Source organism: Gordonia sp. VNK1 (assembly GCF_040049135.1).
Classification (GTDB): Bacteria; Actinomycetota; Actinomycetes; order Mycobacteriales; family Mycobacteriaceae; genus Gordonia; species Gordonia oleivorans.
Genome location: NZ_JBDZDJ010000006.1, coordinates 1 through 57671 on the forward strand (window position 1 = coordinate 1; position 57671 = coordinate 57671).

General features: G+C 68.4%; 49 protein-coding genes (1 of these 49 running past the window's edge). 14 read left to right on the forward strand and 35 right to left on the reverse strand.

What is annotated here, in order from left to right:
• Window positions 1-574: 574 nt before the first annotated feature.
• The 4 genes from ABLE94_RS09065 (at window position 575) to ABLE94_RS09080 (ending at window position 6951) form a co-directional block, all read left to right on the forward strand.
• Entirely contained in the window at window positions 575-2062 is a 1488-nt protein-coding gene (locus ABLE94_RS09065) for a class I adenylate-forming enzyme family protein (RefSeq protein WP_348803890.1), read from the forward strand.
• A gap of 202 nt (window positions 2063-2264) precedes the next feature.
• Complete coding sequence (locus ABLE94_RS09070; RefSeq protein ID WP_348808626.1) at window positions 2265-4130, forward strand: DUF3556 domain-containing protein; 1866 nt, start codon at window positions 2265-2267, stop codon at window positions 4128-4130.
• Window positions 4127-5593 carry a phytoene desaturase family protein gene (locus tag ABLE94_RS09075; protein ID WP_348803888.1) on the forward strand — a complete coding sequence of 489 codons (1467 nt, stop codon included), beginning with the start codon at window positions 4127-4129 and terminating at the stop codon, window positions 5591-5593. The genes ABLE94_RS09070 and ABLE94_RS09075 overlap by 4 nt, the downstream gene beginning before the upstream one ends.
• Window positions 5590-6951, forward strand: coding sequence for a PucR family transcriptional regulator (locus ABLE94_RS09080; RefSeq protein ID WP_348808627.1), 1362 nt, complete (start codon window positions 5590-5592; stop codon window positions 6949-6951). Before ABLE94_RS09075 ends, ABLE94_RS09080 begins: the two co-directional genes overlap by 4 nt.
• Here the strand turns inward: ABLE94_RS09080 and ABLE94_RS09085 are convergent.
• Complete coding sequence (locus ABLE94_RS09085; RefSeq protein ID WP_348803950.1) at window positions 6898-7230, reverse strand: hypothetical protein; 333 nt, start codon at window positions 7228-7230, stop codon at window positions 6898-6900. The two genes, ABLE94_RS09080 and ABLE94_RS09085, sit on opposite strands and share 54 nt — an antisense overlap.
• Window positions 7231-7315: 85 nt before the next feature.
• Here ABLE94_RS09085 and ABLE94_RS09090 point away from each other — a divergent pair, with 85 nt between their 5' ends.
• Window positions 7316-8575, forward strand: coding sequence for an esterase/lipase family protein (locus ABLE94_RS09090; protein WP_348803886.1), 1260 nt, complete (start codon window positions 7316-7318; stop codon window positions 8573-8575).
• A 33-nt stretch (window positions 8576-8608) separates the two neighbouring features.
• On the opposite strand, the gene ABLE94_RS09095 is transcribed toward ABLE94_RS09090, so the two are convergent.
• The 6 genes from ABLE94_RS09095 to ABLE94_RS09120 all read right to left on the reverse strand — a co-directional run bounded on the left by ABLE94_RS09095 (window position 8609) and on the right by ABLE94_RS09120 (window position 11787).
• Window positions 8609-8965: a hypothetical protein gene (locus ABLE94_RS09095; RefSeq protein ID WP_348803884.1), complete on the reverse strand. Its 357-nt coding sequence runs from the start codon at window positions 8963-8965 to the stop codon at window positions 8609-8611.
• 39 nt (window positions 8966-9004) lie between these two features.
• Complete coding sequence (locus tag ABLE94_RS09100; RefSeq protein ID WP_348803883.1) at window positions 9005-9790, reverse strand: VOC family protein; 786 nt, start codon at window positions 9788-9790, stop codon at window positions 9005-9007.
• Between the two features lie 38 nt (window positions 9791-9828).
• Window positions 9829-10134 carry a hypothetical protein gene (locus ABLE94_RS09105; protein WP_348803881.1) on the reverse strand — a complete coding sequence of 102 codons (306 nt, stop codon included), beginning with the start codon at window positions 10132-10134 and terminating at the stop codon, window positions 9829-9831.
• 83 nt (window positions 10135-10217) lie between these two features.
• Complete coding sequence (locus tag ABLE94_RS09110; RefSeq protein ID WP_348803880.1) at window positions 10218-10475, reverse strand: DUF3263 domain-containing protein; 258 nt, start codon at window positions 10473-10475, stop codon at window positions 10218-10220.
• Window positions 10476-10693: 218 nt separating this feature from the next.
• Window positions 10694-11524, reverse strand: coding sequence for an adenylate/guanylate cyclase domain-containing protein (locus ABLE94_RS09115; protein ID WP_348803879.1), 831 nt, complete (start codon window positions 11522-11524; stop codon window positions 10694-10696).
• Window positions 11521-11787 (reverse strand): hypothetical protein, encoded by a 267-nt coding sequence (locus ABLE94_RS09120; RefSeq protein WP_348803949.1) that lies wholly within the window; start codon window positions 11785-11787, stop codon window positions 11521-11523. Before ABLE94_RS09120 ends, ABLE94_RS09115 begins: the two co-directional genes overlap by 4 nt.
• 255 nt (window positions 11788-12042) lie before the next feature.
• Here ABLE94_RS09120 and ABLE94_RS09125 point away from each other — a divergent pair, with 255 nt between their 5' ends.
• Complete coding sequence (locus ABLE94_RS09125; RefSeq protein ID WP_348803878.1) at window positions 12043-12387, forward strand: RNA polymerase-binding protein RbpA; 345 nt, start codon at window positions 12043-12045, stop codon at window positions 12385-12387.
• A 136-nt stretch (window positions 12388-12523) separates the two neighbouring features.
• Here ABLE94_RS09125 and ABLE94_RS09130 read toward each other — a convergent pair whose 3' ends face one another.
• The 5 genes from ABLE94_RS09130 to cobN form a co-directional block, all read right to left on the reverse strand.
• A complete protein-coding gene (locus ABLE94_RS09130; RefSeq protein WP_348808628.1) occupies window positions 12524-13324 on the reverse strand; it encodes a polyprenol monophosphomannose synthase in 801 nt (266 codons plus the stop codon).
• Window positions 13321-14901, reverse strand: coding sequence for an apolipoprotein N-acyltransferase (lnt, locus tag ABLE94_RS09135; RefSeq protein ID WP_348803947.1), 1581 nt, complete (start codon window positions 14899-14901; stop codon window positions 13321-13323). The genes ABLE94_RS09130 and lnt overlap by 4 nt, the downstream gene beginning before the upstream one ends.
• A 248-nt stretch (window positions 14902-15149) precedes the next feature.
• Window positions 15150-16775, reverse strand: coding sequence for an amidohydrolase (locus tag ABLE94_RS09140; RefSeq protein WP_348803875.1), 1626 nt, complete (start codon window positions 16773-16775; stop codon window positions 15150-15152).
• Window positions 16776-16811: 36 nt separating this feature from the next.
• On the reverse strand, window positions 16812-17312 hold the full coding sequence (locus ABLE94_RS09145; protein ID WP_348803874.1) for an FxsA family protein: 501 nt from the start codon (window positions 17310-17312) through the stop codon (window positions 16812-16814).
• A 164-nt stretch (window positions 17313-17476) separates the two neighbouring features.
• Complete coding sequence (gene cobN, locus ABLE94_RS09150; protein WP_348808629.1) at window positions 17477-21103, reverse strand: cobaltochelatase subunit CobN; 3627 nt, start codon at window positions 21101-21103, stop codon at window positions 17477-17479.
• 333 nt (window positions 21104-21436) lie between these two features.
• Between cobN and cobG the strand changes: the two genes are divergently transcribed.
• The 3 genes from cobG to ABLE94_RS09165 are packed head-to-tail and all read left to right on the forward strand — an operon-like array spanning window position 21437 to window position 24765.
• Entirely contained in the window at window positions 21437-22606 is a 1170-nt protein-coding gene (gene cobG, locus ABLE94_RS09155; RefSeq protein ID WP_348803871.1) for a precorrin-3B synthase, read from the forward strand.
• A 12-nt stretch (window positions 22607-22618) separates the two neighbouring features.
• Complete coding sequence (locus ABLE94_RS09160; RefSeq protein WP_348803870.1) at window positions 22619-23242, forward strand: precorrin-8X methylmutase; 624 nt, start codon at window positions 22619-22621, stop codon at window positions 23240-23242.
• Window positions 23243-23244: 2 nt separating this feature from the next.
• Window positions 23245-24765, forward strand: a complete 1521-nt coding sequence (locus tag ABLE94_RS09165; RefSeq protein ID WP_348803868.1) for a precorrin-2 C(20)-methyltransferase — start codon at window positions 23245-23247, stop codon at window positions 24763-24765.
• A gap of 12 nt (window positions 24766-24777) precedes the next feature.
• On the opposite strand, the gene ABLE94_RS09170 is transcribed toward ABLE94_RS09165, so the two are convergent.
• The 4 genes from ABLE94_RS09170 to dprE2 are packed head-to-tail and all read right to left on the reverse strand — an operon-like array spanning window position 24778 to window position 28376.
• Window positions 24778-25575 (reverse strand): cobalt-precorrin-6A reductase, encoded by a 798-nt coding sequence (locus ABLE94_RS09170; protein ID WP_348803867.1) that lies wholly within the window; start codon window positions 25573-25575, stop codon window positions 24778-24780.
• Entirely contained in the window at window positions 25547-26335 is a 789-nt protein-coding gene (locus ABLE94_RS09175; RefSeq protein ID WP_348803865.1) for a cobalt-precorrin-4/precorrin-4 C(11)-methyltransferase, read from the reverse strand. Before ABLE94_RS09175 ends, ABLE94_RS09170 begins: the two co-directional genes overlap by 29 nt.
• Window positions 26332-27603, reverse strand: a complete 1272-nt coding sequence (gene cbiE / locus ABLE94_RS09180; RefSeq protein WP_348803864.1) for a precorrin-6y C5,15-methyltransferase (decarboxylating) subunit CbiE — start codon at window positions 27601-27603, stop codon at window positions 26332-26334. Before cbiE ends, ABLE94_RS09175 begins: the two co-directional genes overlap by 4 nt.
• Window positions 27600-28376, reverse strand: coding sequence for a decaprenylphospho-beta-D-erythro-pentofuranosid-2-ulose 2-reductase (gene dprE2 / locus ABLE94_RS09185; RefSeq protein ID WP_348803863.1), 777 nt, complete (start codon window positions 28374-28376; stop codon window positions 27600-27602). The genes cbiE and dprE2 overlap by 4 nt, the downstream gene beginning before the upstream one ends.
• A gap of 67 nt (window positions 28377-28443) precedes the next feature.
• Here dprE2 and ABLE94_RS09190 point away from each other — a divergent pair, with 67 nt between their 5' ends.
• Entirely contained in the window at window positions 28444-28845 is a 402-nt protein-coding gene (locus tag ABLE94_RS09190; protein ID WP_348803862.1) for a pyridoxamine 5'-phosphate oxidase family protein, read from the forward strand.
• A 33-nt stretch (window positions 28846-28878) separates the two neighbouring features.
• Here the strand turns inward: ABLE94_RS09190 and ABLE94_RS09195 are convergent, their stop codons facing one another.
• A complete protein-coding gene (locus ABLE94_RS09195) occupies window positions 28879-30000 on the reverse strand; it encodes a M24 family metallopeptidase (RefSeq protein WP_348803861.1) in 1122 nt (373 codons plus the stop codon).
• Between the two features lie 137 nt (window positions 30001-30137).
• Between ABLE94_RS09195 and ABLE94_RS09200 the strand changes: the two genes are divergently transcribed.
• Window positions 30138-31076: a 5'-3' exonuclease gene (locus ABLE94_RS09200; protein ID WP_348808697.1), complete on the forward strand. Its 939-nt coding sequence runs from the start codon at window positions 30138-30140 to the stop codon at window positions 31074-31076.
• A gap of 84 nt (window positions 31077-31160) precedes the next feature.
• On the opposite strand, the gene ABLE94_RS09205 is transcribed toward ABLE94_RS09200, so the two are convergent.
• From ABLE94_RS09205 to dop, 11 genes are all read right to left on the reverse strand, one after another.
• Window positions 31161-32162: a DUF4333 domain-containing protein gene (locus tag ABLE94_RS09205; RefSeq protein ID WP_348808630.1), complete on the reverse strand. Its 1002-nt coding sequence runs from the start codon at window positions 32160-32162 to the stop codon at window positions 31161-31163.
• Window positions 32163-32345: 183 nt separating this feature from the next.
• A complete protein-coding gene (locus ABLE94_RS09210) occupies window positions 32346-35153 on the reverse strand; it encodes a DEAD/DEAH box helicase (protein ID WP_348803859.1) in 2808 nt (935 codons plus the stop codon).
• A gap of 87 nt (window positions 35154-35240) precedes the next feature.
• Entirely contained in the window at window positions 35241-36248 is a 1008-nt protein-coding gene (gene tatC, locus ABLE94_RS09215; protein WP_348803857.1) for a twin-arginine translocase subunit TatC, read from the reverse strand.
• Window positions 36249-36260: 12 nt separating this feature from the next.
• Complete coding sequence (gene tatA / locus ABLE94_RS09220; RefSeq protein WP_348803856.1) at window positions 36261-36527, reverse strand: Sec-independent protein translocase subunit TatA; 267 nt, start codon at window positions 36525-36527, stop codon at window positions 36261-36263.
• 85 nt (window positions 36528-36612) lie between these two features.
• Window positions 36613-37581 carry a helix-turn-helix transcriptional regulator gene (locus tag ABLE94_RS09225; RefSeq protein ID WP_348803944.1) on the reverse strand — a complete coding sequence of 323 codons (969 nt, stop codon included), beginning with the start codon at window positions 37579-37581 and terminating at the stop codon, window positions 36613-36615.
• The gene (locus ABLE94_RS09230) at window positions 37581-38585 is read right to left on the reverse strand and encodes a helix-turn-helix transcriptional regulator (RefSeq protein ID WP_348803855.1); all 1005 of its coding nucleotides are present in this window, start codon (window positions 38583-38585) and stop codon (window positions 37581-37583) included. Before ABLE94_RS09230 ends, ABLE94_RS09225 begins: the two co-directional genes overlap by 1 nt.
• Before the next feature lie 16 nt (window positions 38586-38601).
• Window positions 38602-39960: a Pup--protein ligase gene (pafA, locus tag ABLE94_RS09235; protein WP_348803854.1), complete on the reverse strand. Its 1359-nt coding sequence runs from the start codon at window positions 39958-39960 to the stop codon at window positions 38602-38604.
• Window positions 39961-40007: 47 nt separating this feature from the next.
• The gene (prcA, locus tag ABLE94_RS09240; RefSeq protein ID WP_348803853.1) at window positions 40008-40826 is read right to left on the reverse strand and encodes a proteasome subunit alpha; all 819 of its coding nucleotides are present in this window, start codon (window positions 40824-40826) and stop codon (window positions 40008-40010) included.
• The gene (gene prcB, locus ABLE94_RS09245; protein ID WP_348803852.1) at window positions 40823-41701 is read right to left on the reverse strand and encodes a proteasome subunit beta; all 879 of its coding nucleotides are present in this window, start codon (window positions 41699-41701) and stop codon (window positions 40823-40825) included. Before prcB ends, prcA begins: the two co-directional genes overlap by 4 nt.
• Window positions 41698-41889, reverse strand: a complete 192-nt coding sequence (locus ABLE94_RS09250; RefSeq protein ID WP_348808631.1) for a ubiquitin-like protein Pup — start codon at window positions 41887-41889, stop codon at window positions 41698-41700. The genes prcB and ABLE94_RS09250 overlap by 4 nt, the downstream gene beginning before the upstream one ends.
• A 258-nt stretch (window positions 41890-42147) precedes the next feature.
• A complete protein-coding gene (gene dop, locus ABLE94_RS09255) occupies window positions 42148-43647 on the reverse strand; it encodes a depupylase/deamidase Dop (RefSeq protein WP_348808632.1) in 1500 nt (499 codons plus the stop codon).
• Window positions 43648-43807: 160 nt separating this feature from the next.
• Between dop and glgP the strand changes: the two genes are divergently transcribed.
• Window positions 43808-46366 carry an alpha-glucan family phosphorylase gene (glgP, locus tag ABLE94_RS09260; RefSeq protein WP_348803848.1) on the forward strand — a complete coding sequence of 853 codons (2559 nt, stop codon included), beginning with the start codon at window positions 43808-43810 and terminating at the stop codon, window positions 46364-46366.
• A gap of 153 nt (window positions 46367-46519) precedes the next feature.
• Here glgP and ABLE94_RS09265 read toward each other — a convergent pair whose 3' ends face one another.
• The 3 genes from ABLE94_RS09265 to ABLE94_RS09275 form a co-directional block, all read right to left on the reverse strand.
• Window positions 46520-49039, reverse strand: coding sequence for an FHA domain-containing protein (locus tag ABLE94_RS09265; protein ID WP_348803943.1), 2520 nt, complete (start codon window positions 49037-49039; stop codon window positions 46520-46522).
• A 181-nt stretch (window positions 49040-49220) separates the two neighbouring features.
• Window positions 49221-51008, reverse strand: coding sequence for a proteasome ATPase (gene arc / locus ABLE94_RS09270; protein ID WP_348803846.1), 1788 nt, complete (start codon window positions 51006-51008; stop codon window positions 49221-49223).
• Window positions 51009-51183: 175 nt separating this feature from the next.
• On the reverse strand, window positions 51184-52014 hold the full coding sequence (locus ABLE94_RS09275) for a tRNA (adenine-N1)-methyltransferase (protein WP_348803844.1): 831 nt from the start codon (window positions 52012-52014) through the stop codon (window positions 51184-51186).
• A 145-nt stretch (window positions 52015-52159) separates the two neighbouring features.
• On the opposite strand from ABLE94_RS09275, the gene ABLE94_RS09280 reads away from it, so the two are divergent.
• The gene (locus ABLE94_RS09280; RefSeq protein WP_348803843.1) at window positions 52160-53047 is read left to right on the forward strand and encodes a RecB family exonuclease; all 888 of its coding nucleotides are present in this window, start codon (window positions 52160-52162) and stop codon (window positions 53045-53047) included.
• A 6-nt stretch (window positions 53048-53053) separates the two neighbouring features.
• Here the strand turns inward: ABLE94_RS09280 and ABLE94_RS09285 are convergent, their stop codons facing one another.
• The gene (locus tag ABLE94_RS09285) at window positions 53054-54700 is read right to left on the reverse strand and encodes an alpha/beta hydrolase family protein (protein WP_348803842.1); all 1647 of its coding nucleotides are present in this window, start codon (window positions 54698-54700) and stop codon (window positions 53054-53056) included.
• Between the two features lie 249 nt (window positions 54701-54949).
• Here ABLE94_RS09285 and ABLE94_RS09290 point away from each other — a divergent pair, with 249 nt between their 5' ends.
• On the forward strand, window positions 54950-55786 hold the full coding sequence (locus ABLE94_RS09290) for a thioesterase family protein (protein ID WP_348803840.1): 837 nt from the start codon (window positions 54950-54952) through the stop codon (window positions 55784-55786).
• Between the two features lie 34 nt (window positions 55787-55820).
• Here the strand turns inward: ABLE94_RS09290 and hisG are convergent, their stop codons facing one another.
• The 3 genes from hisG to ABLE94_RS09305 form a co-directional block, all read right to left on the reverse strand.
• A complete protein-coding gene (hisG, locus tag ABLE94_RS09295; RefSeq protein ID WP_348803839.1) occupies window positions 55821-56666 on the reverse strand; it encodes an ATP phosphoribosyltransferase in 846 nt (281 codons plus the stop codon).
• A 70-nt stretch (window positions 56667-56736) separates the two neighbouring features.
• The gene (locus ABLE94_RS09300; protein ID WP_348803838.1) at window positions 56737-57000 is read right to left on the reverse strand and encodes a phosphoribosyl-ATP diphosphatase; all 264 of its coding nucleotides are present in this window, start codon (window positions 56998-57000) and stop codon (window positions 56737-56739) included.
• A gap of 6 nt (window positions 57001-57006) precedes the next feature.
• Window positions 57007-57671 carry the 3' portion of an HAD family hydrolase gene (locus tag ABLE94_RS09305; protein WP_348803837.1) on the reverse strand. Its footprint extends 13 nt past the window's final position, so 665 of the gene's 678 nt are visible here — the last part of the coding sequence; its start codon lies beyond the right edge, outside the window — the gene reads right to left on this strand; the stop codon is at window positions 57007-57009.

Consider the following 57671-nt stretch of genomic DNA (forward strand, 5'->3'; position numbering starts at 1 on the left):
TGCTCAACGCGTTCGCCTCGACCTGGGACGACGGGATCTACCTGGGGTCGTTGCGTCAGTGGTACCGGGTCGCCAACACCATTGATCAAGACCAACGCCCGCGCAGTCCGCTGCGCCGTCACCCACCGCATAACACAACAAAATCGGGAACTGACTCACCACAGCTTGACACTCACCGGTCAACGCTGGGGAGAGCGCTGTCGACGCGGCCGGCGAAAAGAATTTCTCGCGGTGTGTAACGCCCGGGCGGGTGGCGCCGATGACATAGATAGCTCCGACCGAGAGTGCCAGACCCCCGACCCGGCACCCTCGGTCGGAGTTCTTTGTGTGCTCAGCCGTTGTGTGCTCAGCCGTTCTGGTGGGCGCCCTGCCGGGACGGTGGTGCCCGGACGTGGTTGTGATGCCGGTCGAGATCGACCGGGGAATGCCCACCGCGGAATACCCACCGCGGAATACCCTTTGTCCCCCGGGCACAATGCGGCCGGAAAAGTCTGGCTCCCGAGGCCGTACCAGATCACATTCTTCCTTCCTAGTGTCAGAGGTCACACCACCTCGCACGGAAGGCCACTGCGCAGTGATCAGCTCCTCCTACTTCTCCTGGGATCTCCTCGACCGCGGCGAGACGCCCTGCGTCCGCGACGATGCCGTCGAGTTGTCCTACCGCGGGTTCGCGGAGGCGGTGGACGCGGCCGCCTGCGCCCTGCACCGTCACGGGATACGCGCCGGCGACGTCGTCGCGACATTGCTCCCCAACCGCGTCGAATTGCTCGTCGTGCTGCAGGCGGCCTGGCGGCTGGGGGCCGTCGGGACACCGGTGAATCCCGCATTCACCGCCACCGAGGCCGAGTACCAGCTCACCGATGCGGCCGCGCGCGTCGTCGTTGTCGACGACACGACCGCGGCGACCCGGCCGGAGGTGGCCGGATGTGCGGTGATCGACGTGAACGATCTGAGCGGCACCGGATCGCTTCCCGCCGATCTCGGTGGACCGGACGACGACGCGGCCGACGTCGACGCCCTGCTCATCTACACGTCCGGATCGACCGGGCGGCCCAAGGGTGTCCGGCTCACGCATGCGAATCTGCGCCACATGGCCACGGCCATGGTCACGCTCCTGGATCTGCGATCCGACGATCACGCACTGCTGATCCTGCCGCTGTTCCATGTCAACGCGATCTGTGTCAGCTTCCTCGCGCCGATGCTGGCGGGCGGGCAACTGAGTATCACCGGAAAGTTCTCCGTCTCACGATTCTTCGACGACGTGGCACGTCTGCGTCCCACCTACTTCTCGGCGGTGCCGACGATCTACGCGCTGCTGGCGTCGCACCCTGATGTGGCGGAGAAGTCGCTGGGGTCACTGCGGTTCGCGATCTGCGGTGCCGCACCGATCTCCAAGGAACTGCTGGCCCGGGTCGAGTCCCTGTTCGGCATCCCGATCCTGGAGGGATACGGACTCACCGAGGGAACATGCGCCTCCGCGTGCAATCCCCGGTCCGGGGTCCGCAAACTCGGGACGGTCGGGCCGGCCGTCCCCGGCCAGCAGATCGCGATCGTCGACCCGGACGGCACCGACCTGCGGCCCGGCGAGGTGGGCGAGGTGGTCATCACGGGCCCGAATGTGATGCGCGGCTACCTGAATCGGCCGGAGGCCACCGCGGCGACGATCGTCGACGGGCGGCTGCACACCGGTGATGTCGGGAGCCTGGATGCCGACGGCTACCTGACCCTGGTCGACCGGATCAAGGACATGATCATCCGCGGCGGAGAGAACCTGTACCCCAAGGAGATCGAGAACGCGCTCGCCACCCACGGCGACGTCCTCGAATGCGCCGTCGTCGGTGCGCCCGATGAGGTCTACGGCGAAGTGCCCATCGCCTTCGTGGTGGCCTACCCGCACCGGGAGATCTCCGCCGACGATCTGGCCCACCATCTGGAGTCCCGGCTGACGGCCGTCAAACGACCGGCGGTCATCCACGTCGTCGAGGCACTCCCCCGAAATCCCGTGGGCAAGATCGACAAGCCGGGACTTCGCGCCGCCCTGTCCACCCCATCGCCCGCCTGACCCTACCTTCACAGCATTATTCGTGTCCGCGCCGTCTCACGGCGAGGGCTGCCCGGTTGTGTCGAGATGACGAGCGGTGCCGCCCACCCGCGGTGACCGAACCGATCACCGAACCCTCAACCCAACCCCGAAAACCAAAGCCCCCCAAACGAAACCCCCAAACCGAAACCCACTGTTCTACCGAACTCGAGGAGGAGTACCCATGGGATTCACCCAACCCGATTTCCCGCCGGTCGATCCGGACACCTTTCTGGACAGGCCCTTTCTGGATCGGCTCCGCGTCCTCGGTGCGCACTGGGCCGAATACGGCTTCGGCACACCGAAGATGGTGCACATGATCTATCTGATGAAGGTGGCGATCCTGTATGTCGTTGCCGGACTGTGCATTGCCACCTTCACCTCGGGCTACAACGTCCTCGACGTCGGGGCGTGGTGGGATCAGCTGATCGTGTATCAGAAGATCGTGTTGTGGACGGTGCTGATCGAGACGCTCGGCCTCGGTGGATCGTGGGGACCCCTGGCCGGTCACTTCAAGCCGATCACCGGCGGATTCCTGTTCTGGCTGCGACCGCAGACCATCCGGCTGCCACCGTGGCCGGGTAAGGCCCCGTTCACCCGGGGTGATGAGCGCACCGTTGTCGACGTCGCGATCTACGCCGTCATCCTCATCAATCTGGTTGTGGCGCTGGTTTTTCCGGGGATCTCGTCGGCCTCTTTGGATGCGCTGGTGGCCGACAACCACGGCCTGGTCAACCCGGCGGTCCTCTATCCGCTGATCGCCCTGTTCGTGGTGATCGGATTGCGCGACAAGGTGATCTTCATCGCCGCACGTTCCGAGCAGTACCTCCCCGCGATCGTGTTCTTCGCCGCCCTGCCGTACCTCGACATGATCCTGGCGCTCAAGCTGCTCATCGTCACCGTGTGGGTGGGAGCGGGCATCTCCAAACTCGGACACCACTTCTCGATGGTGATCCCGCCGATGATCTCGAATACGCCGTGGCTGCCGAGCAAGGCGATCAAACGTGCCCACTACCGCGACTTCCCGCACGACATGCGTCCGTCCCGGCTGGCCGGCGGCATCGGGCATGTGCTGGGCACCATCGTCGAGGTGGTCACTCCCCTGGTGCTGCTGTTCTCGACCAACAAGTGGCTCACCCTCGCCGCGGTGGTGCTGATGGTGTGCTTCCACCTGTTCATCTTCTCGACGTTCCCGCTCGCCGTGCCGCTGGAATGGAACATCCTGTTCGCCTACGCCGCGATCTTCCTGTTCTGGGGCCACCCGGCGTGGGATGGGTATGCGCTCACCGACACCACGATGCCGTGGGTGCTCGTCGCCGTCGCCGCCGCGCTGTGCTTCTTCCCGGTCCTGGGCAATCTGCGCCCCGATCTGGTCTCCTTCCTGCCGTCGATGCGGCAGTACGCCGGCAACTGGGCGTCGGCGACCTGGGCGTTCGCGCCGGGTGCCGAGGAGAAGCTGGATCAGTACGTCGTCCGGTCGTCGAAGAACACGCGCACCCAACTGCTGGCCTCCTATCCGCCGGAGGTGGCCGACGTGGTGATGCATCAGATGATGGCGTGGCGGTCGATGCACAGCCAGGGCCGTGCGCTCTACTCGCTGATGCTGCGCCACCTCGGTTCCGACATCGACACCTACACCCTGCGGGAGGCGGAGTTCTCCTGTAACTCGTTGGTGGCGTTCAACTTCGGCGACGGTCACCTGCACGACGAGAAGATGATCGCCGCGCTGCAGCGACGCTGCGATTTCGCCCCGGGCGAGTTCACCGTCGCCTGGATCGAGTCGCAGCCCATCCACCGCGGCACGCAGCGGTACAAGGTGATCGACGCCGCTCTCGGTGTCATCGAGACCGGCACGTACCGGGTGGCCGACGCCGTCGCCGAGCAACCGTGGCTCCCCAACGGGCCGATCGACATGCAGGTCGACTGGACGCTCGACGTTGACGCCCGGCGCGCCCTGACCGATCCTGACATCGTGGCCGAACCGAAGATGCGCTCCGGCTCCCCCGCCGGCCCGGCGCCCGATGTCCCCGCTGGGCAGGTGCAGCAGTGACGACTGCGGTCGTCGTCGGCGGCGGGCCCAACGGGCTCGCCGCCGCCCTGCACCTGGCCCGCAACGGCGTCGAGGTGACCGTTCTGGAGGCGGCGGACGAGGTCGGAGGGGGTGCGCGCTCCGGTGAGCTCACCGTGCCGGGCGTGATCCACGATCACTGCGCCGCCTTCCATCCGCTGGGAATGGGATCCCCGTTCTGGCAGTCGGTCGGACTCGAACGGTACGGCCTGTCCTGGTGCCTGCCACCCGTGGACTGCGCACACCCGCTCGACACCGGCGAGGCCGGGCTGCTCTACCGGTCCATCGACGAGACGGCACGGGCACTCGGCCGTGACGGCCGCCGGTGGCGGCTGGCCTTCGGCGATCTCGCCGCCGGATTCGACGACCTGGCTGCCGACCTGCTGCGCCCGATCGTGCATGTGCCGCGCCACCCGATCCGGTTGGCGGCCTTCGGCCCGCGGGCACTGCTCCCGGCGAGCGCCATGGCCAGGCTGTTTCGCACCGACACCGCACGGGCGTTGTTCGGTGGGATCGCCGCGCATGCCTTCACCCGACTCGACCGGCCGCTGACGGCGTCGCTGGGCATGATGATCGCGGCCAGCGGTCACCGCTACGGGTGGCCTGTCGCCCGTGGTGGTTCCGGTGCGATCACCGCGGCGGCCGCCGCGGCACTGGGCGCCCACGGCGGCAGGATCGAGACCGGTGTACCGGTGACGCGGTCGACCGACATCCCACCCGCCGACCTCGTGTTGCTCGATCTCTCTCCCGCGCAGGCGCTGGCACTCTACGGTGATCAGATGCCGTCGCGGGTGGCCACCTCGTTGAAGCGGTATCGCGTGGGTTCCTCGGCGTTCAAGGTCGACTACGCGATCGCCGGTGACATCCCGTGGCGCAACCCCGCGTGCGCCGATGCGGGCACCGTTCACCTCGGCGGCGACCTGACGGAGATCTGCCACACCGAGCGCCGGCGGGCGGCCGGAATCATGGTGCAGCGGCCGTTCGTGCTGCTGGGTCAGCAGTATGTCGCCGACCCGTCGCGCAGCCGGGACGGAGTCAACCCGATCTACGCCTACGCCCACGTGCCACGCGGCTTCGATGGCGACGCCACCGAGGCGGTGACCGCGCAGATCGAACGCTTCGCCCCGGGATTCCGCGACCGGATCATCGCCGTGCACAGCACCGGTACGGCCGAATTACACCGGCACAACCGGAATTTCGCGTTCGGCGACATCATCGGCGGTGCCAACGACGGTCTGCAGATGCTGTTCCGGCCCCGCGTGGCGGTCAATCCGTATGCGCTCGGGATCGACGGGGTGTACCTGTGCTCACAGTCCACCCCGCCCGGAGCGGGTGTGCACGGATTGTGCGGGTTTCACGCCGCGAGTTCGGCACTGGCCGAACTGCGGCGGCGGCCGACGCGCTCGGCGGGATCGAACGGTCGAGGACATCGGGTGTCGCGATGACCTACATTCCGGCCGACGCCGAGGAGGCCCGGTCCCGACTGGCCCGGGTTCCGGCGATGGCCACCACCGATCTGCTCGACGTGGTGGGCGTGCTCGCCGGCCGACTGCGTGAGCGGGAGGCCGAGATCGTCGCCGATCTCGCCGGGATGATGGCCCGGGAGATCGATCAACTCGACACCGACCCCAAGTTGGTGGAGATGCTCGAGGCGAGCGTGCACGGCAACGTGTCCACCATCATCCACGTCCTCGCCAACGACATTCCCGTCGATCATCTCCAACCCACCACGGCCGCAGTCGAATACGCCCGACGGCTGGCCCAGCGCGACGTGCCCTCCAATTCCCTGGTCCGGGCCTATCATCTGGGTCAGAACAGCGTGATGCTGCTGTGCTACTCGATCATCGAGGAGCTGGGTCTCGACGCGACCCAGGCGATGGCGGTGACCCGGCATGTGTCCGATGTGATGTTCGGGTACATCGACTGGATCACGCTGTTCGTGTTCGAGGCCTATGAGGACGAGCGACGTCGGTGGCTGGGCGCGGACGCGCATGTGGTGTCGGCCGCGATCCGCCGGGTCCTCGACCGCACCGACGTCGATCCGACGGCGTTCGAGACCGAGACACGGTATCGCCTCGACCGGACCCACCTCGGTGGGATCATGTGGACCGACGACGCGGACGCCCACACACTCGGCCGTCTCGACCGGGTGACCCGTGAGCTGGCCGCATGTCTGGGTTCCGACGGGCCCCCGCTGGTGATGGCCGTGGACCGCTCGACCATCTGGTTGTGGATCCCGCTGCGTGCACGCACGACGGTCATCGAGGAGTCGTTGTCGCCCTCGGTACTGCCCGAGGGGGTGCGGTTGGCCGTCGGGTTGCCCGGCAACGGTGTCGGGGGTTTCCGTCGTACCCACGAGCAGGCGTCGGCGGCATACTCGGTCGCGACCATGCCGGGAACGGCGGACCGCGCCGTCGTCGGCTTCGCCGATCGTGGTGTCGCCGTGGTGTCGCTGCTCGCGCAGGATCCGGACGGCACCCGCTCCTGGGTTCATGACGTGCTGGGATCGCTGGCCGAGGACACCCCGTCGGCGGCCGTGCTCCGCGACACGCTGTCGGTATACTTCGCGACCAAGGAAAGCCACCTGCACACCGCGACGCGACTCAATCTGCACCGCAACACGGTCAAGTACCGCGTCGGCAAGGCGCTGTCGGAGGTGGGTCCCGATCGCGACCGACTCGACCTCGCCCTCGCGTTGACCGCGTGTGACCTGCTCGGCCCGATGGTGCTGAATCCGGCAGCGGGCGGGTCAGGTCCGCGGGTTGCGCCGGCCCGTCACCCCGGGGTCGTCGGCGGGGCGTAGCGCCCACGACGGTACCCAGTGGGTCACCGTCTCCTCGCGGTCGCGGGCATGCAGCACGTAGGTCACCTTGCCGTACCACTCGCCCCACTCGGATCGTCCCCATTCGGTGAGCACGCCGGTGATCACCTTGCGGACCTGCAGACCGTCGGGGTGGTATGTGCCGCTGTGGTGCGGTGTCTGGGGATACAGGGCGTTGAGATCGATGAGGACGGCCCGGTGCCCCACCCGAACGAAGGCGGGCAGGTGGGGTCGACCGCTGTCCCCGCCGATGCGCGCCATACCCATGTATGGATCATATGTTCGAATCGAGATCGCGCCAGGCCGGAGGGTCGCCATTTGAGTGGACGAATGTACACTCAACCACATGATCGCCACGCCAACCGTCGACGAACCCGGCGAGGTCCGCGCCCTCGCCCGGCTCGGCCTGACCGAACTGTCGGCGGCCACGGTGGGCATCGCGCGAGTCCATCAGGCTGTGTCGTCGACGGTTTTCGGAGCGTTGCGTGCCGCCGCCGGGCGGCGCGTCGAGCCGATCCGAATGCTGCACGACACCGTGAGCGAGACGGTGTACACCTCGATCACCGGAGTCCTCGACTCCGCCCGGATCGTCGCCGACGCACTGCCGGAAACCGCTCGTCAGCCCAGCCGCACCGTGCGGGGAGCCGCGGTGATCGGCGTCCTCGACGGGCTGATCGGCGACGCCCTGGTCGACAACGAACCGGCGCTGGCGCCGGAGATGGCCGTCCGCGTCGACGGCGTCCCGGTGATCCTGTCGCCGTCGGCGCTGCGCGCGGCCTTTCCCGACGCGACCGGGCATCTCGTGGTGTTCCTGCACGGATTGATGGAGACCGAGCATGCGTGGCGGATGGGACACCGACCCTCCTACGGCAGTCGGATGGCCCTCGAGATCGGTGCGACCGAGATCCTGGTGCGCTACAACACCGGACGCGGCATCGCCGACAACGGCGCGTCGCTGGCCGAGTTGCTGACCGCGCTGACGCTGCAGTGGCCGGTCCCGGTGCGCCGGATCTCACTGATCGGGCACTCGATGGGCGGTCTGGTGATCCGCAGCGCATGCCACATCGGCGCCGTCGGCGACCCGGCCCGGCGGGCACCGTGGATCCCGCTGGTGACCGAAACGGTCAGCCTCGGCTCGCCGCATCTCGGGGCGCCTCTGGCGCGGGGTGTGCACGCGGCGTCCTCGGCCCTGCGGGCACTCAGCGTGACCCGACCGTTCGGCGAGTTGCTGCGTCGGCGCAGTGCGGGTGTCCGGGATCTCTTCCACGGCACGGTGATCGCCGACGCGAATGCCGACGCCGACGATCCGGACGGCTTCTGGCAGGCACCCGGCGCCGACGTCGCTCTGCTCGCCTCGGCGCGGCACCTGTTCGTCACGGCGTCGTTGTTCGACGATCCGGACCATCTGCTGGGCCGCTACCTCGGTGACGGTCTGGTGCTCACGCCGAGCGGCCGCGGATTCCACCGGTCCCGGCACATCGGGTTCCGCGCCGAGCACGGCATGCACATCGGTCACGCCCACCACTTCACGCTGCTCAACAGTGAGCTGATCTACCCCTGGCTGCGCGACGCCCTGCGGCCGCTGCCGGCGCTGACGGCGGGATGATCCGACACCGGTATCCCGCCGTGGTGAGCCCGGCTACTGTGCCGGATCCAGGACGACGCGGACGGTGACGCGGCCCTGCTCATCACGGCGCGCGGTGCCGTGACCAGGCCGATCGACGCCGTCGAGTGCGAGGCTCAACGGTGATCCCGCGCCGGTGAAGTTGCGCCACCAGGTCTTCTCATCGGCCATGGCAACACCGATCATCACCTCGTCGGGAGATCCCGGCCGTCGCCGATAGGCGACGGGAAATCGCACGGTGGTCCCCGACCTGCGGCCCGTGTAGGTCACGACGGTCATCGAGCCGGCCAGGACGCCGCCGATCACCGGTAGCCCCAACAACGGGATCACCGCCCGGTTCGCGGCGGCTGCGATGGTGTGGAACGCGCTCACTGATGAGTTCTCCTTGTCGCGGGATGTGTGATCGGGCGGTCACGGCCGGGGCCCGATGATGACGGTCCGGGTGGCCAGGGCGTCATCGGCGACCGTGGCGATCAGGGTTCCGGGTTTGCGGCCGTCGCGGATCTCCGACACCCCGACCCCGGCCGAGATCAGCCGGTGCCGGGCGGCATGCACGTCGGGGCTGCGCCACGCGACGCCCCAGAGCGCCACCGGAGCGTCCTCGGGCGCGGTCAGCGGAGCGCCCCCGGGCGCGGTCACCGACTCGTCGTCGGGGTCCTCATCGGGAACCACCACCTCGATCACCAGGTCGGCGACCCGGAAGAACAATTGACGGACGCCGGCGACGACGCGGCGGTCGAGGCGGAAATCGAATCCCAGCGTTGCGCCGAACAAGGCCACCGCACGGTCCCGTCCGACGCAGGTGAACACGAGGTGATCGATCCCGGTGATGTCGCCGGGGTCGGTGTTCTCCGGGGCGGTGTCGGGCGGCGCGGTGTTGGGCGGCCCGTCGCCCGTACCGATCACGCCGAGGGGAAACGCGTCGGCATACCACTCGCCCGATGCGTGCGGGGCCGGGCTGAACGCGAGCCCGCGGCGCTGCAGCAGACGCACCCGGGCATCCGGGTCGTCGGCGGTGACGAGGACACGATGGACGTCATCGATATCCGTGTGCTGCAAACGAATTCGGGCATTGCCCACGCACAGGTCGGTGGTCGGCGTGGCCAGGTTCACCAGGCGGGCGTAGGTGAGCGCGGACCGTTGCACGTCCCCGACCACCAGATCCACCACGACCGCCGGCGCGTCGGGCTCGGTCACCTCACCTCACCTCTCCCGGATTCCTCACCGCTCGCCGCTCACCGCGCGCGGGTCCCACGGCGTCGGCCGGAGCGCGGCGGCTCGTCGCGCGGAGGACTGCTGGTGATGTGCCAGGCGCCGCAGGCGCAGCGATAGCACCGTAGCGTCGGCGAGCGGCGACCCGACTCGGTGATGCGGTCGATACCCTCCCGGGCGGCCCGTTCCGACCGGAACGCATCCTTGTCCGGGGTCGGACACGGCGGGCGCGGTCGCGCCACTCGTCGTCGGCGTGGCGGAGTGAGATCGGTGCGCGCCTCGACCCGGCGATAGAACTCCTCGAGATCGTCGTCGGAGAAACCAGGCATCGGATATCAGTGTGCACCGGGATCCCGGAGTCCGCGCCATCGGTCGATCATGGCCGTGGACTCAGGTCCGGTACTGCGCTGTCTCAGCGAGCCATCCACAGGCGGCGACGGATCACCTCACGCATGCGCCGCAGCTCGGAGGTGCTCAACTGGGCCGGCGGGGCCGCATCGACCAGGCGGTTGACCTCGGAGAAGAAGTCGCGATCCGACAGCCCGAACTGCTCGCTGATCTCGCGCGACGATCCGCCGCCCAGCGAGTACCAGCTGGTCTCGAAGTCGACCATCTTCTGTTGTTTGTCGGTGCTCATCGTCATGGTGCCGCCCAGCCCTGGAAGTGTCATGAACCGCACTCGAGCCACGATGGCCGTTGCTTGGCCACGTGTGGGTCGGTGTGCGCGTTGACGTCATTTGTACACCGCCACGGTGACGCTGCACAGTCATTTGCGCACCGACGAGGTTAACGTGTCCGCACCCGGAATCCGGTGAACGAGACACCGTGTCGCACTGGACAATCCGTAGGCGGGTGTCGAGGTCCGGTCGATGTCCGGACCGGGCGTGCTCAGCCGTCGTAGCGCGGCACGACCGAGACCACCGTCAGTTCCCGCGGAACGCCCTTGGCCTTGAACCGGCGTCGACGCCGCACCGAGTACCGCGCGGGATCGACGAGTGCGAGCGTCGCATCGCTGATCAACAGTTCCCCGGCGCCGGCCGCGGCGGCCACCCGCGCGGCGATGTTGACGTCCACGCCGAGGAAATCGTCGCCGACCGCCCGCGGATTACCGGTGTGCAGACCGGCCCGCAACTGCGGCCGGTATCCGTCGACGGTGAGCGCGGACACCGCCCCGATCACCTCATGGGCGGCCGCGATGGCGTCGTCGGGATCGGCGAAGATCGCCATCACACCGTCGCCGAGGTTCTTCACGATGCGCCCGCCGCGACGGCCGATGACCTCGTCGGTGGCCGTGTTGACCGCGGCGAGCAGGCGCAGCACCTCGTCGTCTCCCGCGGCCAGTGCCCAGGTGGAGAATGCGACGAGATCGGTGAACAGGATGGTGGCGGTGACCGGACCATCGGAGGTGCGTCGGCGTCGGGTCAACGACTGCCAGGCCTGCACCGCGGTCAGACCGAGTTCGCGGGAGGCGCTGGGCTGCTCGGGACGCGACTGACCGATGAGACGGGCCACCCGGTCGGAGGTCCGCGCCGTCGAGATCGTCGGCGCGGCGTCGGGCAACAGGCTGCGCAGCGCGCGGATCGTGCGGACCGCGGTCGGGTTGGCGTCGGTGCGGGCGAGCAGATCCGCGGCACGCCGCGTGGGTGGACGGGCCGGCGCGTCGGAATCCGGGCCGGAATCCGGGCCGGAATCCCGGTGTTGCGGTGCGGGGTCGCTCACCGCAGCCGTTCCGCGTCGCGGGCCAGTTCCAGCAGACCCTCGGCGAGCCCGGAGAGTGTGTCGGAATCGGCCGCCTCGGCCACCGCGGTCGCCAGATCCTCGGCGGCACACCGCAGGGCGAACATGCGATCGCCGAAATCGGCGACGTCGAGCGGGGTGAGGATCACCGCATCGTCGGGGATGGAAGTTCCGGCCACCAGGGCGCGTTGTTCATAGGCGCGTTGACGGCATGAACGTTTGCAGTACTTGCGGCGACGTCCCATGTCGGAATCGGCCACCGCCGAACCGCACCATGCGCAGGCATAGGTCCGCCGGGACCGGGTCGCATCCACGGGTCAGACCGTACCCGATCGGTCCCACCTCGGACACGATCTGTGGCGGGCGCCGGTGTCGGCCGGGGCCGACATGAGTTGTGGTTGATCTGTACAGCCACCGAGAAGAGTAGAATGGATCTGTTCAGCTGGTTGTGGTCGGCTCATTCCGGCCAGGACGCGAAGCCGAGAGGAAAGCAGTAGGAAATGGCAGATCGAGTACTTCGGGGTAGCCGCCTCGGTGCGGTGAGCTACGAAACCGATCGTGATCACGATCTTGCGCCGCGGCGTATCGTTCAGTACCGCACCGACAACGGTGAGATCTTTGACGTCCCCTTCGCCGACGACGCCGAGGTGCCGTCGAAGTGGCCGTGCAAGAACGGTATGGAGGGCACCATCCTCGAGGGCGCCGAGCCCGAGGAGAAGAAGGCCAAGCCGCCGCGTACGCACTGGGACATGCTGCTCGAACGGCGCAGCGAGGAGGAGCTCGAGGTGCTTCTCAATGAGCGTCTGGAGCTGCTCAAGCAGCGTCGTCGCGGTGTGACCAACTGACGGTGTGAGTCACTGACAGCGTGATCACTGACAGCGTGAATCACTGACGGCGAGTACGCCGAACGACACGGCCGGGTGGAGTTCTCACTCCCCCGGCCGTGTCGTATGTGCGGGTCGGCTCAGTTGTGCGGTCGGCTCAGCGACGGATACCGAGTTGGGCCATGCGGGCCTCGGCGCCCCAGCGCAGCACCTTGATGAACGCCTCCGACATCACGCCGCCACTCATCTTGGATTGGCCGATCTCGCGTTCGGTGAAGGTGATGGGTACCTCACGCACGTCGAATCCCGCCTGGATGGTCCGCCAGGCCAGGTCGATCTGGAAGCAGTAGCCCGCCGATTCGACGGTGTCGAGGCTGATCATCTCGAGTGCGGCACGACGATAGGCGCGATATCCGGCGGTGATGTCGTGGATGCCGGCGCCCAGCGCCAGACGGGCGTAGGTGTTGGCGCCGCGGGAGAGGATCTCACGTCGCCGGGGCCAGTTGACCAGCTTGCCACCGCGTACGTACCGCGAGCCGATCACCAGGTCGGCGCCGTCGTTGATGGCGGCGAGGAGCGCGGGCAGCTGTTCGGGTGCGTGGCTGCCGTCGGCGTCCATCTCGATGATGACCTCGTAGTCACGTGCCAGGCCCCACGCGAATCCGGCCAGGTAGGCCTTTCCGAGGCCGTCCTTGTCGACGCGGTGCATCACGTGGATGCGTCCGGCATCGTCTGCGGCGGCGAGCTCGTCGGCCACCTCGCCGGTGCCATCCGGGCTGGAATCGTCGACGACGAGGATGTGGACGCCGCTCAGCGTGGATTGCAGCCGGCCGACGATGATCGGCAGGTTGTCGCGCTCGTTGTAGGTCGGGATCACCACCAGTGCGCCACCGCCGTCGGCGGCCACGAGTGGGGTACGCCCGACTCCCCCAACAGGTGATGGGTCACTGTTCGTCAACGGCGAACTCCTCCGAGTGGTCGGTGCTCCCCGCCACGTGCGGCGGCGGAAAATCTCTGTGTGAACCTAGTACGCAAAGCCAGCGCGGCCAAAAGCGACACCACGGCGATGATCACCGCGAGCCGTTCCGGCCATGGTCCCAGGCGAGTCGCGATCGTCTCGTCGGAACTCAACGGCATGCGATTCTGCAGGATCGCGGCCTCGAAGATGCCGGATTCGGCGGTGATCGTCCCATCCGGTTCGATCAACGCGCTGACGCCGCTGGTCGCGGCGACGATCACGGCCCGTCCGTGTTCGACCGCACGGAACTGCGACATCGCCAACTGCTGATACGTCATGTCGGTGCGTCCGAAGGTCGCGTTGTTGGTGGGGACGTAGAGGATCTGCGCGCCGTCGCGGACCGCATGACGTGCGGCGCGGTCGAAGGCCACCTCCCAGCAGGTCGCGATCCCGACGGTCACCTGACCCGACTGCACCGGAACCGACACCACCGACGGGCCCGACCCGGCCCGGAAATTGCCCGCCATGTCGGCATAGGACGAGAACTTCCGGAAGAACGGGCGCCACGGGAGGTACTCGCCGAACGGCTGGATGATGTGCTTGTCGTAGCGGTCGACGGGTCCCCGCGCCCCGTCCCACACCAGGACGGTGTTGGTGGGTCGGCCGTCCTCGCCCCGGATCAGTGTGCCGACCAGGATGGGCGCACCCACCGCCTCCGACGCCGCGGTGATCTCGGCGGCGGCATCGGGGTTGGCGAGCGGATCGATGTCGGAGGCGTTCTCCGGCCAGGCCACGAATGCGGGTTGTTCGGCGTGTCCGGTCCGGATGGCCGCGGCCAGGGCGTACGTCTCGCGGACATGGTTGTCCAGGACGGCGCGTCGCTGGGCATTGAAATCCAGACCCAGGCGGGGGACGTTGCCCTGGATGGCGGCGATCTGCGCCGACGACCCGGCGACATTGCGATCGACGGTGTCGGGAGTCAGGGCGATCGCCGACACCGGTGCCAGCAGTGCCAGTACCACCGCCAGCACCGCCGTGCGCAACACCGAGTCGGGGCATGCGCCCGGGGCCCGGCCCTGCCGGATGGTCAGCTGCACCACCCAGGCGACGCTCGCGCCGAACAGGGCCACCGCCCCGGACACGCCGGGGGCGCCGAGCACCGAGGCGAGCGGCAGCAGTGGGCCGTCGACCTGACTGAAAGCGGCTCGGCCCCAGGGAAATCCGCCGAAGGGAAAGGACGAACGCAAGAACTCGACGAGCACCCAGGACAGTGCGAACCAGATCGGCGGGACCGGCAGACGGGTGGTCAGCGTGGCACACACACCGAAGACCGCGAGATAACCGGCCAGGGCGGCCGCCAGGGCGAGCCACGGCACCGGGCCGACATACACCCCGATCCAGGGCAAGAGGGGGACGAAGAAACCCAGGCCGAACACGAATCCGATCCATGCGCCGGTACGTACCCGCACCCGCACCTCGCTCCCGGCGGCCGGCCCTTCGGTGAGGAGCGCATACAGCAGTCCGAGCGAGAGGACCGCCATGAACCACCAGTCGCGGGGCGGGAATGCCGCCGCCATGGCGAGGCCCGCAACCGCGGCCCCGGCGGTCCGCGCACCCCAGGTGACCCATCGGCGGGTGCGCGGCGACCATCGCTCACTGCGCGGCCACCATCGGATCCGGCCGGTTCCGGCGGCGGTGACGACGTCGTCGTGGCCGGAGTTGTCGTGGTGGGAGCCGTCGTGGCCGGAGTTGTCGTCCCCGGAGTCGCCCGCCACCCGTGCATCGTGTGCGGCGGTGTCCTCGGGTGCGGAACCGGGCCCCGGCGTCACCAATCGTCCCCGACGTAGACGTCGTGGCCGTCGCGGACGGTGCGCACGCAATGTGGCAGTCGCGCATCGGCGGACACATCGGGCAGTGCCGGGACCCGGGATCGCGGGTCGGTCGACCAGCGCTGGACGCCGGCGTGCGAACCGACCACCACGAGCTCGTCGACGTCCCAGATCGCGTAATGTGCCGGGGCGCCCGGTTCCAGGGTGCCGGTCAGGCCGTCATGGGTGCCCCCGGCCCGCCAGCCACCCCGCGTCGCGGCGGCGAAGGCCGCGCGCGCGGACACCGCATGCTCGGCGCGATGCGGATGGACCGCGGCCCGCACCGTCGCCCACGGGGTGATCGGGGTGACCGGGCTGTCCGACGAAAATGACAGGGCGACACCGGTCTTGGCGAGCATCGCGAAATCGTTGAGGGTCGCGGCACGTGCGTCGCCGAGACGTTGGGCGTACAACTGTCCGGGCCCCGCCCATTCGGCGTCGAACAGGGGTTGCATGCCGGCCACCACCCCGCACCGGGCCAGCACCGCGGCGTCGTCGGCGTCGAGCATCTCGGCGTGTTCGATGCGGTGCGCGCACCGCGCCACCGCCGGGGTGCCGAGGTCGTCGGCGACCGCGGCGAACCCCGCCACCACCGCCTTGGCAGCCGCGTCACCGATGACGTGGAAACCGGCCTGAACCCGGGCGACGGTGCAGGAGTGGATGTGGGCGCGGACCACCTCGGGGTCGAGGTAGGCGATGCCGCCGAGTTCGGGTGCGTCGGCGTACGGCGCGGACAGCCACGCGGTATGCGAGCCGAGGGCTCCGTCGACGAACAGATCACCGCCGAGACCGTGTGCCCGGGTGATGGACATCAGTTCGGTGGCGTGCTCGGCACTCTCGGCCGCCTGGCCCCAGTACCGGCGCACGTCGACGGGATGGTCGAGTTCGCCGAGCGCCAGGAAATCATCGAGTCCGGCGATCTCCGGGCCGCCGTTCTCGTGCACCGACACGACCCCCGCCGCGGCGGCCTCGTCGAGCGCCCGGCGCTGCAGTCGTGCGCGCATCTCGGGTGTGATCAGGGTGCGTGCGGCGGCCCGCACCAGGTGATGGGCGTGTGCGACCAGAGGCTCATCGGGATGGAACCCGTCGGCGGCGGCCAGGTCCGGGACGAGTCGGCGCAGTGCCGTCGACGCGACGGCCGAGTGTTCGTCGACCCGCGCGAGGTAACACGGTCGGTGCCCGACGACCGCGTCGATCTCCGCGGTGGTGGGTACCCGGCGTTCGTCGGGGTCGGTGCCGGTCCAGCCGGAGTCATCCCAGCCCAGACCCCAGATGAGGTCTCCCTCGGCGGTGTCGGTGGCGGCGGCGCGGATGCGGGCGAGTGCGTCGGAGCGGTGAGTGGCCTCGCCGAGTGTCAGACCGTCGAGGGCCAGGCCGGTGGAGGTCAGATGCACATGGGAGTCGACGAACGCCGGCGCGACGAAGCGGCCGCGCAGGTCGGTGACGTGTGCGTCGGGATGCAGCGAACGGCCGACGGCGTCGGATCCGACCCAGGTGACGATCCCGTCGGTGACGGCGAGTGCCGTCGCGTCCGGGACGCTCGAGGAGTAGACGGCCCCGCCCAGCAACAGTTCGGTAGACACGGTGGTCCAGTGTGCCCTGAGCGCGTGTCCGGTCCGTCAGTGGCCCCGCGGCAACTGACGTTCACCCGGGGTCCACGCGCCGGTGTCGGCCGAGACCACGTCACCGTCGACGACGGTTCCGTCGATGACCGTGCCGCGCCGGAAGCCGGTGGTGGCATACACCCCCGCGCGGTCCATCGCGACGACCATGCGGCGGGCACCGAAGGCGGTCACCGCGGGCCGGATCAGGCGTCGAGTCGGCGGTGCCAGCAGCAGCATGCCGAGCAGCGTGGACACCACGCCGGGGATGACCAGCAGGAATGTGGATCCGGCGAGCATCGCGGTGTCGGCCAGCGGGGCGCGCGCGTCGACCTCGTTGCGGGATGCGCGGCGCAACTCGCCGAACACCTTGGCGCCCTGCCACCGCAGCATCACGAATCCCAGGACGGCCGCGGCGATCGTGATCAGCACCGCCCAGCCGAAGCCCAGGGTCATCGTCAACGCGACGAAGACGCCGATCTCCACGGCGAGGTAGATGAGTACGTATGCGAGTCGCATGGCGGTGCCTTTCGGTGACGGCCTTTCGGTGACGGTCTACCCGATGCAACGAACGAGCGTCCGATTTTGCTCCGCGCTGACCGCAGCGGTCCCTGGGAAGTCGCTGAGACCTGCCGGCCCTGTCGTCACCGCCGACTCGCGCCGCCGGCCCAGTCGTCCCCGCGTCAGTCGTCCCCGCGTCCCTCGATGTCCCCCTCGGTCTGCAGGTACACCGCGCGCAGATCGGCGAGCATCTCGGCGGGCGGCTCCTGCCACATCCGGCGTTCCACCGCCTCGAGGAGTCGTTCGGCGATGCCGTGCAGGGCCCACGGGTTCGACTCCTGCATGAACTGCTGATTGGTCTCGTCGAGGACGTAGGACTCGGTGAGCTTCTCGTACATCCAGTCGGCGACGACGTCGGTGGTGGCGTCGTACCCGAAGAGGTAGTCGACGGTGGCGGCCATCTCGAAGGCGCCCTTGTATCCGTGCCGCTGCATCGCCGAGATCCACCGCGGATTGACCACGCGGGCACGGAACACGCGGCTGGTCTCCTCCGACAGCGAGCGGGTGCGCACGGCGTCGGGTCGGGTGGAGTCGCCGATGTAGGCCTCCGGTGAGCGTCCGGTGAGCGCGCGCACCGTGGCGACCATGCCGCCGTGATACTGGAAGTAGTCGTCGGAGTCGGCGATGTCGTGCTCGCGGGTGTCGGTGTTCTTCGCGGCCACCGCGATCCGTCGATACGCGCCGCGCATGTCCTCGACGGCGGCGACACCGTCGAGGTCACGGCCATAGGCGTAGCCGCCCCACTCGGTGTAGACGCGGGCCAGGTCCTCGTCGGTGCGCCAGTCGCGGGAATCGATGAGCTGCAACAGGCCGGCGCCGTAGGTGCCCGGTTTGGAGCCGAAGATGCGCGTGGTGGCCCGACGTCGGTCGCCGTGTTCGGCGAGCGCGGCACGCGCGTGGGCGGCGACGAAGTTGTCCTCGTCGGATTCGTCGGCGCCGGCGGCGAGGGCGACCGCGTCGTCGAGCATCGTCACGACGTGCGGGAAGGCATCGCGGAAGAATCCGGAGATCCGCACGGTGACGTCGATGCGGGGTCGGCCGAGTTCGGCGAGGGGGATGAGTTCGAGTGTCGACACCCGTCGGGAGGCGTCATCCCAGACCGGCATCACCCCGAGCAGGGCGAGGATCTCGGCGATGTCGTCGCCGGAGGTGCGCATCGCGCTGGTCCCCCACGCCGACAATCCGACGGATGCCGGGAATTCACCGTGGTCGGTGCGATAGCGCTCGAGCAGTGAGTCGGCCATCGCCCGGCCGGTCTCCCACGCCAGTCGCGACGGCACCGCCTTCGGGTCGACCGAGTAGAAGTTGCGGCCGGTGGGCAGCACGTTGATCAGCCCGCGCAGCGGGGATCCACTGGGTCCGGCCGGGATGAAACCGCCGTCGAGGGCGTGCAGGACCCGGGGGATCTCGCGGGTGGTCTGGCGTAGGCGGGGCACCACCTCGGTGGCGGCGAAGGTGAGGATGTCGGCGACGGCCTGCGGGTGACCGTCGGCCGCGGCCGCCACGGCAGCGGCCGACCAGTCGTCCTTCGCGCACGTCTGCACCAGCCCGCGGGCGAGGTGTTCGATCTCGTCGACCTCGCCGCGGGCGGCCTCTCCGCTGCCCTCGGTGAGGCCGAGTGCCTCGCGGAGGCCGGGCAGCGCGGCGCTGCCGCCCCACAGTTGCCGGGCCCGCAGCATCGCCAGGACGAGATCGACCTCGGCGTCGTCGACGGGCGGCTCGCCGAGGACGTGCAGGCCGTCGCGGATCTGCACGTCCTTGATCTCGCACAGCCAGCCGTCGACGTGCAACAGCATGTCGTCGAAGACGTCCTCGTCGGGGCGTTCGGACAGACCGAGATCGTGATCCATCTTGGCCGCGGTCAGCAGCGTCCAGATCTGCTGGCGGATCGCGGGCAGCTTCGCCGGGTCGAGGGTGGAGATGTTGGCGTGCTCGTCGAGGAGTTGCTCGAGCCGGGCGATGTCGCCGTAGGATTCGGCGCGCGCCATCGGCGGGATGAGGTGATCGACGAGAACCGCGTGGGCGCGGCGTTTGGCCTGCGTCCCCTCCCCCGGATCGTTGACCAGGAACGGGTACACCAGCGGCAGATCACCGAGGGCCGCGTCGGTGCCGCAGTCCGCCGACATGCCGAGCGTCTTGCCGGGCAGCCATTCGAGGTTGCCGTGCTTACCGACGTGGACGACCGCGTCCGCACCGAAACCCGGGATGTCCGAGGGATTCTCGCCCCGGCCGGCGACCCAGCGATAGGAGGCCAGGTAGTGATGTGACGGCGGGAGATCCGGATCATGGTAGATGGCCACCGGGTTCTCGCCGAACCCGCGCGGCGGCTGTACCAGGATCGCGATGTTGCCGAAACACAGTGCGGCCACGACGATGTCACCGTCGGGGTTGGTCGCGCGGTCGACGAACAGGTCACCCGGCGGAGGTCCCCAGTGGGCGATCACCGACTCCCGCAAACCGTCGGGAAGGGTGGCGAACCACCGCGTGTAATCGGCCGCCGACACCCGAATCGGATTGGCGGACAAGGCTTCCTCGGTCAGCCAATCCGGATCCTGCCCGCCGGCGGCGATGATCGCGTGGATCAGTGCATCGGAATCGTCCTCGGCGAGACCGGGAATCGCGCCGTCACCGGTCTCCGGTCCGATGTCGTAACCGGCGGTGCGCATCGCCGACAGCAGGCGCAGCAGGCTGCGCGGGGTGTCGAGCCCCACGGCGTTGCCGATGCGGGCGTGCTTGGTGGGATACGCCGACAGCATGATCGCGATACGACGCTGTGCGGGGGCGGTGTGCCGTAACCGGGCGTGCGCCACGGCGATTCCGGCGACCCGCGCGCACCGTTCGTCGTCGGGCGCGTAGGTGGGCAGCCCGTTCTCGTCGAACTCCTTGAACGAGAAGGGAACCGTGATGATGCGTCCGTCGAACTCGGGAACCGCCACCTGGGTGGCCACATCCAGTGGTGACAACCCGTCGTCGTTGGCCTCCCAGTCCGCCCGCGGACCGGTCAGACACAGGCCCTGCAGAATCGGGATATCCAGTGCCGCAAGGCGTTCGATATTCCACGCCTCGTCGTCGCCGCCAGCCGAGGCGGTCGCCGGGGTGGCCCCGCCGGCCGCGAGGACCGTCACCACCAGGGCGTCGGCGGTGCCGAGGAGGTCGATGAGGTCGTCGGGTGCGGTGCGCAGCGACGCGCAGAAGACCGGCAGTGCGCGTGCGCCCTTGGCCTCGATCGCCCGGCACAGTGCGTCGATGTAGCGGGTGTTGCCGGCGAGGTGTTGCGCGCGGTAGTAGAGCACCGCGATCGTCGGACCGTCGTTGTCGGCGGCGGCGCGCTCGAGCACACCCCACGGCGGGGTCTGCACCGTCGGTTCGAATCCGAGGCCGGTGAGCAGAACGGTGTCGGACAGGAAGTTGTACAGATTGACCAGATTGGGCACGCCGCCCGTGGCGAGGTAATTGTGCGCCTCCTGCGCGACACCGGCCGGCACCGTCGAGAGCGCCATCAGGTCGGGGTCGGGTTGCTGCTCACCGGAGAGCGCGACCACCGGGGAACCCACCGCGAGAACCGCATCGAGCCCCTCCTCCCATGCCCGACGACCGCCGAGGATGCGGACGACGGTGAGGTCGGCGGCGGCGACCATGTCACCGACCTCGTCGACCAACAGACGCGACGGGTTGGCCACCCGGTAGTCGGCTCCACTGGCATGCGCGGTGATGAGGTCGGTGTCGGAGGTCGACAGCAGCAGGATCATGGTGCACTCCTCACCGGGGTTGCGCGCCCGGTCACGATGGTCGGGGTACCCAGTCGCAGGTCTGGCTCGCGGGCGTCGTCGGCCCGACACAGTGGCGCGACCGCGCCGGAATCGCACCGGCTTCTGCCGCACTGGGTGTGCCCGAAAGCCTAGTCGAGCCCACCGTCGCCGGAACACCCACGTCGACGCGGCGGCGAGGGGACACACTCGTGTCGGCGGCGAGGGGACACACTCGTGTCGGCGGCGAGGGGACACACTCGTGTCGGCGGCGAGGGGACACACTCGTGTCGGCGGCGAGGGGACACACTCGTGTCGGCGACTACCCTCGACGGTGTGACCGGCCACGTCCAACGCCCCGCCCACGACCGCTGCCCGGGTGTCTTCGACCCCCATCCCGCGGCCGACGGTGCGCTGGCGCGCATCCGGCTGGTCGGCGGATCGCTGCGGTCGTCGGCGATGGAGACCCTCGCCCGGGTCGCCGCCGACCACGGCGACGGTTTCATCGAGTTGACCGGCCGCGCCAACGTCCAGTTGCGCGGGATCACCGACGTGGCGGCAGTCGCCGACGCGCTGATCGCCGCCGACCTCGTCCCCAGCACCACGCACGAGAAGATCCGCAACATCGAGGTCAGTGCCCTGACCGGCCGGATCGGTGGTCGGGCCGACGTTCGTGAGGTGGCCGTCGCGCTCGACCTGGCGCTGCGCGCCGAGGCCGCGCTGACCTCGCTGTCGGGACGTTTCCTCTTCGGCGTCGACGACGGGCGTGGTGACATCCTCGCCCGACGTCCCGACGTGTGTGCCGTGGCGCGCGCCGACGGCCGCACCGACATCGTGATCGACGGGACGGTCGTCGGGTCGGTGGCCGACTCGGCCGACGTCGCGCCCGCACTCGTGGCCGTGGCGACGGACATGGTGGAACTCGCCGGGCCGCGTGGCGCGTGGCGTGTCCGTGACCTCGACGAGGCGTCGCGCGAGCGGTTGCTGAGGTCGGCGGCCACGCGGCTGACGCCGCCGGCCGAGACGGACGGCGGTGCCGAGCCGGTCGGCCCGGCCGAGGCGATCGCGCCGATCGTCGGATGGTTCACCCAGGACGACGATCGGGTGCTGCTCGGTGCCGTCGTCGAGGCGGCGCGAGTGCCGGCGCGGTTGGCGGAGTTCCTGGCCGCCATCGGCGCCCCCATCGTGGTGACGCCGAACCGGGAGATCCTGATCTGCGATCTCACCGAGGGCGTCGCCGAGACGGTGGTGCGGGTTCTGGCACCGATGGGATTGATCTTCGACGCCGCCTCGCCGTGGGCCCGGGTGAGTTGCTGTGTCGGGGCGCCCGGCTGTGCCAACGCCCACGCCGCGGTGCGCGCCGACCTGATCGCGCACATCGCCTCCGGTGCCGAGATCACCGACCGGCAGCACTGGGTGGGCTGCGCGCGTGGATGCGGGTCGCCCGCCGGGCCGCATCTGCGGGTGGAGGCCGGGCCGGACGGATACGTGCGCAGCGCCCGCTAGGCTTGTCCCACCATGACTGACTACCTGCGCGACGGCGCCGCGATCTATCGGCGATCGTTCGCGATGATCCGCGAGGAATCCGACCTGTCGGCGTTCGCGCCGGACGTGGCGACCGTCGTCGTCCGGATGATCCATTCCTGCGGGCAGACCGACCTCGCCGGTGACGTCGTGGCCACCCCGGGCGTGGTGAGTGCCGCCCGCGGCGCGCTGCGTTCGGGTGCACCGATCCTGTGCGACGCGACGATGGTCGCCTCCGGGATCACCCGACGGCGTCTGCCGGCCGACAACGAGGTGATCTGTCACCTGAAGGATCCCCGGGTCGCCGAACTCGCCGAACGGATGCAGACCACGAGAACCGCTGCCGCGCTGGAACTCTGGCGAGACCGCCTCGAAGGATCGGTGGTGGCGATCGGGAATGCGCCGACGGCGCTGTTCGCCTTGTTGGAGATGATCGACGCCGGGGCACCGCGGCCGGCGGCGGTCGTGGGGGCGCCGGTGGGCTTCGTCGGAGCGGCCGAATCGTGCGCCGAACTCGCCGCCCGCACCGACCTCGAGTTCATCACCGTCACCGGCCGCCGCGGCGGATCGGCGATCACCGCCGCGGCCGTCAACGCCCTGGCCACCCCGGAGGAGTGAGGGTGTCGGCAGCGCCGGGAGTCGGCACGCTCTGGGGTGTGGGCCTCGGCCCCGGCGACAGCGACCTGGTGACGGTCAAGGCCGCCCGCGTCATCGAGAGCGCCGACGTCGTCGCGTATCACTGTGCGCGCCACGGCCGCAGCATCGCGCGATCGGTGGCCGAGCCGTACCTGCGGGACGGGCAGATCGAAGAGCGCCTGATGTATCCGGTGACCACCGAGACGGCCGATCATCCCCGTGGGTACCGCGGCGCACTCGACGACTTCTACAGCGAGAGCGCCGAAGTGCTCGCCACACACCTGAGTGCCGGGCGTGACGTGGCGCTGCTGGCCGAGGGCGATCCGCTGTTCTTCAGTTCCTACATGCACATGCACAAACGGCTCGCCGACCGCTTCCCCACCGAGATCATCCCCGGGGTCACGTCGGTCAGCGCGGCGTCGGCGGCCACCGAGATCCCGCTCGTCGAGGGTGAGGAGACACTCACCGTGGTGCCCGGCACTCTGCCGGTGCCGCGGATGCGCGAATTGTTCTCCCGCGCCGATGCCTTCGTGGTGATGAAACTGGGCCGGACGTTCACCCGGGTGCGCGACGCCCTCGCCGCGGCCGGACGGCTCGACGAGGCCTGGTACGTCGAACGGGCATCGACGTCGGTGCAGAAGGTGGCTCCGGCCGCGGACGTGGATCCGGCTGCGGTGCCCTACTTCTCGATGATCGTGGTCCCCGGCCGCACCAACAATCCACGCGCCGACGTCGCCGAACCGGTGCGTGGTGAGGTGGTGGTCGTCGGGTTGGGTCCGGGTGCCGACGACTGGACCACCCCCGAGGTCACCCGCGAGTTGGCGGCGGCCACCGACCTCGTCGGGTACAAGACCTACCTCGCCCGCGTCTCGACGCGGCCCGGTCAGCGCGTGCACTCCTCGGACAATCGCGTGGAAGCCGAAAGAGCGGAATTCGCACTGGATCTCGCGTCGCGTGGGGCCCGGGTGGTGGTGGTGTCCTCCGGTGATCCCGGGGTGTTCGCGATGGCGACGGCCGTCGCGGAGGTCGCCGCCGAGCCACGCTGGGCGGACGTGGCGGTGCGGGTGGTGCCCGGGGTGACGGCGGCATCGGCGGTGGCCGCGGCCGTGGGTGCTCCCCTGGGTCACGATTTCGCGGTGATCTCGCTGTCGGATCGGCTCAAGCCATGGGATGTGATCGTCGAACGGATCCGCGGCGCGCTGGCCGCCGATCTGGTGATCGCGATCTACAACCCCGGTTCGGCGAGCCGGCACTGGCAGGTGGCGGCACTCAAGGAGATTCTGGCCGAATCGGTCCCGGGTGATCGGGTGATCATCCTCGGCCGTGACGTCGGTGGCCCGGAGCAGTCGGTCACGGTGACCACCGTGGCCGATCTCGATCCGGGGTCGGTCGACATGCGCACCCTGGTGATGATCGGGTCGTCGGCGACGACGGTGGCATCGCGGGCCGCCGGTGATCTGGTCTTCACCCCGCGCGACCATCCACGCGGCGGATCGACGCGGTGATCGGGGTGTGAGTCAATCGGCCGGCAGCTGATCGGCCACCCATCGGCCCGCGGTCGCGACATCGTCGGTGACCGGCGTGTCGGCCGGTTCGCCGGGACGATCCACCATCACCACGCCGACACCCAGCATGCGCGCCGCGTCGAGTTTCGGTCGGGTGAGCTCTCCCCCGCTGTTCTTGGTGACCAGCGTGTCGATGCGGTGCTCGCGCATCAGGGCCAGTTCGCCGTCGAGGTGATACGGGCCACGGGAGCGCAGGATCTCGTGATGCGGTGGTACCGCACCGGTCGGTGGGTCGACGACGCGGATCGCGAACCAGGCGGAGGAGATGTGGGCGAACGCCGAGACGTCCTGTCGTCCGCTGGTCAGCAGAATCCGGCGCGGACCGTGTTCCACGGCGCGTGCGGCCGCCCCGATCGTCGGAACCGTCCGCCAGTCGTCGTCGGGCCCGGGCACCCACGCCGGACGACGCAACCGCAGCAGCGGGACGTGCGCCTGCGCGCAGGCCGTCGCGGCGTTGGCGGTGATGGTGGCCGCGAACGGATGAGTCGCATCCACCACCGCACCGATGCGGTTGTCGCGCAACCACTCCCGCAGGCCCTCCACGCCGCCGAAGCCGCCGATGCGGACCTCTCCGACGGGTAGGCGGGGATTGGACACCCGACCGGCAAGCGAACTGATGGCGTCATACGGGCCGTCGTCGAGGACACGCGCCAGCGCCCGGGCCTCGGCGGTTCCGCCGAGAATCAGCACCCGGCGTCGCCCGGTCACCGGTGTCGACCGTTCATGGGTGCGGATCCGCTCCGTCGGCATCGCTGCGCAGCTTCGTCATCCGCGCCGCCGAATACAGGTAGCTGTCGAGGCGGCCAGGGCTGTCGGCCGCGGCGAGGACCGCTCCGACGAAGATGACGGCGGTGCGTCGAATCCCCCTGCTCACCAGCGCCTCGGGCAGGTCGGACAGCGCGCACCGGACGATCCGCTGATCGGATCGTGAGGCGAAGGCGACCACCGCGGTGGGACAGTCGGCGCCGTAATGCGGTGTCAATGCGGCGGTGATCTGCTCGGCCTGATGCGCGGCCAGGTGCAGTGCCAGGGTCACGCCCGTCGCGGCAAGGGTGGCGAGGTCCTCCCCGGTGGGCATGTCGGTCGACAGGGTCGACACCCGGGTGATCAAAAGGCTTTGTCCGACACCGGGAATGGTGAGTTCGTTCTCGAGGGCCGCGGCGGCGGCGGCGAAGGCCGGGACGCCGGGCACCCACTCGACGTCGATGCCCAGCGCACGAATGTGTCGGACCTGCTCGGTGACCGCCGAGTACAGCGACAGATCCCCGGAGTGCACACGCGCGACGTCATGTCCGGCGGCGTGGGCGTCGGAGATGTGGGAGATGATCTTCGGCAACGGCATACGCGCGGTGTCGATGATGTGGGCGTCGGGTGCGCAGAGTCCCAGGATCTCGTCCGGGACGAGGGACCCGGCCACCAGTGCCGTCTGACACCGCCCGAGGATGCGCGCCCCGCGCAGGGTGATCAGGTCGGCGGCACCGGGGCCGGCACCGATGAGGTAGACGGTCATCGGCTCCCCTGCCCGGCGGGTGTGTCACCGAACCACTGGACGATCGGCAACGCCGGGCGCCACGCGGAGAAACCACCCAGCGGCGCGGCCGTCTCGATGCCGATCCGGCGCAGGACGCCGGGATGGTCGCGGTGCCAGTCGATCATCAGGGTCTGATTCTCGATGGTCACCGCGTTGACGACCAGACGACCACCCGGAGGTAGTGCCGCCCAAGCGGATTCGAGGATGTCGCGGGTGAGTCCACCGCCGATGAACACCGCGTCCGGCGGTGCGGCGGTACGCAGTGCGTCCGGTGCGGCGCCGCGGATGTCGACCCGCTCGGCGACGCCGTGGTGTCGGGCGTTGGCCGCGATGCGTTCGGCGCGGTCCGGATCCTTCTCGAACGCCACCACCCGCACCCCGGGAGCGGCCCGCAGCCATTCGATGCCGACGCTCCCCGATCCGGAACCGATGTCCCACAACACCTGTCGCGCCGAGGGGGCCAGAGCGCAGACGGTGAGTGCGCGGACCGCGGACTTGGTGATCTGACCGTCGTGATCGAAGGCGTCGTCGGCGCGACCGGGCAGCGTCGAGCGGTGCGGCCCCACACAGGCGAGCGCAATGATGTTGAGAGCGTCCACGATCGCGGCGCGGTCCCAGCCGTCGACGGTACCCGAGGTGACGCGTTCGGCCGGGCCGCCGAGCTGTTCGAGCACGACCATGCCCGAGGCGCCGAATCCGTTGTCGGCCAGCATGTCGGCGACACGCGCGGGGGTGGCGGCGTCCCGGCTCAATACCAGCAGCCGACGGCCGTCGGTGATCTCGGTGAGCACGATCTCCGGATCGGCGGTGACCGCGCTGACGATGACGGTCCGGGCCAGATCCCACCCGAGTCGGGCGCAGGCCAACGACGCGCTCGACACCTGCGGTATGACGGTGACGCGATGGGCGCCGACGGCACCGACGATGGTGGATCCGATGCCGTGGAACATGGGATCACCGCTGGCGAGGACGTGGACCGTCGACGACCCCGCGGAAGCGGTGGTCGAATCGAGGAGCGCGGCAAGGTGTTCGGACATGGGCGAGGTCCACGGGACACGTCGGCCGGCCGGTCCGTCGAGCATGTCGAGTTGACGGCGGGAGCCGTGGATGACGGTCGCCGACTCCAAGGCGCGACGGGCGGGCGGGGTGAGACCGTCCCACCCGTCGGCGCCGATCCCGACCACGACGAAATGCGGTCCGTCGGCGCGAGCGGCTTCGGGTGCTGGGGTTTCTGGTGTCGGGGTCATCGCGGAAGTCGTCGCCAGATCGCTCGTGGCAACATCCGCATCCCGGCGAACAGTGGCCGCAGAGCCCACGGAACCCACACCTCGCCCTTGCCCTTGCGGTACGCCCGCGCCACCGCGGTCGCGACCTGATCGGCGGTCACCGACAACGGTGCCGGCGCGGTGCCCGCGGCCATCAGGTCCGCGGTCATGTTGCCGATCACGAAGCCCGGGCGCACGAGCAGCAGGCGGGCACCGCTGCCGTGCAGGGCATCGGCCAGGCCCGAGGCGAATCCGTCGAGTCCCGCCTTGGTGGAGCCGTAGACGTAGTTGGCGCGGCGCACCCGGATCCCGGCCACCGAGGAGAACACGATGATGGTGCCCGAGCGTTGCGCCCGTAGCGCGGTGGCCAACGGCGTGAGCACACTGATCTGTGCGAGGTAGTCGGTGTGGGCGATCTGCAGGGCGTGGGTGATGTCGGTCTCGGCGCGGGCTTGATCACCGAGAATGCCGAAGGCGACGATGGCGACCTCGATGGGGCCGTGCTCGCGCACGATCGCGTCGATCAGTGCCGGATGGGAGTCGGTGTCGTCGGCGTCGAAGGCGATCGTGGACACCGACGTCGCCCCGGCCGCCCGAAGTGTCGCCGTCTCGGCGTCGAGGTCGTCGGGGCGTCGTGCCGCCAGCACAATCGGATGGCCCGGGGCGAGCTCGGCCGCCAGCGCCACCCCGATCTCGCTGCGACCGCCGAAGACGACGACGCTGCCGGTCCGGTTCTGCCCACCATCATCCGTCACGTTCCGAGTATTTCATCGACGTGAGGTGGGGCGTGAGGGTGGTGAGTCCCCCACTACCGTGGAGGCCATGTCACGATCGCGGTCCGACCTGGGTGCCGAGGCGCTCACCTTTCTCACCGAACGACATCTGGGCGCCATCACCACCCTGCGTGCCGACGGCACGCCACATGCGGTGGCGGTGGGGTTCACCTACGACCCGGAGTCGGGACTGGCGCGGGTGATCACCGTGGACGGCAGCCAGAAGGTCCGCAACGTCGAGCGCGGTGGATACGCCGCTCTCACCCACGTCGACGGGCCCCGGTGGTTGACCCTCGAGGGTCCGGCCCGGGTGCGCCGCGAGCCCGACCGCGTCGCCGAGGCGGAGAACCGCTACGCCGCGCGGTACCGCCAACCGAAGCCGAACCCGCGGCGCGTGGTCATCGAGGTGACCGTCGAGCGGGTGATGGGATCGCGCACCCTGCTGGGGTGAGGACTCCGGGGGTGAGACTCCTGGGGTGAGGACTCAGAGCACCTGCAGTTCATGGGGCCGGGTGTTCAGCGCCTCGTGACCGTCGTCGGTCACCACCACGATGTCCTCGATGCGCGCACCCCAACGGCCGGCGAAGTAGACGCCGGGTTCGACGGAGAACGCCATCCCGGGTCGCAACTCGAGGTCGTTGCCGCCGACGATGTAGGGCTCCTCGTGCACCGAGAGTCCGATGCCGTGTCCGGTGCGGTGGATGAACTGCTCGGCAAGTCCGCTCTCCCGCAACCGATCCCGTGCGGCCGCATCGATCGATTCCGCGGTGACACCGGGACGTACCGCGGACACCGCGAGTGCCTGCGCATCCTGCAGCGCGGCGTAGGAATCGGCGATCTCCGATGAAGGCTCCGAAAAGCAGTAGGTGCGTGTGGAATCCGAGTTGTACCCGGGTTCCACGGGTCCACCGATGTCGATGACGACGATGTCGTCGGGCGTCACCACGCGATCGGACTGTTCGTGATGGGGGTCGGCGCCATTCGGTCCGGACCCCACGATGACGAATTCGGCACCGGTATGCCCCTCGGCGACGATGGCCGCCGCGATGTCGGCGGCGATGGCGCGTTCGGTCCGCCCGGGCCGCAGCCACTGCCCCATCTGCGCATGCACACGATCGATGGCCGCCCCGGCCCGACGGAGGGCGTCGATCTCGTCGGCATCCTTGATCATTCGCAGCTCGCGCAGCACATCGGTCGCCAGTTGGGGTGTCGCAGCAATCCGTTCGGCGATCGGAATGACGTGGAGCGCCGGCATGGCGTCCGACACCGCGATCCTGGCGGCGGACGGCAATCCGGCGAGCGCCAACGCGTGGGCGTCCTGACCGTCGACCCAGTCGGCGACCTCGATGTCGAGGTCTCCCACCGCGGACTCACGCAACGATGCGGTCTCCAGACGAGCCACCACGAGTCGGGGCGTTCCGTCGGCGGGGATCACCAACGCGGTGAGACGCTCGAAGGTGTTCGCGCGCGACCCGACCAGGTACCGGAGGTCGGGACCCGGCGAGACGATCAATGCATCCAGACCGGCCTTCCCGGTGAGCTCGGCCGCGCGGGACACCCGCGCGCGATAGACGTCGGAACCGAAACGCGATGCGGTGGTGCTCATGTGGGCAGCCTACGCGGGATTCACCCGAGCGCGACGCCGGCGAACGCCGGCAGGTGGACGTGACACCGGGATGGATCGGCCCGGACCGGGATGACACAGTGGTAAGCGTGGCCGACACTCACCCGACCGGATCGCTGATGCTCCTCGACGGGGCCAGCCTGTGGTTTCGATCGTTCTTCGCCCTGCCCGAGAAGATGACCGCGCCGGATGGGCGCCCGGTCAACGCCGTCCGCGGGTTCATCGACACCATCGCGAATCTGCTCACCCGCGAGCATCCGACGCGGCTGGTGGTGTGCCTGGACCTGGACTGGCGGCCGACGTTCCGGACCGACCTCATTCCGTCCTACAAGGCGCACCGGGTGGCGCAACCCGCGACCGCCGGCACCGACGTGGACGTCGAGGAAGTACCCGACACCCTCACCCCGCAGGTCGACATGATCGCCGATGTGCTTGCGGCGGTGGGACTGTCGACCTCGGGCGCGCCGGGATGTGAGGCCGATGACGTCATCGGCACACTGGCGTTCGCCGAGACCACGGACCCGGTGATCGTGGTCAGCGGGGACCGGGATCTGCTGCAGGTCGTCACCGACGACCCGGTGCCGGTGCGGGTCCTCTACGTCGGACGTGGGCTGGCCAAGGCGGAGATGATGGGCCCGCACGAGGTGGCCGAGAAGTACGGCGTGCCGCCGGAGCGGGCCGGCGCGGCGTATGCGGAGATGGCGATCCTGCGCGGCGATCCGTCCGACGGTCTCCCCGGCGTGTCGGGGATCGGCGACAAGACCGCGGCCAAGCTCATCTCGGCGTTCGGTGGTCTCGACGAACTCGAAGCGGCCGTCACCGACCCGGCATCGGATCTGCCGCCACGCAATCGCAAGGCGCTGGTCGCCGCCGCCGACTATCTGTCGGTGGCCCGCACCGTCGTTTTCGTCCGCACCGATGCGGAGACGATCGACAGCGGGAATGACCGGCTGCCCACGGCCCCGGCCGATCCGGGACGCCTCGCCGACCTCGTCGAGGAACTCGGCATCGGCGCGTCGATCACGCGGCTGTCCAAGGCGTTGGCCTGGGACGTGTGACACGCGCTGTGACACCACGATGCCCGGGTGAGCAGATCCGGCTGCTCACCCGGGCACCGTAGGAGTCACCGAGATCGGGGCACGTCAGCTGGTCGGCCGCGCCACCTGATACTTGCCGTCGTCGTCGAGGAAGGTCACCTTCACGTTCTGCTGCTGACCGCCGACCTTGACCGTGCAGGTGAACGATGCGCCCTTCTCGACGCGCTGACCGGATGGGCAACTGACGTCGGTGACGTCACTGGCCTGGTAATCCTCGGTGAGGACCTGCTTGACGCCACTCTCGGCGGCGGACTGATCCAGCGACCGCGGCCACCACCACAACCATCCGGTGACGACGATGACGATCGCGATGACGACGAGAGCGGCGCCCACCCCGATGAGGATCTTCCAGGGACCCTTCTTCTGGCCGGTGGCCATCCCACCGAACTGATCGGGCTGCCCGTAGGCGCCGTACGGTCCGGGCTGTCCCGGTTGGCCCGGCTGACCCGGTTGCCCCGGCTGGGAGAACTGACCCGGCTGACCGAACTGACCGAAGCCTGCCGTGCCCGGCTGGCTCGGCTGTCCCGGGGCGAATCCACCGCTGCCCGGCGCGCCGAACGGGGAGGTTCCCGGCTGCGCCGGCTGACCGTACGGGTTGCTCGCCGCTCCCGGTTGGGCCGGTGTCCCGTACGGCGTGGTGCCGGGTTGCCCGTACTGACCGCCCGCCTGCTGGGTGGGATCGGCACCGTATCCGCCCGGCTGCTGGGGTGTCGTCGGAGCCATCTGTGTCGGGTTGTACTGTCCGGGCGCACCCGGCGGTGTACCGAACCCGCCGGAGCCGTATCCGGGCGGCGGCGTCTGCCCCGGCGTGGGTGTCGCGGTCGTCGGCGGTGCCGGTTGGCCGGTCTGTCCGAAACCGGGTTGCCCGTATGTCGGTGGTTGACCGTATCCGGGTGTCGCCGGTGGCACGGTGGTGGGATCACCCGGTGCGGGTGGCTGTCCTTGACCGGGGATACGGACGACCTCGGTCTTACCGTCCTCGTGGCCACCGCCCGCTCCGTGGGGTGGCTGACCCGCCGGTCCGTTCGGGTCGTTGGGGTAGCTCATGTGTGGTGTCTCCCGCCCTCTTCTCGGTCGCCGTGGCCACCGGATGTGCTGCTCGCTCAACCGGGTCGGCAGACACTGCGACACCGCCCGATGCTGTCCGAAACGTTACCTCAGGCACCACACACAATCACTTACTCACGCCCGATGCGCACAAGTGTCGGTCAGACGACCGAACGTGCGAGGTCACCCCAACTCGGCCGCGACGACGCCACGTCGGATGGAACCCACCGCCGACCGGGCCGGACGCGCCAGCGGGGAATCGTCTCCGACGCAGAGTCGGATCTGTTCGAGGAGGTCGACGACCTGCCGGTTCCACCGGACGAAGTCGCCCGGCGAGAGCATGTGGCCGCGTTCTCCGGCGGCGGCGAGACACTCGGTCAACGATCGGCCGCTCACCCACAGGGACACCGCCACCGAGAACCCGGTATCGGGTTCGCGGGTCGGCGGGACCCGGTGACGGGTCTCGAGGGTGCTCACCTGTCGCCAGATGTCGACGGTGTCCATCATCGCCGTGCGCAGCGCCGGATTCCCGGGCAGGGCGTCCACCCCCGAATAGCTGTCACGCCGCGACTCGAACACCATCGACGCGACCACCGCGGCGAGGTCGGGGGGCGAGAGCGAGTCCCAGATGCCCGCCCGGATGCATTCGGTGACCACGAGGTCGCTCTCGCTGTAGATGCGGCCGAGCACCTCGCCGGTGGGTGTGACGCGTACGGTGCCGTGGACGTACTCGAGGTAGCCGAGTTCGGTGAGTACGCCGACGATGTGGTCGAAGGTGACACCGAGCGTGGAGGTGCGCTCCCCGATCCGTTGCTCGGCGCTGACAACGTCCCGGAGTAACCGGTTGCGGCGTTCGGCGAGCCGGAACAGTTCGTCGGAACCGTCGATGCGGTGGGCGGGATGGGCGCGCAGTTCGTGGCGGAGGCGGCGCAGTTCGGCGTCGTCGGTGGCCTCCGCACGCTTCTTCCCGCGGCCGCGCGGCATCTCGATCCCGGTGGATCGCAGCGCCGAGGCCAGATCCCGCCGGCCGCGGCCGGTGCGGCGGTCGACGTTGCGGGGCAACCGCATGCCCCCGAGGACCTCCGGCGGGTTGATGAAATCGCCGATCCCGACGCGGCCGCACCACGCATCCTCGGTGAGCACGAGGGGTTTCGGGTCGGCGGGCTGGGTGGCGGTTTCGAGGACCACCGCGAGGCCGCGGTGCCGCCCACTCGGCACCCCGATCACCGCTCCGCGTTTGAGGGCGGTCAACTCGGCGGCGATCGAGTCGTGGGTGGTGACGCGGCGTCGGAACTTGAGGTCGCGTTCGGTTCGCCGGATCTCCTCACGCAGGGTGATGTAGCCGAGGAAGCCGTCATGCGCACCGTCTGCCGGGGTCCGATCGCCGGGTTCCAGCGGTCCCGGATCGATCCCGCGGGCCCGGGCGGTCTCGGCGAGAGACACGTCGAGTTTGCGGAGCTGCCGTCTCATCTCGTCGACCTTGCGGGCCTGTCCGACCACCGAACGGTCGGCCTGGAACTGGGCGAATGAGCGGTTGAGCAGATCGCGGGAGCCGTCGATGCCCAGGCGTCCGATGAGGTTGACCGCCATGTTGTATTCGGGTGCGAAGGAGCTGCGCAGCGGGAAGGTGCGGGCGCCGGCCAGGCCGGCGACCTGTTCGGGGACCATCTCCGGCGACCACACGATCACCGCATGCCCCTCGACGTCGATGCCGCGACGACCGGCACGCCCGGTGAGCTGGGTGAATTCGCCGGGACTCAGGTCGACATGCGCCTCACCGTTGAACTTCACCAACCGCTCGAGCACGACCGACCGCGCCGGCATGTTGATCCCCAACGCCAGGGTCTCGGTCGCGAACACCATGCGGACCAGCCCGCGGACGAAGAGCTCCTCGACGGTGTGGCGGAAGGTCGGCAGCATCCCGGCGTGGTGCGCGGCGAAACCACGTCGCAGCCCGGCACGCCACTCGTCGACACCGAGAACGTCGGCGTCGGCGGGTGAGAGATCCATCAGGTGACGATCGACGACCTCGTCGACCGCGGCGACCTCGTCCGGTGCGAGCAGGCTCAGACCCGATCGCAGGCACTGTGCCAGTGCCCCGTCGCATCCGGCACGGGAGAAGATGAAGCCGATGGCCGGCAGCAGGCCCTCGCGGTCGAGCTGTTTGACCACTTGTGGCCGGGACACGGTGTTGCCGCGACGCGGTCGGCCGGACCGCCCGCGATGGCCGCGCCGATTGTCGTCGTCGGCCAGCAGGATCCGGTGCCGGATGAAGCGTTTGAGGTCCGGATTGACCTTCGGTCGTTCACCCGGCGCGTGGTGCGGATCGAAGAGATCGAACATCCGGTTGCCGACCAGCATGTGCTGGGTCAGCGGGACCGGCCGATGCTCGTCGACGATGACGGTGGTGTCGCCGCGGACGGTCTGAATCCACTCCCCGAACTCCTCGGCGTTGCTGACCGTCGCCGACAGGCTGACGACCCGCACGGATGGTTCGAGGTGCAGGATCACCTCCTCCCACACCGCACCGCGGAAGCGGTCGGCGAGGAAGTGCACCTCGTCCATCACCACATGCGAGAGCCCGGTCAGCGCCGGGGAGTTCGCGTAGATCATGTTGCGGACGACCTCGGTGGTCATCACGACGACCGGCGCATCGGAGTTGATCGAGGTGTCGCCGGTGAGCAGCCCCACCGATTCCTTGCCGTGCACGGCGACGAGGTCGGAGTACTTCTGATTGCTCAGCGCCTTGATCGGGGTGGTGTAGAAACACTTGGTTCCCGACGCCAGTGCGAGATGTACGGCGAACTCGCCGACGATGGTCTTACCCGCCCCGGTCGGGGCGCACACGAGCACCCCGTGGCCGTCCTCGAGTGCGTGACAGGCACGGATCTGGAAGTCGTCGAGCGGAAAGCCGACACGGGCGGCGAACCGGTCGAATGCCGGATGGGTGGGAGCCGGCCGGGAATCGACCGCGGGGTCGGTGGGAGTCATCGCCTCCAGCATGTCACTGTCGACGATGTGCGGTGCAGCGACACGTCGCGATCCGAGCGCGCCCGGCGCGATCGGAGCAGGTCGCGATCAGAGCACGTCGTCGAAGGTGTGTCCGTCCCGCGCGGACCGCCGGGGACCGGCAGGGGCGGATGACGCGGTGGGCGCCCCCTCGGCCCTCACCTGCGACGAGGGTGCGCCGACCTGCGAGGCCATCGGCCGGGGTGAGGGTGCCGGGATCGTGGAGGCCTGATCGTCGGGCAGCGATTCCCACTCGGCCGAGCGTTTCGCGCGTCGCCGGTCGTTGAAGCGGGCGATCTGGATCGCGATCTCCTGCAGCACGGTCAACGCCAGTGCCAGCGCCAGCATGGTGAACGGGTCCTGCCCGGGTGTCACGATCGCGGCGAAGACGAACATGGTGAAGATGAGGCCGCGTCGCCACGCCTTGAGACGCGCGTAGGTGAGAACACCGACGAGATTGAGGGCCACGATCAGCAGCGGCAACTCGAAGCTGACGCCGAAGATGATCAACAGATGGATCATGAACCCGAAGTACTGATCGCCGGCGAGCGCGGTGACCTGCACATCGTTGCCGACGGTGAGCAGGAAGTGGAAGGCCTTGGCGACGACCAGATACGCCAGCACGGCACCGGCGACGAAGAGCACCGCGGCCGAGGACACGAATCCGATCGCGTACTTGCGTTCGTGGGAATGCAGGCCCGGGGTGACGAATCCCCAGACCTGATACAGCCAGATCGGGCAGGCCAGCACCAGACCGGCGGTCAGCGCGACCTTGAGCCGCAGCATGAACTGGTCGAACGGCCCGGTCGCCAGCAGGCGGCAACTGTCGTCGGGGGTCAGCGAGGCGCGCGTCGACGCCGGCAGGGAGCAGTAGGGTTCGCGCAGCAGGTCACCGAGCGACGGCAACCCCAGAAACCCATGGGAATACCAGATGAATCCGACGATGGTGGTGACCACGATGGCCACCATCGAGACCAGCAGTCGGTACCGCAGCTCTTGCAGATGCTCCACCAACGGCATCGTGCCGTCGGGATTCAGTTTGCGTTGGCGCCGTCGCGGGTCGAGTGGGATCCGCACCGTGGACGAACCTCAGGCGGACTTCTTCGTGGTCTCGTCGGTGCTCGACGAGGCATGCGGTGCCGGATCCGGCGAGGCCGGCAGTTCGCGTGGCTTCTCGGGTTCGGGCTTGGCGGCCGCAGGGGTCTCGCCGTCCTTCTGCATCTCCTGGACCTCGCTCTTGAAGATGCGCAGGGACTGCCCCAGACCCCGCGCGGCGTCGGGGAGCTTCTTCGACCCGAACAGCAGAACCAACACGACCAGCACGATGACCCAGTGCCACCACGACATTGCACCCATGAAGAACTTCCCTTTCCCCGTCGTCTGGTCCTCATCGTACCGCGCGGATCACACCGATCGTTGCGGGCGCGAAGAGTTGCCCCCGTCACCGATAGCGTGCACGCGCCGCCGCGGCCGCGGCGGTAACCGAGTTCGCGACGTCGGCGTCGTCGATCACCCGCACGTGCCCACCGAAACCGAGGAGGAATCGGGTGAGCCATTCCGGCGATCCGTACACGATCCGGGCGCGGACCGGGGCCTGCGGATCCGTTCGTTCGTCGAGCGTTTCGACCGGATCGACCGTGTAGTAGTCGAGGATCCACAACTCCCCCGGATCGATCTCGATCAACGCGGTCGGGAGATCCGGGTTCTCCGACAGGATCGGCGACTGCGACGAGACGGCGGCCTGCTCCGGCGGCATGGACGGTTCGTCGAGCAATGTCGCGTCGTCGATCCGGTCGAAACGGAACAACCGAACGCCTTCGCTGTCGCGGCACCACGCTTCCAGGTAGGTGTGACCGTCGACGGCCTGGATGCCCATCGGGTCGACCACGCGTCGGGTGACGATGTCGCGGGTGGCCGAGTAGTAATTGACCGACAGCGCGCGACCGGTGCGGACCGCCTCCCGGACCGTGCGGTACTGCGCGGATTCGGTGTGGGCGCCCGCATCGCCGGATGTGCCCGCGACTCCCGGGATGGTCAGGCCCACGGCCTGCTCGATCTTGGCGATGGCCCGGGTGGCGGCCTCGCTGTCGACGACGCCCGGGGTGTCGACGAGAGCACGCAGGGCGATCAGCATGATGCTGGCCTCGGTCGGTGTCAGCCGCAGCGGCCTGTCCATCCCCGCGGTGAATCCGACGTGGACATGTCCCTCGCTGAACTCCAGCTCGATCAGGTCATCCGGGTAGTACCCGGGGAGTCCGCAGACGAACAGTTGCTCGAGGTCCCTGGTCAGTTGGGGGACGGTGACACCGAGGTCGGCTGCCGCCTGCGCGACCGAAATCCCGTCGTGGGCAAGGAAATACGGAACCAGCGCGAGGAGTCTGCTGAGTCGTGAGGGTGCCGAGGCGGACATCATCGGCTCACCTGCGCCAACTGATCGAGTGCGGCGACCACCGACTCGCGCAGTTCCGGTGGTGACAGAACGACGGCGTCCGGACCGGCCCCGAGGACCAGCCGCGACAACGTCGACAGGGAACGGATCTCGAGGTCGAGCAGGTCGCCCGGCTCCCCCGAACGGTCGAAGGACTCGCTGTGCTGGGCGAGTCGGCGCAGCCCGGCGGCCCGGCCGGACGCCACCCAGATCCGTGCGGTCCGCCCGTCCGACCCGGCGGCCGAGTCGACCGCGGCGGACACGATCCGTTGCAGGTCCGTGCCCTCGGGTGGCCGCGACCGGCCGGCCGGTCCGATGGCGTCGACGTCGGTGACGCGACTGAGGCGGAATGTGCGGGTGTCGTCGCGGTCGCGGTCGTGGCCGACGACATACCACCGGCCGCGGTGGGTGACCACGCCCCACGGTTCGAGTGTGCGCCGCACCCCCGCGGTCCCCGACCCCGCGCGGTAGGTGAAGGTGATCGCACGCTCGGCCTGCAAGGCCGACAGCACCGCCCCGAGCGTCGCCTCGGTACCCATCGACCGTGTCGAGCCCCCCGCCGACATGCCGATCTCGTCGTCGGCACGGACGTCGAAACCCGCGGCCCGCAGCTTCAGGACCGCGGTCTGGGAGACCGCGGAGATCTCCGGGGTGTCCCACAGGGTGGCGGCCATGGCGATCGCGGCGGCCTCGTCACGTTCGAAACTGATGTCGGGCAACTCGTAACTGTCCCGGTTGATCCGATAACCGTCGAGTCCATGACCCATCGACGACGGTCCGGTGACCAGCGGAATCCCGAGGTCGCGGAGCTCCGTCTTGTCCCGTTCGAACATCCGGTTGAACGCCTCGACCGACTGGTCGTCGTCGTTGTAGCCGACGACGTTGCGGCGGATGTACTCGGCGGTGACGAACTGCCGTGTGGACAGCAGACAGATCACCAGGTTGAGCAGTCGTTCGACCTTGGAAACCTTGGATGTTGGTGCCACCCGAGCAGCCTACGACTCACATGGACGCGATCAGGCGATCGACGCGCTCATCAACACTGCGGAACGGGTCCTTGCACAGCACGGTGCGCTGGGCCTGATCGTTGAGCTTGAGGTGTACCCAGTCGACGGTGAAGTCACGGCCGGCCTTCTGCGCCGCCGAGATGAAGTCACCGCGCAACTTGGCCCGCGTGGTCTGCGGCGGTTCGTTGACGGCGGTCTTGATGGCCTCGTCGGTGGTCACCCGACGGACCAGCCCCTTCCGGCTCAGCAGGTCGAAGACGCCGCGACCACGTTTGATGTCGTGGAAGGCGAGGTCGAGTTGCGCGATCTTCGGATCCGACAGGTCCATCGAGTACCGGTCCTGATAGCGCTGGAACAGTTTGCGCTTGATCACCCAGTCGATCTCGGTGTCGACGCCGGAGAAGTCGCCGCTCTCGACCGCGTCGAGCATGCGGCCCCACAGATCGACCACCATGTCCATCTCGGGATCCGGACGCCGGTTGACCAGGTGCTCGACGGCCCGCGCGTGGTATTCGCGCTGGATGTCGAGGGCGCTGGCCTGCCGGCCGCCGGCCAGCCGCACCGGCCGGGTGCCGGTGGTGTCGTGACTGACCTCGCGGATGGCGCGGATCGGATTGTCGAGCGCGAAATCGCGGAATGCGACGCCCGCCTCGATCATCTCCAGCACCAGCGCCGCCGAGCCCACCTTCAGCAGGGTCGTCATCTCCGACATGTTCGAGTCGCCGACGATGACGTGCAGGCGGCGGTACTTCTCGGCGTCGGCGTGCGGTTCGTCGCGGGTGTTGATGATCGGCCGCGAGCGGGTCGTCGCCGACGACACGCCCTCCCAGATGTGTTCGGCCCGCTGCGACAGACAGAACGTCGCCGCCTTCGGTGTGGCGAGGACCTTGCCGGCCCCGCAGATCAACTGCCGCGTCACCAGGAACGGCAACAGGACATCGGAGATCCGGGAGAACTCGCCGGCCCGCACGACGAGATAATTCTCGTGGCAACCGTACGAATTGCCCGCGGAGTCGGTGTTGTTCTTGAACAGGTAGATGTCGCCGCCGATACCCTCGTCGGCCAGACGCTGCTCGGCGTCGACCAACAGGTCCTCGAGCACCAACTCGCCGGCCCGGTCGTGGTTGATCAGCTGGACGAGGCTGTCGCATTCGGCGGTCGCGTACTCCGGATGCGAGCCCACGTCGAGGTAGAGCCGGGCCCCGTTCTGCAGGAACACGTTGGAGGACCGGCCCCAGGAGACCACACGGCGGAACAGATACCGCGCGACCTCGTCCGGACTGAGCCGACGATGTCCGTGAAAGGTGCACGTGACACCGAATTCCGTCTCGATGCCCATGATTCGACGCTGCACGTGATCAACCCTACCCGTGTGACCGGCCGCTGACCGGGCAGCGACGCTCACTCACCCGCGGTGTCACCCGACCCCGATTCGGCGTTCGATCCCGAGTCCGGGTCCGTGTCCTCACCGGTGGACGCGGTGGCCGGTGACGACCCGGTGTCGGCGGCACCCAGGAACTCCTCGACCTGGGCGCGCGAGAGCCGCTTGAACGCGCGTCGCGGCCGATTGCGGTCGAGGATCGCCACCTCGAGATCCCCGGGATCGAGGTCTCGCGGTGCCCCGGCGCTCCCGTTGCCGGACTCGATCGGCGTGGCCAGTGCGGTCACGGCCACCGACAACGCCTGCGCCAGCGGGAGATCCGGGCGATAGGTCTCCTTCAGCGCCGCGGCGATGGACTCCGTCGCCCCACCCATCACCAGGAATCGCGTCTCGTCGGCGATCGAACCGTCGTAGCTGATCCGGAAAAGCTGCGAGGGCTTGGGTTTGCCGGGACGTGACACCTCCGCCACACACAACTCCACCTCGTAGGGCTTCGGTTGCTCGGTGAACACCGACCCCAACGCGTTGGCGTAGGTGTTGGCCAGCGACAGCGCCGACACGTCGTTGCGGTCGTAGCTGTACCCGCGCATGTCGGCGAGCTGGATACCCGCCTTCCGGAGGCTCTCGAACTCGTTGTACTTGCCCACCGCCGCGAAGCCGATACGGTCGTAGATCTCGCTGGTCTTGCGCAGCGTGTTCGACGGATTCTCCGCGACGAACAGCACACCGTCGGCATAGGTGAGGATGATGACGCTGCGTCCCCGCGCAATGCCCTTGCGGGCCAACTCCGAGCGATCCCGCATGATCTGCTCGGCGCTGGCGTAATACGGGAACGTCACCGTGACTCTCCTTCGTGTTCGGCCGCGCGACGTTCGACGATCGCCCGCGCCGCCGCCTCGATGGCCTCCGACTCGACCTCACGGGCGCCGTCGGCACCGACGATCACGGCGAGCGGGAAGATCTTGCGGACGATGTCGGGGCCACCGGTGGCGGTATCGTCGTCGGCCGCGTCGTACAGGGCCTCGACCGCCACCGCGAGAGCGGAATCGGCGTCGAGGTCACGACGGTAGAGCTTCTTCATCGACGACTTCGCGAACACCGAACCGGAACCGATGGCGGTGTACCCGCCGAATTCCTCGTGACGGTCACCGGCGACATCGAAGGAGAAGATCCGTCCCGGCTCGGACGGATCGTCGTGATCGATGTCGTAGCCGACGAGCAGCGGAATGGCCGCCAGACCCTGCAGCGCCGCGCCGAGATTGCCGCGCACCATCGACGCCAGCCGGCTGACCTTGCCGTCGAGGGTCAGTGGGACGCCCTCGATCTTCTCGTAGTGCTCGAGTTCGACCGTGAACAGGCGCACCATCTCGATGGCGATCCCCGCCGTCCCGGCAATGCCGGCGGCCGAGTACTCGTCGGTGATGTAGACCTTCTGCACATCCCGGGTGGCGATGAGGTTGCCCATCGTCGCGCGCCGATCGCCCGCGAGGACCACACCACCCGGAAAACTCACCGCGACGATCGTCGTTCCGTGCGGGATCTCGGATGTGTCGGCCGTGCCACCGAACGCGCTCATGCGCTCAGCACGCGCCGCCGGAAGCTGATCCGGGGCGTGGGTTCGGAGGTAGTCGCTGAACGAGGAGATGTCCGCGCCGAGCGAGAGGGAGGGACGGGCTGTGGATGGGGAACTCAGTGAACCGAACGGATCGCTCACTGGCCGCCCTTCTGGACGTAGGCACGCACGAAGTCCTCGGCGTTCTCCTCGAGGACGTCGTCGATCTCGTCGAGCAGATCATCGGTGTCCTCGGCCAGCTTCTCGCGACGTTCCTGGCCCGCACTGCCGTCGACGCCGAGATCGTCGTCGTCGCCGCCACCGCCGCGCTTGGTCTGTTCCTGCGCCATCTGCACTCCTTAATTCTGCGGCGGCTCCGCCGCCGCGTGTGTTCCGCGCTGTGCTGCACCGCTCTTCGTCGTCAGCGACGTTGCTCGCTTCGCTCGCTTGTCGCTTCCTCCTGCATCGCGGCGCCGCGCGGAACACCCCGGGGCCACATCACCGGGTCGGACACGTGGTGGAGCTGTGCCGCGTCGCCGGTGTCTCTCCACACTACCGGCGAGTGGCCGATCGCGAGGGGTGGAACACGAGGCGAACCCGGGCGTGTCTCAGGTGGTGAGCTGATCGACCAGATCGGCCGCCGAGGTCACCGAGTCGAGGAGCTTGCCGACGTGGGCTCGACTGCCCCGCAACGGTTCCAGGGTCGGGATGCGCACCAGCGAATCCCCGCCGAGGTCGAAGATGACCGAATCCCAGCTCGCCGCGGCGACGTCGGCACCGAAACGACGCAGGCACTCACCGCGGAAGTAGGCGCGGGTGTTGGTCGGCGGTTCGGTGATGGCCCGGGTAACATCGGCCTCGTCGACGAGGCGCTTCATCGAACCCCGAGCGACGAGGCGGTTGTAGAGCCCCTTCTCCAGGCGCACATCGGAATACTGCAGATCGATCAGGTGCAGCCGCGGCGCCGACCACCCCAGGCCCTCGCGCTGACGGAATCCCTCCAGGATGCGCAGCTTCGCCGGCCAGTCGAGGATGTCGGCGCACTCCATCGGATCGCGTTCGAGGCGATCGAGGACGTCGGCCCACGTATCGAGGACGTGGCGGGCGCGCGTGTCGTCGGAATGCTCACGCTCGTGGAATGCCACACACCGCTCGAGATATTCGCGCTGCAACGCCAGACCGGTCAGTTCCCGACCGTCGGTGAGCGCCACGGTCGCCTGCAGCGTCGGATCGTGACTGATCGTGTGGACCGCCTGCACCGGCCGTGCGAGCTCCAGGTCGGTGAAACTCTCCCCCGCCTCGATCAGATCGAGGACCAGTGCGGTGGTCCCGACCTTGAGGTAGGTGGCGGTCTCGGCCAGGTTGGCGTCACCGATGATGACGTGCAGGCGTCGATACCGTTCGGGGTCGGCGTGTGGCTCGTCGCGGGTGTTGATGATGCCGCGCTTGAGAGTGGTCTCCAGCCCGACCTCCACCTCGATGTAGTCCGAACGCTGCGACAGCTGATACCCGGCCTCGTCGCCGGATTGCCCGATACCGACGCGACCGGACCCGCAGATCACCTGGCGTGAGGCGAAGAAGGTCGTGAGTCCGGCGATCACCGCGGTGAAGGGGGTCTCCCGACTCATCAGGTAGTTCTCGTGGGTGCCGTAGGAGGCACCCTTGTTGTCGATGTTGTTCTTGTAGAGCTGCAACCGCGGTGCCCCGGGGACGCTGGCGACGTAGCGGGCGGCGGCCTCCATGACCCGTTCCCCCGCCTTGTCCCAGATCACCGCGTCGAGCGGATCGGTGACCTCGGGCGCGGAGTACTCCGGATGGGCGTGATCGACGTAGAGGCGCGCACCGTTGGTGAGGATCATGTTGGCCGCACCGATCTCGTCGGCGTCGATGATCGGCGCCGGACCGGCGCCGCGCCCGAGGTCGAAACCGCGGGCGTCGCGCAGCGGTGACTCCACCTCGTAGTCCCAGCGGGTGCGCTTGGCGCGGGGCACGCCCGCCGCCGCCGCATAGGCCAGCACCGCCTGGGTCGAGGTCATGATCGGATTCGCGGTCGGGTCTCCCGGGGCCGAGATGCCGTATTCCACCTCGGTGCCGATGATTCGCTGCATATGTTCGAGGGTAGATGTCCCTGTCCGCCGGCACCGATCCGACTCTGCGGAGGCGGCGGATCCGATCCCCGCGGGCGTTCGGTGTGTCCTGGGCAAATGGGTGATGAATGTCGCCGAACTCGCGGTGCACGACGGTCCCGGGCGAAGTACCGTCTACGCCGTGAAAGCCTTCCGCCGGTTCACCGTCCGGGTACCCTTGCCAGCCGCTCTCGACGACCTCGCCGTCCTCGCCCACAACCTGCGCTGGGTGTGGCACAGCGAAACCCAGGATCTGTTCGCCACGATCGACGACGACCTGTGGAGCACCTCGGGCGACCCGCTGCGCCTGCTCGCAGAGGTCGATCCCGGTCGGCTGGCCGAATTGGCGCACGACGACATCTTTCTGGCGCGACTTGCCACGCTGCGGGCCGAACTCGACACCTATCGCACAGCACCCCAGTGGTTCGGCAAGCAGCAACAGGCAGGCGCATCGATGCCGCGCGGGATCGCCTACTTCTCGATGGAGTTCGGCATCTCCGAGGTGCTGCCCATCTACTCCGGCGGCCTCGGCATCCTGGCCGGCGACCATCTGAAGGCTGCCTCCGATCTCGGTCTCCCACTGATCGGTGTCGGGCTGTTCTACCGTTCGGGCTACTTCCGGCAGAGCCTGACCCACGACGGCTGGCAGATCGAGAAGTATCCGGTCAACGACCCGGGCCTGTTGCCACTGACGCTGCTCACCGACGGCGACGACCGTCCGGTGGTGATCTCCGTGTCGATGCCGGGCAGCCGGACGCTCAACGCACAGGTGTGGGTCGCCACCGTCGGCCGGATCCCATTGCTGCTGCTGGACTCCGACATCCCCACCAACGACATCGAGCTGCGTTCGGTCACCGACCGGCTCTACGGCGGCGACCAGGACCACCGCATCAAGCAGGAGATCCTGCTCGGCGTCGGCGGCGTGCGCGCGCTGCGTGAATACGTCGCGATCACCGGACGAGAGGAGCCGACGGTGTTCCACATGAACGAGGGGCATGCGGGTTTCCTCGCGGTCGAGCGAGTGCGTGAACTCGTCCAATCGGGACTGGACTTCGCATCGGCGGAGTCGGTGGTGCGCGCGTCGAACATCTTCACCACTCACACCCCGGTGCCCGCCGGAATCGACCGCTTCCCCAAGGATCTGGTGTCGTTCTATCTCGATGCCGAGAGCGACGGCGGATCGCGACTGTTGCCCGGACTCCCGGCGAGCACGGTGCTGGCACTCGGCAACGAGGGCCACCCCGGAGTATTCAACATGGCCCACATGGGTTTCCGGCTCGGGCAGCGGTCCAACGGGGTGTCCGAACTCCACGGTGAGGTCAGTCGCGAGATGTTCGCGGGCCTGTGGCCGGGCTTCGACGCCGACGAGGTGCCGATCGGGTCGATCACCAACGGTGTCCACGGCTTCACCTGGGTCGCCCGACCCTGGCGCAAGCTGGTCGGCCACGACGAGGATTCGGCCGCACCGGGTTATGCCGCACTGGGCGCCACCGCGGTGTGGCGGACACGCCAGGATCTGCGTGCCGAACTCGTCGCGGAAGTGCGCCGGCGAGCACGCGCCAGCGGTCATGATCGCGGCTTCTCCGATGTGGAACTTTCTTGGACCGCAGATCTTTTCGACCCGCAGGTACTCACGATCGGGTTCGCCCGCCGAGCCGCCACCTACAAACGCCTGACCCTCATGCTGCGGGATCCGGAGCGGCTCAAACGCATCCTCACCGATCCCGAGCGGCCGGTCCAGCTGGTGATCGCGGGTAAAGCCCATCCGGCCGACGACGGCGGCAAGTCACTCATCCAGCAGGTGGTTCGCTTCACCGAGGATCCCGCGATCCGCGACCGAATCGTCTTCCTCCCCGATTACGACATCTCGATGGCCCGCTACATCTATGCCGGTTGCGATGTCTGGCTGAACAATCCGGTGCGGCCGATGGAGGCATGTGGCACCTCGGGGATGAAATCGGCGCTCAACGGCGGACTGAACCTGTCGATCCTCGACGGCTGGTGGGACGAGATGGCCGACGGCGAGAACGGCTGGGCCATCCCGTCGGCGGAGGGCGTCACCGATGAGCATCGTCGCGACGACCTCGAGGCTCAGGCACTGTACTCGCTGCTGGAGGATACGGTCATTCCGCTGTTCTATTCCCGCGACGAGAACGGGGTACCACAGCGCTGGGTGGAGATGGTGCGTCACACGCTGTCGATCCTCGGGCCGAAGGTGCTCGCCTCCCGGATGGTTCGTGACTACACGACGAAGTTGTACTCCCCGGCCGCCCTCTCGTACGCCGCTGCCGTGGCCGACGACCACGCCGCGGCAAAGGATCTCGCCGTCTATCGGTCACGGGTGCAGAAGGCGTGGCCCGCGGTGACGATCGCAGGTATCGACGAGGCCTCCGAGACCGTCGCCGAGGCCCTGCAACTGACCGCACAGGTCGGGCTGGGCGGGCTCGACCCCGAAGAGGTGAAGGTGGAGGCGGTGCTCGGCCGCGTCGACGACGAGGGCGACATCCACGATCCGATCCTGACCGCGATGAGCCCGGTCGGCGACGTCGACGCCTTCGGCCGGCTGACATTCGCCACCGCCGTGACCCCCTACCGATCGGGTGTCCTCGGCTACACCGCACGAGTGCTGCCGAGCCACAGCCTGCTCGGCACCGACGCGGAACTCGGATTGGTGCGCTACCCCGTCGACCCGGTGTCCTGACGCCTCCGACATGACACGACCCGCCATCGTCCCGATGGCGGGTCGTGATCGTTTGCGCCGTGTTTGTTTGCGCCGTGTTTGTTTGTGCCGTGTTTGTTTGTGCCACCTACCGGCGACGCGCGTGCGCTGCAACACCGATCAGGGCAACACCGATCAGCGCTTCTTGAGGCGCAGCCGGGAGTAGGTGAATCCGGCGAGCAGGATCGCCATCAGTGCCAGCACTCCGTACGCGATCGCGGAGTGCACGATCGATGTCTCCCAGAGTGTGATCATCTGGGGCGCGATCGGGTTGATCTCGACCAGGTCGACGGCGCCGGCGGCGGCGTTGTACCCCCAGAAGGACGGGAAGATCCACGACAGCTGGGTCAGGCCGGGGGCGTCGAGCTTGAACAGTCCGCCGCAGAACACCAGCTGCACCATCACGACGATGACCAGGGGTGGCATCACCTGCTCGTTCGACTTCACCGACGCCGAGATGGCCAACCCGACCAGCGTCGAGACGCACGCGAGCGCGGCGACCGCCAGCACCAGTGCGGCGGCCGGCGGCAGAATGGCGCCACCCATCTCGGGCAGGCCGCGACCGGCGAAGGTGATGGCCACCATCACCAGGCTCTGCAAGACGGCGGCGATGAAGAACACCACGATCTTGGCCCACAGGTAGGCGCCCGGGCGCAGTCCGACCGCGCGTTCCCGTTCGAAGATGTCGCGCTCTCCCACCAGATCGCGAACGGTGAGCGCGGCCCCCATGAAGGCGGCACCGACGACCAGGACGACCAGCACCTGGATCGCCTCGGCCCCGTCCTTAGGTGGGGTGCCCGGCGGCGAGCCCAGCGGGGGTTCGGCCTTTCCGAATCCGGTATCGCCGGGGATGACCAACGTCAACAAACCCAGCACCACCGGCAACAGCACCAGGAAGACCAGGTAACCGACGTCGGCGAAGATCAGCCGGACCTGCCGCCGCCCGATGGTGCTCGATTGCCGGACGAAACTCGTCTGCGGGACCGGTATCGGCGGACCGGGCGGTCGAGGTGGTGGCGGCGGAGCGGGTTGCCCACGGCCCTGCAGGTAGCGCATGTGCGCGGTGTCGGGCTGCGCGGCGACGAAGGCGAAGATCTCGGCCCAGTCGGCGGTACCCATCGCTGCCCCGACGTCCGCGGGCGCGCCGCAATAGGCGGTCTTGCCGCCCGGTGCCAGCAGCAGCACCTGATCGCACATCGAGAGGTAGGTCAGCGAGTGGGTGACGACGAGGACGACGCGCCCGGCGTCGGCGAGCCGGCGCAGAGTCGACATCACCTGCCGGTCGAGGGCCGGATCCAGACCCGAGGTGGGTTCGTCGAGGATCAGCAACGACGGCCCGGTGAGGAGTTCCATCGCCACCGATGCGCGTTTCTGCTGGCCACCGGAGAGCTTTTCGACGCGGGTGTCGACGTGTTCGGTCAACTGCAGCTCGGCGAGTACGCCGTTGATGACGTTGTCGCGGTCGGCCTTCGACAGGTCCGGCGGCAGCCGGAGTTCGGCGGCGTACCGCAGCGCCTGGCGGAGGGTGAGTTTGTGGTGCAGCACGTCCTTCTGCGGCACCATTCCGATACGGGTGCGCAGCGCATCGTATTCCTCATGGACACTGCGGTTTTCGAAGGTGACCTGACCGCTGGTGGGCGAGTTGAGCCCGGCGACGATCCGCGACACGGTGGACTTGCCCGCGCCGGACGGACCGATCACCGCGGTCAGCGATCCGGGACGGGCACTGAACTCGACGTTCTGCAGGAGTTGTTTCCCGCCGTCGACGACGAGGCTGACGCCGTGCACCTGCAGACCACCGGCGACGACGTCCTGGGCCTGGCCGCGGACGAGGCTGCCGCGCGAGACCACGAAGTCGCTGTTGCCGATGGTGACGACGTTGCCGTCGGTGAGTCGTGCCCGCGAGACCCGTTGGCCGTTGACGTAGGTGCCGTTGACGCTGCCGAGATCCTCGATGTACAGACCGTCCGGCTGTGACAGGACGCGCGCGTGCCGCCGCGAGGCAAGGACGTCGGAGACGACGATGTCGTTGTCCGGCGTCCGGCCGATCGTCTGCGCTCCCGCGAGTGAGATCGTTTCGCGCCCTGCCCGTTCCGGGCGTCCCGGAAGCTGGTAGATCGCGGACACATTCTGCTTCAGTGCCTGCAGGTGAGGGGCGTTTTGCAATTCCTCGGGCATCGGTGCCACCGCACCCGGGGTGTAGCTGCCGGGCGCGGGAACCCGCATCGGCATCCGACCCGACCCGGGCGGTCCGGCGGGAAACCGTCCCGACGCCGGGGGCGGTCCGGCGACCGGACCGCTACCGGGACCACGCGGCGGACCCGGTGGCCCTGCCGGCCCTGCCGGGCCCGGTACACGCGGTGCCTCGAGCGCCACCTCGACCACCGGGCCGGTGGCACCGTCACCGAGACGAAAACTGGTCGAGCCGGTCAGCGGTAGCTCCGACACGCGGGCGCCACCGCTGTAGAAACCGTTTGTGCTGCCCGCGTCGACCACCCACCAGCCGGTGCCACGCCACTCGATCAGAAGGTGATGACGTGACACGAGTGGATGATTGACGACCACTTCGTTGTCGGGGGTGCGACCGAGTCGGACACGGTGCGCGTCGCCCAGTGGATGGCTCACCCCGGCCACCGTCACCCGACCACGGATCATCGAGACGCTGCTGTTCATCACCGACAGACTCTAGTGCCTGGCGTCGACCGCGTCCTCGCACGTCCTCCGCACGGTCGACGCGCAAGTCGAACTTCGCGCGGCTCGGGTGGCCCAACACGCGCCGCTGCCCGCCCCGGAGTACGGGGCGGGCAGCAGGTGTGTCGCGGGTTGCCGGGGTGGGTTACAGATACTGGCCGGTGTTGGTCTCGGTGTCGATGGCGCGGCTGGCACCGGAACTCTTGCCGGTGACCAGCGTGCGGATGTACACGATCCGCTCGCCCTTCTTGCCCGAGATCCGCGCCCAGTCGTCCGGGTTGGTGGTGTTGGGCAGATCCTCGTTCTCGGCGAACTCGTCGAGAATGGAATCGAACAGGTGCTGGACCCGCAGACCCGGTGCGCCGGTGTCCAACTGGGACTTGATCGCGTACTTCTTGGCCCGGTCGACGACGTTCTGGATCATCGCGCCGGAGTTGAAGTCCTTGAAGTACATGACCTCCTTGTCACCGTTGGCGTAGGTCACCTCCAGGAAGCGGTTGTCATCGCTCTCGGCGTACATCCGCTCGACGACCTTCTCGATCATCGCGTTCAGGCAGGCCGTACGATCGCCGCCGAACTCGCCGAGATCGTCGGCGTGCACCGGCAACTGCTCGGTCAGGTACTTGGAGAAGATGTCCATCGCCGACTCGGCGTCGGGACGTTCGATCTTGATCTTCACGTCCAGACGGCCCGGTCGCAGGATGGCCGGGTCGATCATGTCCTCGCGGTTGGACGCGCCGATGACGATGACGTTCTCGAGGCCCTCGACGCCGTCGATCTCACTGAGCAGCTGCGGGACGACGGTCGTCTCGACGTCGGAGGAGACACCGGATCCACGGGTGCGGAAGATCGAGTCCATCTCGTCGAAGAACACGATGACCGGAGTGCCTTCGGAGGCCTTCTCACGGGCACGCTGGAAGATCAGGCGGATGTGCCGCTCGGTCTCGCCGACGAACTTGTTGAGCAGTTCGGGGCCCTTGATGTTCAGGAAGTATGACTTGGCTTCCTTGGCGTCGTCGCCACGGACCTGGGCGATCTTCTTGGCCAGCGAGTTGGCGACGGCCTTGGCGATCAGCGTCTTACCGCAGCCGGGCGGGCCGTAGAGCAGCACACCCTTGGGCGGACGCAGGGCGTAGTCGCGGAACAGGTCCTTGTGCAGGAACGGCAGTTCGACGGCGTCACGGATCTGCTCGATCTGACGGCCGAGACCACCGATGTCCTCGTAGCCGACGTCGGGAACCTCCTCGAGGACCAGGTCCTCGACCTCGGCCTTGGGGACACGTTCGAAGGCGAAGCCGGCCTTGGTGTCGATGAGCAGCGAGTCGCCGGGCCGCAGTTTGCGGCGTTGCCCGTCCTCACCGTCGACCTCACCGAGTAGTGGCTCGGCGAGCCAGACGACCCGTTCCTCGTCGGCATGGCCGACGACCAGGGCACGTTCCCCGTCGCCCAAGATCTCGCGCAGTGTGCTGATCTCGCCGACCGAGTCGAATTCGCACGCCTCGACGATGGTCAGTGCCTCGTTGAGACGCAGGGTCTGCCCTCGGTGCAGGGTTTCGGTGTCGATGTTCGGCGAGCACGTCAGGCGCATCTTGCGTCCCGAGGTGAAGACGTCGACGGTCTGATCGGGGAACACCTCGAGCAGTACGCCGTACCCACTCGGAGGCTGTCCGAGACGGTCGACCTCCTCGCGCAGCGCGACGAGCTGCTGCCGCGCCTCTTTGAGGGTTTCGAGCAGCTTGGCGTTACGTGCGGTCAGGTTGTCGACACGCTCCTGCAGGTCCGTGTCGGCCGACCGTGCACCCGCCGGGCGTTCGCGGTCTGCTCGGGCCACCAGCGGCGGCGTGTAGGCGGGAGTGAACGAGTCACCGGACGCTCCCGTGGTCTCACTGCCCGCGTCATCCGCCGAGGCACCATGGCGATCAGATTCGGTCATTGCTGACTCCTCTCCCCGGCAACCACTCCGCATTGGAGTTCGTGCACCGTGACTCCACGCTACCGGCCCGCGGACCGATACGCCTCACACCGCGCATCCACCGATGTTGATGATGTGTTAAATGTACGTCTTCCCTACGTATTCACCGTGTTTCGCGTGGATGTCCACGCCCGACTCACCCCCGGGTCGGACGTCGTTGTGGCCGGAGTGTGGTGGTTCCGTCGGCCAGACGTCGAGCGGTGATCAGAAAGGCCGTGTGTCCTTGCATTTTGTGTTCCGGCCGCACCGCCAGACCCACCGCGCTCCAGTCACGGACCAGGGATTCCCAGGCGTGCGGTTCGGTCCAGCACTCCTGCTCACGCAGGGCCTCGATCACGCGCGACAACTGGGTGACAGTTGCCACATAAACCGTCAAGACCCCACCTGGTTTCAGAATCGAACGGACGACGTCGAGAGGCTCCCAGGGCGCGAGCATGTCGAGGATGACGCGGTCGAACCGCTCGGTCGCGTCGATGTTGGCGAGGTCGTCGATGACCAGGGACCAGTTCGCCGGGTGTCCGGCGAAGAATGTCTCGACGTTGCGCTGGGCGTGCTCGGCGTGGTCGTCGCGAATCTCGTAGGAGACGACCTCGCCGTCGGGTCCGACCGCGCGCAGCAGTGAACACGTCAACGCACCCGAGCCGGCCCCGGCCTCGAGCACCCGTGCGCCCGGGAAGATATCGCCCTCGGTGACGATCTGGGCGGAATCCTTCGGGTAGATGACCTGTGCGCCGCGCGGCATCGACAGGACGTAGTCGACGAGGAGGGGACGCAGTGCCAGGTACTCGGTGCCGCTGGTCGCCGCGACGATGCTGCCCTCGGGCGAACCGATGAGGTCGTCGTGCGCGATCGCGCCGCGATGGGTGTGGAACTGCTTTCCCGGTTCCAGGATGACCGTGAACTTGCGGCCCTTGGCGTCGGAGAGTTGAACCCGATCCCCCACTTCGAACGCGCCGCTCGCGGCCATCTGCTGGTCTCCTCGCCGGTTGGACCCGAGTCTCTCGGGGCTGATGTGACTGGTGTTATCTGCTGGTGACAGCGATATTCGCAGCCCCGGCTCAGTGGCCGCGTCGAGCGTCGGATTGTCACTGGTGGGTCCTACCCTGCCAAATGTGACGATCACCGTTTCCTCCGGGGCCGACAACGCAGCCGACCCGGCCCCCGCTCACCAACACGCCGGCACCGCGCGGGGACTGGTGGGCAGACCGCTGGCGCTGTCACCCTCGCGTGCGGCCGACTTCAAGCAGTGCCCGCTGCTCTATCGCTACCGCGCGATCGACCGCTTCCCCGAGACACCGACGCCGGCCCAGACCCGTGGCACGGTGGTACACGCCGCGTTGGAGAATCTCTTCGACATGCCCGCCCCGCTGCGGACCCAGGAGTCGGCGGATTACCTCGTCGACGGCGCGTGGGCGGCGATGTGCGAGGCCGATCCCGATCTCGCTGACCTGATCGGCGACGGCGACCACACCGCATTCCTGCGGGAGGCCCACACGCTCATCGCGAACTACTACCGGATGGAGAATCCGACGGCCTTCGACGCCGACGCGGTCGAAGAACACGTCGAGATCGAGTCCGACGAGGTGTTGATGCGCGGTTTCATCGACCGGATCGACGTCGCTCCCACCGGCGAGATCCGGGTGGTCGACTACAAAACCGGTCGCGCACCCGGCGAGGCCTACGAGGCCAAGGCGCTGTTCCAGATGAAGTTCTACGCCCTGGCCATCTTGCGGCTTCGTGGCGTGATGCCGACGCGTCTGCAGTTGATGTACCTCTCCGACGGTCAGACGCTGTCCTACACCCCCGACCGTGACGAACTCGAACGATTCGGACGTACGCTCGCCGCGATCTGGCGGGCCATCCGCGCGGCCGTGGCCACCGGGGACTTCCGGCCGCAGCGCTCGCGGATGTGCCGCTTCTGCGAACATCAGGCACGCTGCCCCGAGTTTGGTGGTGTGATACCCGACTATCCCGGTCCGCCGACAGGTTTCACGCCCTGACGACGGCTACGCCGCCGGGGTCTGTGACGATTCGGACGCGTCGCCGCCGGCCGACGGCGCCTGAGGATCGGTCGAGTGACGCCCGCTGCCCTGCAGCCGATGCCGGCCGCCGCCGGTGCTGTCGGCTGCGCCGGATGCACCGGCGTCTGCCGCGGAATCGGTCGTCGCCGGCGCGCGATGGCGACCGCCGGTGGGCGCCGAGGTGGTGGTCGAGGTCTCGGTCGTCACCGGTGTCGGGGTGATCTCCGGTGTTTCGGTGCCCTCCGGTGTTTCGGTGGTCACCGATGTTTCGGCGTCCTCCGGTGTTTCGGTGGTCACCGGTGTTTCGGTGGTCACTGGTGCCGGGGATTGCGGGGTGACCTCGACGGCGGCCTGCGGTGTGACCTCGGTGGCGGGTTGCGCGGTCACCTCCGTGGGTGTGCCCTCGGGCGTGGTCTCCGGGACGATCGATGATCCGTCGTCTCCGGTCCCGACCTCCGAGCCATCCTCGGTCTCCACCACCGACAGGGTGCGCGCCGCGACCATCGGCGCCGGCGCCGATGGCTGCGGCCCGTCCTCGACCGGGACCGCGGCGGTGTCGGCGCTGGGTGCCTGCAGCGGATAGAAGGCATCGTTGACCGCGTCCCACCGGGCCAGATCGTCGTCGTCATAGGTGATGCCGACGGCGTCGTTGAGCATCATCGCGACCATCGTCAGCGGATGGTGTTTCGGCGTGTAGACGACGTAGGTGGTGTTGCCATCGGTGCTGTGCAGGAACGTCGGCGGCGTGTCGTAGTCGATGAGATTGCCGTAGTTCTGCTCCCCCATTCCTGAATGGATGGCGATGAAGCCCGCGCCGTCGACCAGTAGCGAACTGATCGGCCGGTACCAGACCCACTGGAAGTTGCTCACCGGGTCACCGACCACGATCACCGAGGTCACCTGCAAGCCGTCGGAGGCTCCGGGGTCGCGCGCATCGTTCGACTCGGCGCCGAACAGTTCGAACAGTCCGCCGATCACCGGATAGTCGGCCGCCCAGGCCTTCAGACCCCACGGACTGCGTGGATCGGAGATGAGCAGCAGCCGAGAGTTCTCGACGTCGATTCCGGTGCCATCGACCGCGTTCTGGGCGACCGCCTGCTCGGCGGCGTTGCCCAGGGCCTCGGCACCCTGCGAGTACCCGGTGTAGACGACGTACGGCCGATCCCCTTGCTGCGTGGCGAAGGCACGCATGACCGCCACGTTCCCGGCGACGGCAATGTCGCGGGACTCGTCGTAGGACGGGCCGAAGATCGGCAGTGCCGCATCCGAGCGGCCGGACACCAAGGGCGCCAACGCTTCCGGGTAATCGATGATCAGTGTGGTGCGACCGGCCCGGAGTTCCCGGATCCGGGGATAGAGGGTGCCGTCATCAGTTCCCGGCGTGACGACGAGGATCGCCTCGGAGCTGGCCCCGTAGGTCTGCGACCCCAGCAGGTCTCGACCGGTTCCGTCGTCGTCCTCGGCCGGCCGGAACACCCCGGCAGCGTCGAGTTCGTCGATCGTCTGCTGCGTGGCCGACGAGATCGATCCTGCCTGGGCGACCGTCGCCGACAACACCGTGGGTACCACGGCTCCCACACATAGTGCGCAACCGACGGCTGTGGTGCCGACGGCCCTCCGTATTGCGTACACGAACGTCTCCCTCTGGCATGCCTGGACGGCTGGTCATCGATCCCTGCGCCGTGACTGTGCGATCGTCACCGAACGATGGCCACTGGCGAACCTGATTCATAATGGACGTTTGACCAACAGAAAGACGAGCACATTCGGCGATTTCGTCTGAACGAAGGAACAGGTCACCCCGATCGAATGACCAGGTCCCCGAAGTGGGCGACACGGCCGAACGCGGCGGGCTATGCACAGTGTCATAGGCTCGCTCGGGTGGATACCGCGTACTACATCCCCGCTGCGCCGTCGACCGACGCCGAAGCAGGATACGAATACTTCCGCCCCACCGAGGCCACCATCAGTCCGTGGTCGAACGACATCCAGCACGGCGGGCCACCCACCGGACTGTTGATGCGGGCGCTGGAACGGGTGTCCCCCGACCCGTCATTGCACGTCACCCGAGTGACCACCGAGATCGTCGGTGCGGTCGGGCTCGGCCTCAACCGCGTCAGCGCGCGGGTGCTGCGCCCGGGCCGCCGGATCAGCATGGTCGGCGCCGATCTGGAGGTGCAGCAGCCCGACGGCGGTTTCCGGGTTGCCGCGCGCGCCGTCGCCTGGCGCCTGCGCACCGGGGACACGTCGTCGATCAGTCAGCAGCCGTTCGCGCAGTTGCGTCCGCTCCCCGAGGAACTGGACACGACAACCGGGGTCACCTCGGACAGTTCGCTGGGGGTCGACTGGGGCACCGTCGGCTTCATCGGCACGGTCGAGACGGCCGTCGCGCCGGGTCGTTTCGGTGACACTCCCGCGGTGTGGCTGCGCCCCGCGATCGAGCTGGTGGAGGGCGAGACGATCACCGACCTCGAGGCCCAGATGACCGTCGTCGACGTCGCCAACGGCGTCGGGACCCGCCTACGGCCCGATCAGTGGACGTGGATGAACACCGACACCACCGTGCACTTCTCGGCGATCCCGCACGGTCGGTGGCTGGGGATCGACGCCCATCTGGCCGCCGGGCCGGACGGGTTCGGGGCCACCTTCGCCGACCTGTACGACGTCGACGGGTTCATCGGCCGGTCGGCGCAGACGGTCCTGCTCGACGGCCGCTGAGCAGCCGGGAGACCCGGACCTCGAAGGACATGCCCTAGAAGCGGCAGGACCGGATGTCGGAGGCGAGAATGGCGCGGGCACCGAGTTCGGAGAGCTCGTCCATCAGGTTCTGGTGGTTGCGGCGCGGCACCATCGCGCGGACGGCCACCCAGTCGGGATCGGCCATCGGTGCGACGGTCGGTGATTCCAGTCCGGGCGTCAGGGCACTGGCCTGATCGAGAATGGCCCGCGGGCAGTCGTAGTCGATCATCACGTACTGCTGACCGAACACCACTCCCTGCACGCGCTTGATGAACTGTCGTGCGGCCTTGTCGACCTCGGCACCGGCGCGACTGATCAGCACTCCCTCGGAGTCGCACAGCGACTCGCCGAAGGCCACGAGACCGTGCTGGCGCAGCGTGCGTCCGGACCCGACGACGTCGGCGATGGCGTCGGCGACACCGAGCTGGATCGAGATCTCCACCGCACCGTCGAGCCGGATGATGTCGGCGCTCATACCGCGGGCGGCCAGGTCGGCGCGGACCAGATTCGGATACGACGTCGCGATGCGTTTGCCGGCGAGATCCTCGACGGTCCACGACTGGTCGGCGGGTGCGGCGTAACGGAAGGTCGACGACCCGAATCCCATCGAGATCTGTTCGTCGACCTCGGCGCCCGAGTCGCGGGCGAGGTCGCGGCCGGTGATGCCGACGTCGAGGGTGCCTGCCCCGACGTAGATGGCGATGTCCTTGGGACGCAGGAAGAAGAACTCGACGTCATTGCTGTTGTCGAGGACGGTCAGGTCCTTGGCGTCGGTACGTTTGCGGTAGCCGGCCTCGGCCAGGATGGCGGCGGCGGATTCGGACAGGGCGCCCTTGTTGGGTACTGCAACTCGCAGCATCGGATGACTCCAGTGATCGATCGGGTGGGACGGCGGGTGCGTAGGGCCGCGACCGGGGGTAGGCCGCGGCCTAGAGATGGCGGTACACGTCCGCGAGTGTCAGACCCCGTTTGATCATCATCACCTGCAGCCAGTAGAGGAGCTGGGAGATCTCCTCGCCCAAGGACTCGTCGGATTCGTGTTCGGCCGCCAGCCAGACCTCGCCGGCCTCTTCGATGATCTTCTTGCCGAGGGTGTGGATCCCCGAGTCCAGCGCGGCAACGGTGCCACTGCCGACCGGACGGGACTGCGCCTTGTCGCTCAACTCGGCGAACAGCTCCTCGAAGGTTTTCACGAGTTCCTATCCTCGCATGTCCGCAAGTTCGAGTTCGGCGAGGGTCAAGCCGACCAGCGTCGAGCGGAAGGACCGACGTGGACCGGCCGGCACCTCGGCCGTCGACGGCACCACCAAGGTGTGGCAGCCGGCCGCGATGGCCGACTCGGTGCCGGTCGGCGAATCCTCGACGGCGCGACACCGCATCGGATCGACGCCGAGCAGCGTCGCAGCGCGCTGGTACGGGTCGGGTGCGGGCTTGCCCACCGCCACCTCGTCACCACACACCGTGGCCGTGAAGAAATGGCGACCGAGGGTGTCAAGGGCCTGTTCGGTCAGCTCCCGCACCGTGTTGGTCACCAGCGCCATCGGAATTCCGGCGGCGGCCAACAGGTCGAGCGCCTCGAGTGCTCCGGGCCGCCACGGCAGGTCCTCGGCGAAGAGCTCGCCGACTCGGTCGAGCAACCACCGCTCGTCGAGCGCATGCCGACGAGCGACGGGCGGCACTCCGGCCGCGTCATAAACCTTGTCGAGTGCGTCGGCCATGGAGTTGCCCAACGTCGACTCACGTACTTCGGGAGTCATGACGAAGCCGTGCCGCTCCGACAACTCGGCGACGGCGATGTCCCACAGTCTTTCCGAGTCGAGCAGGGTGCCGTCCATATCCCAGAAGACGGCGGCGGGACGGAAGG

What these genes read in the sequence shown, in the direction of transcription:
- ABLE94_RS09070 (WP_348808626.1), top strand. Translation starts at nt 2,265, where the DNA reads ATGGGATTCACCCAACCCGATTTCCCGCCGGTCGATCCGGACACCTTT.
- lnt (WP_348803947.1), bottom strand. Translation starts at nt 14,901, where the DNA reads ATGGCGGCGGCATTCCCGCCCCGCGACTGGTGGTTCATGGCGGTCCTC.
- arc (WP_348803846.1), bottom strand. Translation starts at nt 51,008, where the DNA reads ATGACCGAATCTGATCGCCATGGTGCCTCGGCGGATGACGCGGGCAGT.
- ABLE94_RS09080 (WP_348808627.1), top strand. Translation starts at nt 5,590, where the DNA reads ATGACCTACATTCCGGCCGACGCCGAGGAGGCCCGGTCCCGACTGGCC.
- ABLE94_RS09200 (WP_348808697.1), top strand. Translation starts at nt 30,138, where the DNA reads ATGCTCCTCGACGGGGCCAGCCTGTGGTTTCGATCGTTCTTCGCCCTG.
- ABLE94_RS09275 (WP_348803844.1), bottom strand. Translation starts at nt 52,014, where the DNA reads ATGGCCGCGAGCGGCGCGTTCGAAGTGGGGGATCGGGTTCAACTCTCC.
- dop (WP_348808632.1), bottom strand. Translation starts at nt 43,647, where the DNA reads ATGCAGCGAATCATCGGCACCGAGGTGGAATACGGCATCTCGGCCCCG.
- ABLE94_RS09110 (WP_348803880.1), bottom strand. Translation starts at nt 10,475, where the DNA reads ATGACACTTCCAGGGCTGGGCGGCACCATGACGATGAGCACCGACAAA.
- ABLE94_RS09225 (WP_348803944.1), bottom strand. Translation starts at nt 37,581, where the DNA reads ATGTCCGCCTCGGCACCCTCACGACTCAGCAGACTCCTCGCGCTGGTT.
- ABLE94_RS09195 (WP_348803861.1), bottom strand. Translation starts at nt 30,000, where the DNA reads ATGAGCACCACCGCATCGCGTTTCGGTTCCGACGTCTATCGCGCGCGG.
- ABLE94_RS09160 (WP_348803870.1), top strand. Translation starts at nt 22,619, where the DNA reads ATGACTGACTACCTGCGCGACGGCGCCGCGATCTATCGGCGATCGTTC.
- ABLE94_RS09170 (WP_348803867.1), bottom strand. Translation starts at nt 25,575, where the DNA reads ATGCCGACGGAGCGGATCCGCACCCATGAACGGTCGACACCGGTGACC.
- ABLE94_RS09175 (WP_348803865.1), bottom strand. Translation starts at nt 26,335, where the DNA reads ATGACCGTCTACCTCATCGGTGCCGGCCCCGGTGCCGCCGACCTGATC.
- ABLE94_RS09120 (WP_348803949.1), bottom strand. Translation starts at nt 11,787, where the DNA reads ATGGGACGTCGCCGCAAGTACTGCAAACGTTCATGCCGTCAACGCGCC.
- ABLE94_RS09090 (WP_348803886.1), top strand. Translation starts at nt 7,316, where the DNA reads ATGATCGCCACGCCAACCGTCGACGAACCCGGCGAGGTCCGCGCCCTC.
- cobN (WP_348808629.1), bottom strand. Translation starts at nt 21,103, where the DNA reads ATGATCCTGCTGCTGTCGACCTCCGACACCGACCTCATCACCGCGCAT.
- ABLE94_RS09145 (WP_348803874.1), bottom strand. Translation starts at nt 17,312, where the DNA reads ATGCGACTCGCATACGTACTCATCTACCTCGCCGTGGAGATCGGCGTC.
- cbiE (WP_348803864.1), bottom strand. Translation starts at nt 27,603, where the DNA reads ATGACCCCGACACCAGAAACCCCAGCACCCGAAGCCGCTCGCGCCGAC.
- ABLE94_RS09250 (WP_348808631.1), bottom strand. Translation starts at nt 41,889, where the DNA reads ATGGCGCAGGAACAGACCAAGCGCGGCGGTGGCGGCGACGACGACGAT.
- tatA (WP_348803856.1), bottom strand. Translation starts at nt 36,527, where the DNA reads ATGGGTGCAATGTCGTGGTGGCACTGGGTCATCGTGCTGGTCGTGTTG.
- hisG (WP_348803839.1), bottom strand. Translation starts at nt 56,666, where the DNA reads ATGCTGCGAGTTGCAGTACCCAACAAGGGCGCCCTGTCCGAATCCGCC.
- ABLE94_RS09205 (WP_348808630.1), bottom strand. Translation starts at nt 32,162, where the DNA reads ATGAGCTACCCCAACGACCCGAACGGACCGGCGGGTCAGCCACCCCAC.
- ABLE94_RS09210 (WP_348803859.1), bottom strand. Translation starts at nt 35,153, where the DNA reads ATGACTCCCACCGACCCCGCGGTCGATTCCCGGCCGGCTCCCACCCAT.
- ABLE94_RS09190 (WP_348803862.1), top strand. Translation starts at nt 28,444, where the DNA reads ATGTCACGATCGCGGTCCGACCTGGGTGCCGAGGCGCTCACCTTTCTC.
- ABLE94_RS09105 (WP_348803881.1), bottom strand. Translation starts at nt 10,134, where the DNA reads ATGCCTGGTTTCTCCGACGACGATCTCGAGGAGTTCTATCGCCGGGTC.
- ABLE94_RS09125 (WP_348803878.1), top strand. Translation starts at nt 12,043, where the DNA reads ATGGCAGATCGAGTACTTCGGGGTAGCCGCCTCGGTGCGGTGAGCTAC.
- ABLE94_RS09085 (WP_348803950.1), bottom strand. Translation starts at nt 7,230, where the DNA reads ATGGCGCGCATCGGCGGGGACAGCGGTCGACCCCACCTGCCCGCCTTC.
- ABLE94_RS09265 (WP_348803943.1), bottom strand. Translation starts at nt 49,039, where the DNA reads ATGATCCGTGGTCGGGTGACGGTGGCCGGGGTGAGCCATCCACTGGGC.